Raw genomic sequence first — 56,562 nt, forward strand, 5'->3', positions numbered from 1 at the left:
CCCAACGAATTTGAATTGCAACTCGCTCAGGAGGCGGCTTAATTCTGATGAACCCAGTGGTCCAGCCCAAGGGGTTCACTCCAAGATTGGGTCAGGTTTCAGCGCAATTCAACACAAGTGACTAACTTGGCTTTTTTTCGTGCGTAATTGCCTACTCTAACCCCCAGAGCTTGCCAAACACTCAGACTGGATGGGTAACTCGACCTTCAATGCGGTATCCGCCGACTCGTCACGCGAGCTCGCGATGCATCCCTCGTCCAACGCTGAATCCCTCAGGTCCAATGAACTTCTCGGCAAACGAACCAGCTTAATTAAACAACACATCAAACCCGTCAAAAGGCTCAAACTGCTTGTTTCGATGACGTAGGCGCGTCGGGCCTGGCATGGCCCTCTCCTTAATGGGGTGCCGCTCGTCGCCGGGGTAACACACCACGCGATTGCCTTCGTGCTCGAACGGCTCGGGCTGGATCACGGGTGGCATGCGGCTGCGCGCATCCGACAGCGCGTGCTGTACATGGCTGTAGCGTGTCAAATGCGCCAGTGTCATGATCTGCGGCGGCGCCAGCACGATGTGGCCATCACGGTATTGCTCAAGAGCGGCCCTTGGCCTTAGCCAGACGCTCTCTGTCGCCTCATGGTTGTCGTGTACGGCTGTTTGGCCTGCGGGTACTGCCGCCACAAAAAAGCGGGTGTCAAACCGTTTGCTCATCATGGACGGCACGACAGGTGTGATCCAGCGCGACCAGGGCGCCAGGCTGCTGGTCTGCAAGCGCAGCTGCATCTGGGCCAGCACTTCATCAAAGGCCTGGCCTTCACGCAGCAGCGCAGTTGCACGTGTTGCAAGCTCATGGGTGACGCCCTGTGCAAACAATATTCCGGACTCTTCAAACGCCTCGCGCACCGCCGCCACATACAGGCCTGCGGCCGTCTGCGCATCAATGCCTGGTTCGTTCAATGCGCTGTGCAGTTCGCCCAGTGGCTGGTCCAGGTGGGCAGCCATGTCGAGTTCGGCATCACCCTCGTCTACCTTACCGCCCGGGAACACGTAGGCGCCGCCAAGCACATCGGACAAGCCGTGGCGCTTGAGCAGAAAGACTTCAAGGCCGTCGGCACCATCGCGCAGCATGATGACGGTTGCGGCGGGACGCGCGGGTCCGGCGACGATTTGATTGTTCAGTTCCATGGCATGTCTTTGTTGATGTCAGCGCAGGCTAGCAGACATCCCTTGCCATTGCAGTCCCCTGCATGACGGGAAGCAGGCGTTTACTGCATTTGCGCTTGCCTTAAAAGTCCCCGCTTCCCCCATTGGCCAGGCTTTCAAACTTGGTAATGCGGTTGAGGAAGGCCAGCTTGACCGTGCCGGTCGGACCGTTACGCTGCTTGCTGATGATGACCTCGGCGACGCCGGGCTCCTTGCAGGCTTCCTTGGTGTAGTACTCGTCGCGGTAGATGAACATGATGATGTCGGCATCCTGCTCGATGGCGCCGGACTCGCGCAAGTCGCTCATCATGGGGCGTTTGTCGGTGCGGGACTCTACGCCGCGGCTTAGCTGCGACAGGGCGATCACCGGGCACTGCAACTCTTTGGCCAGCATCTTCAGGCCGCGCGAGATCTCGCCCACGGCGGTGGCGCGGTTTTCTTCGGCCATGCCGCCGGACACGCTCATGAGCTGCAAATAATCGACCACGATCAGGCCGAGCTTGCCGCACTGGCGGGCCAGGCGGCGGGCGTTGGCGCGCAACTCGCTCACGGTCAGGCCAGGCGTTTCGTCGATATGCAAGGAGACGGTGCGCAGCTTCTCAATCGCTTCGGTCAAACGCGGCCACTCTTCATCTGTGAGTGCACCGGTTCGCAAGTGGGTCTGGTCGATACGGCCTATGGAGCCGACGATACGCACGGCAAGCTGCGAGGCCCCCATTTCCATGGAGAACACGGCCACCGGCAGGCCTTCAAGCAGCGCCACGTTTTCGGCGATGTTGATGGCCAGTGCAGTATTGTGAGTCACCACGTCTTCATCGGTGATGTACAGCTTGCTGGGGTGGCTGACTGAAATGCACTGGCAGTCGGCTGTACGGCTGGGCGCGATTGAGGTAACGGTAAGGCGCTTTGTACGCTTCCATTGAGCGGGTGCTCTCGCCACTTTCTCATCCAAAGTAAAAAGAGACTTGGGCTCAGGGTGCGAGATACAACATACATAGGCAGGCAAGCCGGCCATACGCATGCCTGCTACATTGGTGAAATGTGGCTGCTTGCGATTGATGGAGCACCAGCCGCCGATAGAACGCACAAGCTCCTGCACATCCTTCGCCATTTGATGGCTTGCAGTTGAAAACCTCACTGTGCCCCACTTTTCAACCCATCCGTCGGTATCAAGCAAGCCACGCAAAACGCCAAGGCGAACCGGCTTCTGAGCTTCAAGATAAAGACGGGGAATGAACTTGTGGTCGCTTGCAAGGCCAGACAGGCCCAAAGTCTGAAGGCTCTGCCGCAGTGGGTTGGCCTGCACACCCTGAACGCCTGCGGCATGGGCACCACCTTCTCGCACAATACGCCAGTCATAGCGACCAGCGTGCGTCATGCGCATGCCTTCACCGAGCCCGGTTGACATCAACTCCAGCATCTGCGGTGCTGCTGTTGAAAAGCGGACTGTTCCGCTCCCCGTAAGGTTGCCATCACCCAGCAGGCTGCCCAGTACCCATGGGTCAACAGGCACTGGCTCATCGTGACCGAAGTCTCCAGAGGCCGGCTCTATCCACAGGCGGTTGACATAGCGTTTGCACTCCAGCATTGCAAGCAGCTTTGCCGTATTGACGACTCGGGGGGCATCCCATTCCCGATACTGGACTTGCCACAAATGCTCCGCGCAACATTCCGTGCTTCGGCCGTCAGAGAAGGTGATGCGAAAGACTTCTTTTTTACCTTGAGGAAAAACACCAGTAACGATGGAGGGCTGTCCATCAACAGAGGCCAACGCGTCGCCAACAGCGAGATCGCCCATGCGCGTCCAGCCGGTTCGGGTACGGATGCGGGCATCCAACGGCTGCGCTTTACCCATCGAGGGCCGCGCGGCCAGAATGATCAGGTCGCCGGCCTGGAAGCCCGAGGTCATGCGGTCCAGGTCGTAAAAGCCGGTGGGCACGCCCGTGACATCCTGCGGGTTCTCCGCCATTTCGGTCACGCGGTCCAGCAGGTTCACGACGAGCGTGTCCATGCTCTGGAAGCCTTCTTTCATGCGCGAGCCCTGCTCGCCGATCTTGAAGATCTTCTGCTCGGCTTCGTCGAGGATGGTCGCGACGTCCTTGCCTTGCGGATTGAAGGCGTTGGTAGCTATCTCGTCGCTGGCAGACACCAGCTTGCGCAGGATGCCGCGCTCACGCACGATCTCCGCATAGCGGCGGATATTGCTGGCGCTTGGCACGTACTGGGCGAGTGAGTTGAGGTAACTCAGGCCCCCTACTTCGTCGGCCTTGCCCTGGTTTTGCAGGTACTCGTACACCGTGATGACGTCGGCCGGCTTGGATGCGTTGATCAACGCACCGACTGCAGCATAAATCAGCTTGTGTTCGGCACGGTAGAAGTCCTGGTCCACCAGCAGGTCGCCCACGCGGTCCCAAGCTGCGTTGTCGAGCAGCAGACCGCCCAGCACGCTGGATTCGCCCTCAATGGAGTGCGGCGGAATACGCAACTGGGCAATCTGGCGGTCAGGGCTGTAACCGGGGTCGTCGAAAGTGGAAAGTACGGCGGACATGGGTTTCCTTGAGAGAGGGTAAATGGTACGCCGGGAGCGCAGAACCCTGCGGGATAAGGCTGTGGATAAACGGTGGAAATCGGGTGGAAATGCAGCCGGAACATGTGCACAGCCGGCGGGCGCAAACGGCCATGAAAAAAGCCGCTCAATGAGCGGCTTTTTTGGGAGGCCGTAAACAGCTTAAGCGGTTTCGCCCAACACGGTCACGGTGATGTCAACCGTCACGTCGGTGTGCAGGGCAACGCTGACAGCGTGGTCACCCACGATTTTCAGCGGGCCAACAGGCATGCGGATTTGCGACTTGGCAACGGCGAAGCCCTGCTTGGTCAACTCGGCAGCGATGTCGTGGTTGGTCACCGAGCCGAACAGGCGGCCGTCAACGCCGGCTTTCTGCGTGAGCTTGATGCTGGTGCCGCCGAGCTTTTCGCCCTGGGCTTGCGATTCGGCCAGCTTGGCAGCCGCAGCTTTTTCGAGTTCGGCGCGCTTGGCTTCGAACTCGGCCTTGTTGGCTTCCGTGGCGCGACGGGCGCGGCCGGAAGGGATCAGGAAGTTGCGTGCGTAGCCGTCCTTGACCTTGACGATTTCACCAAGGTTGCCGAGGTTAACGACTTTGTCGAGCAGAATGATTTGCATGGTCTCGGCTCCTTACAGGGTACGGTGCTGGTCGCTGTAAGGCAGCATCGCGAGGAAGCGAGCGCGCTTGACGGCGGTGTTGATCTGGCGCTGGAAAATCGCGCGCGTGCCGGTCAGGCGTGCGGGGATGATTTTTCCGTTTTCGGCTACGAAATCGCGCAGGGTGTCGATATCCTTGTAGTCGATTTCTTCAACGCCAGCAGCTGTGAAGCGGCAAAAACGCTTGCGCTTGAACAGCAGGGATTGGGTATTGCGCTTTGGGCGCTTGTCTTTGTTGAAACGTTTTGGTCCGGGCATGATGGACTCCTTAAATCAGGTTTATGGCTTGAATGTGTAAAACAATGCTCTTGCTTGTACGTGCGTTGATCATGAACCCGGTGAACAGGTGGGGCTTGCCTAATTCGAGCTGGCCTGTGGTTTCTGCCAGCGATCCAAAAGCAACCGCTCTTACTGTCAGCTTGACCTGCCTTGTGACACCTGCCTCAACAACTTCAGACTCGTGCTCGAGGACGAGGTTGAGGGCGGGGATTCCGGCTGGCGTGTAGCGAAGAGGACTTACCTCGGCGATACGCGCGGTCAGGTTTACCTGGTTCAATGAATGATCAGTTGCCTGCGTATTCCGCTTGCTGGGTCTTGCGCGCTTCTTCGCGTTCGACGTTGCGCATCATCAGTGACGGGCCGGTTTCAGCCTTCTTCTTGACAACAGTCAGGTGGCGCAGAACGGCATCGTTGAACTTGAACGCGTGTTCAATTTCTTCCATGACTTCCTTGCTGGCTTCAATGTTGATGCAAAGGTAGTGGGCTTTGGCGAGTTTCTGGATCAGGTACACCAGCTGGCGGCGGCCCCAATCTTCAACACGATGCACGGTTCCACCGCCGGCGGTAATCATGCCCTTGTAACGTTCCAGCATGGCTGGGACTTGCTCGCTTTGATCCGGGTGGATCAGCAAGACGATCTCATAGTGACGCATAAACTCTCCTTGTGGTTAGGTAAAAGCTGCCCCAGCGTCGTTAAGGGTGCAGCAAGGCGAAGCCCATGATTATAGCACCCCCACGGTTGCTCACTGCGTGTAGCGCCCTGCCCCCCGAGGGGGCCGCCCGCCTGTGGCCCGGCGAAGCCGGTTCCACGGCTTGACTTGTACGGACACCGCTCCGTTTTGGCGGGCCTGGTTTCAGAGGCTTTTTAAGTCCGGATAACGGATGTACTCGACCAGATCCTGGGATTTCCGGGGCGGCTTCGGGGTGACCAGGCTGACCAGAATGATCACGGCAAAACCAACCGGCACGCCGAAAACCCCGGCAGAAATCGGATCGATCCCCCACCAGAGCTGGATAGGCGATGTAATTCCAAAGGTCGCGCGCAGCCAGTGTTGATTGACCAGCATGTAGTAAAAAGTTACGCACAAGCCCGACATCATGCCCAATGCGGCAGCCGTGCCGGTGGCGCGTTTCCAGAAAATGCCCAGGCTGAGCGCCGGAAAAAAGGACGCCGCCGCAAACGAAAAAGCGGCTGAAACCAGGAACAGGATGTCCGCCGGTTTTTGCGCCGCCACATAGGCAGCCAGCAGGGCCACCATGAGCAGCAGGATTTTGGACACCGTAACCCGGCTCACGGTGGAGGCGTTGGGGTCAATCATCTTGTAATAGAGGTCATGGCCCAGCGCATTGGAAATCGTCAGCAGCAGACCGTCGGCGGTGGACAGCGCCGCCGCCAGCCCGCCAGCCGCCACCAGGCCAGAGATCACATAAGGCAGCCCGGACAGTTCCGGCGTCAGCAGCACGATGATGTCGCCGCTGATGCTGAGCTCATTGAGCTGCAGGATGTTGTCCTTGTTCACATCAACCACCGACAGCAGCGCCGGGTCCACCCTGCTCCAGGTATTGACCCACGCAGGCAGGCGGTCAAACGGCATGCCGACCAGCCCGGTGAACACCTCGTACTTGACCAGCACCGCGAGCGCAGGCGCAGTGAGGTACAGCAAAATGATAAAAAACAGCGACCAGGTCACGGACTGGCGCGCCTCGCGCACGCTGGGCACGGTGTAGTAACGCATCAGGATATGCGGCAAGGCGGCTGTGCCAACCATCAGGCAAAAGACCAGTGCCAGGAAATTTCGGCGCGAAGTGTCGTACAGCGCCTGCTCCTTGGGCGTACCATCCGGGTCGCCTGCAAATTGCGTGGCGTGCGGCGGCATGCCATTGAGCGGCCGGGTCTTGCTCTCGGCCGCAACCTGGGCAGCGGTCCAGGCCTTGACGGCGGCTGCTTCGTCCCTGGGCATATTGGCCATCACCTTGCCAGCGGCAGAGATTGCCGCAACCGAGGCGTTACCGTTTTTAAGTGATTCCAGCTGCTTGTTGGCGGCCAGCCTGTCGGCGGCAAGCGACTCCTCCGGGTGCTTGAGCTTTTCCAGCAAGGCATCGGAATGCTGGCCGTAGAGGGCACGCACCTGCTGCTCTTTCGGGTCGGCAATGAGCTCTTTTTCTTTGGCCGTGACTTTCTCAAGCTGGAAGCCATACACCAGTTGCGGCACCGGCACGCCGGTTTGTTTGACCGACAGCCAGACCACGGGAATCAGGTAGGCGACCACCAGGATGATGTACTGCGCGACCTGCGTCCAGGTGACGGCGCGCATGCCGCCCAGGAAGGAACAAACCAGGATACCGCCCAGGCCGAGAAAAATACCCAGCTCAAACGCGATCCCAGTCAGATAGGAAGTGATCAGGCCCACACCATAAATCTGTGCCACCAGGTAGGTAAATGAGCACAGGATCGCGGCGGCCAGGCCTATCAGCCTGGGCAGGTTGCCGCCGTAGCGCTCACCCAGAAAATCCGGGATGGTGAACTGGCCGAACTTGCGCAGGTAAGGCGCCAGCACAAGCGCGACAAGGCAGTAGCCTCCGGTCCAGCCCATGATGAACGCCAGGCCGCTGTAACCGGTGAGGTAGAGCGTGCCGGCAAGGCCGATGAAGGAGGCGGCAGACATCCAGTCCGCTCCCGTGGCCATGCCGTTGTAGACCGCCGGCACGCGGCGACCGGCCACATAGTATTCGGATGCATCCGTTGTACGGCTCATCACGCCAATGCCGGCGTAAAGGGCGATGGTCGCCATCAAAAATGTGAAGCCTATCCAGAGCCGCGGCAGGCCCATGCGCTCTGCCAGCGCAAGCACCAGCACAAAGGCCACAAAACCGGCCGTGTACCAGCTGTAGACGCGGTTGAGCTGCGCCCGGAACTGCTGGCTGGACATCCTGACGCCATCACGGGTACCGAAAAAACCTGCCACGTTCTAGTCGTCCTCTTCTTCCACGCCATGCTCTATGTCAAGGCGGTTCATGTACCAGGCGTAAAAACCGATGATGAGGCCGTAAACCAGCAAGGCGCCCTGGGCGCCCATCCAGAAGCTGAAGGGCCAGCCGAAAAAAGTAAAGTTCAGCGCACGTGCGAAGTAACTCACGCCAAACGTGACGCTGAACCAGATCAGCAACAGCACCGCAATGACGATGCGGTTCTTGCGCCAGTAGCTACGATGGCTTTCAGTGTGCGGCATCGGACAGCACCGGCTTTGTGGTTGAAAAGGCGCGGTCGCGCTCAAGCTGTTCGGCCACCCGGGGTTCAAATTGGCGCAGGTGGCCCAACACCTTTCGGGCTTCCACGGGTTGCCCCAATGCCAGCCAGACTTCGGCCAGCCGGTACCAGCCGTGCGGGCTCATGGGCTGCAACTCGGTATTTTTCTTCAGCGCCTGTGCTGCCTCGACAAAGCGCTCCTGCGTCATCAAGACCAGTGCCAGGCCGTACCAGGCCCGGTCCATGCGGGCATCAAGCGCCAGCGCTTTTCGGAATGCAGGTTCGGCCTCGTCATGGCGGCCTGCCTGCTGCAACACATACGCCAGGTTGAACCAGGCCGATGCGTCTTGCGGCCGGACGCCGGTGAGCTGCAGCAGGCTTTTAATGGCGGCTTCAAAATTACCCAGTTGCACCTGCACGTGAGCATGGCTGGCCAATGCGTAGCCGTCTGTGGGCTGGAGCCGCAGCATGCGTTCAAATTTATCCGCCGCGTTTTGCCTGCGCCCAAAGGCCAGCAGCACCACGGCCTGCACTTTCAGGAACAAGCGCTGTAAGGCCACCCGCATCATTGACATGAGGCCACGCCTATCTGCAGGCAGATGCTGATCTTGGTGATGGTGGCCGCAGCCCACAGCAGCAGCAACGCAAAGAAAGCCACCAGCGGGACATGGCGGTCCAGCACGATGCGCGGTGAAAACCAGCGTGCGGCAGATACCCAGGGTTTGGCTACCAGCTGCAGCAGGCGGTAAATGGGGTTGCGGTCTTTGGCCGCGCCGGACAGCAGGCCAACGAGACCCTGGGCCGCCAGCGCCAGCAGCGCAATTTCAGCAAGCAGTTTGACGGTGACGGCGAGGGTAAGCATGGCGTTCGGTTGCGATGCTTACGATTGTCATGGCGGGACTCGCCAATTGCTTACCCCCGGGGCGGCAAAGCACCCGGGGTTTTCCCTCAGACTAAAGACAGGCAGGCTTTATTTAGCCAGCTGCTTCCAGGTATCGATCACCGTGTCGGGGTTCAGCGAGATGGAGCCTATGCCCTCTTCCTTGAGCCACTGGGCAAAGTCCGGGTGGTCGCTGGGGCCCTGGCCGCAGATACCGACGTACTTGCCCTGACGTTTGCAGGCGGCAATCGCCATGCTGAGCAGCGCCTTGACGGCCGGGTCGCGTTCGTCAAAGTCCTTCGCCAGGATTTCCAGGCCGGAGTCACGGTCCAGGCCCAGGGTGAGCTGGGTCAGGTCGTTCGAGCCGATAGAGAAGCCGTCGAAGTACTCGAGGAATTGGTCGGCCAGCACCGCATTGCTCGGTATCTCGCACATCATGATGATGCGCAGGCCGTCCTGGCCGCGTTTGAGGCCGTGCTGCGCCAGCAGTTTGGTCACGGCTTCGGCCTGGCCCAGCGTGCGTACAAACGGCACCATGACTTCAACATTGGTCAGGCCCATGTCGTTGCGCACGCGCTTGAGCGCTTCGCATTCCATGGCAAAAGCCTCTGCAAAGTCGGCACTGAGGTAACGTGCCGCGCCGCGGAAACCGAGCATCGGGTTTTCTTCTTCCGGCTCGTAGCGCGAGCCGCCAATCAGCTTGCGGTATTCGTTGGACTTGAAGTCGGACAGGCGAACAATCACGGACTTGGGCCAGAAGGCCGCGCCAATCGTGGCGATGCCTTCTGTGACCTTGTCGACATAAAACGCACGTGGCGAGGCATGGCCGCGGGCCACGCTTTCCACGGCCTTTTTCAGGTCGGCATCGACATTCGGGTAGTCCAGGATGGCCTTGGGGTGCACACCGATGTTGTTGTTGATGATGAACTCGAGACGTGCCAGGCCCACGCCCTGATTGGGAATCTGGCAGAAGTCAAAAGCCAGTTGCGGGTTGCCCACGTTCATCATGATCTTGATGTCAATCGGGGGCATGGCGCCGCGCTGCACTTCGGTGACTTCGGTTTCCAGCAGACCGTCATAGATGTTGCCGGTATCGCCTTCGGCGCAGCTCACGGTGACCAGCATGCCGTCTTTCAGCTGCTCGGTCGCGTCGCCGCAGCCGACCACGGCCGGGATGCCCAGTTCGCGCGCAATGATGGCGGCGTGGCAGGTGCGGCCGCCGCGGTTCGTGACGATGGCGCTGGCGCGCTTCATCACCGGCTCCCAGTTCGGGTCGGTCATGTCGGTCACCAGCACGTCGCCGGGCTGGACCTGGTCCATGTCCTTGATGTCGTGCACGATGCGGACCGGGCCGGTGCCTATCTTCTGGCCAATCGCCCTGCCCTCTGCCAGTACCGTCCCCGTGCCCTTGAGTTTGTAGCGCTGCTCGGCCTTGCCCTTGGCCTGGCTTTTCACGGTTTCCGGGCGCGCCTGCAGGATGTAGAGCTGGCCGTCGGTGCCGTCCTTGCCCCATTCAATGTCCATGGCGCGGCCGTAATGCGTCTCGATGATCAGGGCGTAGCGGGCCAGTTGCTCAACGTCGTCGTCCGTCAATGAAAAACGGTTGCGCAATTCGGTCGGCACGTCAGTGGTCTTGACCAGCTTGCCGCCGGCTTTTTTCTCATCGGCCGTGGTGAATTCCATCTGCAGCAGCTTGCTGCCCAGGTTGCGGCGGATCACCGCGCGCTTGCCGGCTTTGAGCATGGGCTTGTGCACGTAGAACTCGTCGGGGTTGACGGCGCCCTGCACCACGGTTTCACCCAGGCCGTAGCTGGAGGTGATGAAAACCACGTCTTCAAAACCGCTTTCGGTGTCAATCGTGAACATCACGCCGGCCGCGCCCTTGTCGCTGCGCACCATGCGCTGCACACCGGCAGACAGGGCCACGTCGGAATGGGCAAAACCCTGGTGCACGCGGTAGCTGATGGCACGGTCGTTGTAGAGCGAGGCAAACACCTCTTTCATCTTGTGCAGCACATCCTCGATGCCGACCACGTTCAAGAAGGTTTCCTGCTGGCCGGCAAAGGATGCGTCGGGCAGGTCTTCAGCCGTGGCGGACGAACGCACGGCAAAGCTGGCCTGGGCGTTGCCCGCGCTCAGGGTGGCAAAACTCTCGCGCACGGCTTTTTCGAAGTCGGCCGGGAAAGGCTGGGCTTCCACCAGGGCTCGGATCCTTGCACCGGCCTCGGCCAGCGCCCGGACGTCGTCGGTATTGAGTGCATCGAGCACTGCGTTGATTTTTTTGTCCAGCCCGTCGTGGGCCAGAAAGGCACGAAAGGCATGGGCCGTCGTGGCGAATCCGGTAGGCACCCGCACGCCCTGGGGTCCGGTGGGCAGTTGCGAGATCATCTCGCCGAGGCTGGCGTTTTTACCGCCTACAGCCTCGACATCTGACATTCTCAGGTTTTCAAACGGTACGACCAGGGCGGTCGCCTCAAACAGGTTGGACATGAAAATACTCCGGGAGGTTTAAAAACCGGGGCGTCCGTCATGCGCGGCAGGCAACCTTGTTGTTGTTTGAAGGGGTTGGAGCGGGGCATGAGGTCAGAATCTGGATAATTACCCTAATTGTAGGGGCCAGTCCGGAAAAATGCCTCGCCCCTGCCTTTCACATTCCTGAATCCACCCGAACAACCCCGTACAGGCCCCCATGCCCAACCGCACCGTATTTTTCATCTCCGACGGCACCGGCATCACCGCCGAGACCTTTGGCAACGCCATCCTGGCCCAGTTCGAGATGAAACCGCGCCACGTCCGCCTGCCCTTTATCGACACCGTGGACAAGGCGCACCAGGCCATCCGGCAGATCAACCACACGGCCGAGCTGGAGGGCAACAAGCCCATTGTTTTCACAACGCTGGTGAACATGCAGATCCTGGAGGTGCTCAAGGCGAACTGCCACGGCATGCTGCTGGACATGTTCGGCATGTTCGTTGCGCCGCTGGAAGTCGAGCTGGGCCTGAAGTCCAACCACCGCGTGGGCCGGTTTTCGGACGCCTCCAAAAGCAAGGAATACGACGACCGCATTGAGGCCATCAACTTCTCGCTGGCACACGACGACGGCCAGAGCAACCGCGACCTGGCTGGCTCCGACGTAATCCTGGTGGGCGTCAGCCGCAGCGGCAAAACCCCGACCTCGCTGTACCTGGCCATGCAATATGGCCTGAAAGCGTCCAATTACCCGCTGATCCCGGAAGACTTCGAGCGCCGCCAGCTCCCGCCGGCGCTGGTGCCGCACCGCAAAAAGATCTTCGGCCTGACGATTGCAGCCGAGCGCCTGAGCCAGATACGCAACGAAAGGCGGCCCAACTCCAAGTACGCCAGCCTGGCCAACTGCCGCGAGGAAATCCATGAGGCCGAAGCCATGATGCGGCGCGAAGGCATACGCTGGCTGTCGACCACCACCAAGTCGATTGAAGAAATCGCCACCACCATCCTGCAGGAGATCAGGCCGGAGCGGCTGGTGTATTGAAATGCCCGGTTTTCGCTATCGTTTTTATAGCTGGCTGCGCGTATATTATGAGGGCCTGGGGCATATTTCATGCAAAAAATGAGCCCCAACGGGCTTCAGAAGGCTATCCCGGCCAGCTTTGGGCCTTGTTTTCAGTGAAAACGCCCACTTTTCAAGCCTGAAAGCACCTCTGGCCCTTGTTGCTCCTGCGCAGCCAGCTATTTTATTGATAGCAATCTACAAGCGCCCAGGACGCATCAGCCCAAAACCGCCACACCCTTGACCTGCGCATAGACCCGGCTGCCGGGCTGCAGCTGAAGCGCATCGGCCGACTTTTGCGTGATGCGGGCCAGCAAGGTGCTGCCGTTTGCATCCAGCCCGACCATGACCTGGCCCGGGCTGTCGGCGGAAATGCCGGTGACGGTCACGGCAAATATATTCAGCACACTGGTGCCTTCCTGCTTTTGCAGCGTCAGGCTGACGTCGCGCGCCTGTATGCGCACACGCACGCGCTGGCCGACTGTCAGGGACGGGTTGAGCAGGCTGATCTGCCCGCCGGCAAACCCGGCATGGCTCAGGTGGTACTGCGGCTCCACCCGGTTCACGGTGGCTTCAATGACGGCGGCGGCGCTGTCGCCATGGGCCAGCGGCAGGTCCATGCGGGTCATCAGCTCGCGGGTCGGCCCTGCGGCCACCACACGCCCGGCCTCCAGCAGTACAAGATGGTCGGCCAGCCGGGCCACTTCGTCAGGTGCGTGGCTAACGTAAAGCACCGGGATGTCCAGCTCGTCATGCAAGCGCTCAAGGTAAGGCAGCACATCGGCCTTGCGCTGCACATCCAGCGAAGCCAGCGGCTCGTCCATCAGCAGCAGGCGCGGGCTGGTGGCCAGAGCGCGGGCAATGGCGACGCGCTGCCGCTCGCCGCCGGACAGCGTGTCACTGCGCCGCTGCAACAGTTTTTCAATGCCCAGCAGTTTGATCGCCTGGTCCAGCGCCACGCGCCGCTCGGCGGCGGGCACGCGGCGCAGGCCGTAGTCGAGGTTGCGCTGCACATCCAGATGCGCAAACAGGCTGGCCTCCTGGAAAACATAGCCCAGCGGGCGCCTGTGCACCGGCAGAAAGACGCCGGCACGCTCGTCCTGCCAGACCTCGCCATTGACAGAGAGGTATGCGGAGCCGGCACGCTCCAGCCCTGCCACGCAACGCAGGAAAGTGGTCTTGCCCGAACCCGAAGTGCCGTGGACCGCCGTGACGCCACGCCCGGGCAAGTCCAGCTTCACATTGAGCAGGAAATCGCCGTTGCGGCGGCTGAATGTTGCCCTGATGCCGTCGTTGCCGCTCATGGGGTCTGTACGCGCAGGCGGCGGCGTCCGGTGGGCTGCAGGATATACAGCGCCAGCAGCACCAGGAAGGAAAACACCAGCAGCCCGCCGGCCAGCCAGTGCGCCTGGGTGTATTCCAGCGCCTCGACATGGTCGTAGATCTGCACCGACATCACACGCGTCTTGCCGGGAATGTTGCCGCCCAGCATGAGCACAATGCCGAACTCGCCTACGGTGTGCGCAAAGCCCATCACGGCTGCCGTCAAATACGCCGGCCTGGCGAGTGGCAACACAACGCTGATAAAGGTATCCAGCGGCGAGGCACGCAGCGTTGCCGCCACTTCCAGCGGCCTGTCGCCAATCGCCTCGAAGGCGTTTTGCAGCGGTTGCACGACAAAAGGCATGGAATAAAACACCGAGCCGATAGCCAGCCCGGCAAAACTGAAAGGCAGCAGGCCCCAACCCAACGATTGCGTGACCTGGCCGACGGGGCCGTTTGGCCCCATGAGCACCAGCAGGTAAAAACCCAGCACCACGGGCGGCAAGACCAGCGGCAATGCCACCAGCGCGCCGACCGGGCCCTTGAGCCAGGAACGCGTGCGGGCCAGCCACCATGCGAGCGGCGTGCCCACCAGCAGCAAAATCAGCGTGGTGGTGCCCGCCAGCCTTATGGTCAGCGCTATCGCCTGCAGCTCCGCATTACCCAGCATTCGCAGCTTTTATCTTTGGTTGATGTCTGGTTCAGAACCGGATTTCAGGGCTCGTAGCCAAAAGACCGGATCACGTTTTTGGCTTTTTCGGTCTTCAGGTAAGCGACCAGTTGCACGGCGGCCTGGTTGTTTTTGGCCCGCGTGAGCAACACGGCGTCCTGGCGAATCGGGCTGTGCAGGTTGGTTGGCACTACCCAGGCTGAGCCGCTCTTGATCTTGCCGTCTTCAAACACCTGCGACAGAGCCACAAAACCGAGCTCGGCATTGCCCGACGCGATCATGCTGAAGGTCTGGCCTATGCTTTCGCCCTGCACCAGCTTGGGTTCCAGGCTGGGCAGCAGGCCGACCTTGGTCATGGTCTCAATGGCCGCCGCGCCATACGGTGCGAGTTTGGGCGCTGCGATGGCCAGGTGCTTGAACTCGCCGCGCAGCAGCGCTGCGCCCTTGTCGTCCACCACCCCGGGTTTGGCGGACCAGAGCACCAGCCGGCCAGTCGCATAAGTAAAGCTGCTGCCGGATACCGCCGCGCCTTCTTTTTCGAGCTTTGCCGGGGTCTCGGTATCGGCCGCGAGAAAGACATCAAAAGGCGCGCCGTTGGTGATCTGGGCGTAAAACTTCCCGGTTGCGCCGAAAGACAGCACCGTCTTGTGGCCCGTGTCCTTTTCAAAATCTGCCGCGATCAGCTTCATGGGAGCGGTGAAGTTGGCAGCAACGGCAACCTGGACCTCCTCGGCCAGGACAGATGCGGAAGCCAGCATCACCAGCAGCGCAGGCAGCAATCTCAACAGGGGTCGGTACATCACGGGTGCTCCAGTGGTTAGATAGTCAGGGGAGGCTTTTGCCCAGAATTCAGGGCCAGCCCTTCGTTATTCTATTTTAGAATAGCGCTACCCTGCCCTCCCGGCAGAAAACAAGTTCATGAAAAAACCTGCAGCCACGGCCCTGTCGTTCAACAGCGCGCTGAGCCACGAACCGGCCGACAAGCGGATTGAAATCCTTCGGCTGGTTGCAGAAAGCGGCTCGATCTCGCAAGCGGCACGCGAAGCCAAAGTCAGCTACAAGGCCGCGTGGCAGGCCATAGACACCCTGACCAACCTTGCAGGCGTGGTGCTGGTCGAGCGCACCGTGGGCGGCGCAAAGGGCGGCGGCGCCAGCATCACACAGGCTGGCCAGAAGCTGCTCTCCATCGCCAGACTGCTCGACGAAACCCGCAGCCAGGTCTTTGCCTCCTTCAGCTCGAATGAGCTGTTGCTGCCGCGCGCGCTGCCGGTACTTTCCAACATGAGCGTACGCACCAGCATGCGCAACCAGTTGCCTTGCAAGGTCGAAAAGATAGCCGTACAAGGCCAGGTGGTGCGCGTGTACCTGCGGACGGCCGGGTCGGAAGGCCAGGCCCTGCTTGTTTCGCGCATCACCAGGGCCAGCGCCGAGCTGCTGGGCTTGAAAAAGGGGCAGGAGGTGCTGGCGCTGTGCAAGGCAACGGCTGTCCGGGTGATACCTTTTTCAGCGGATGCAGGGGTATCAAACGCCCAATCGCTGGGCGGGCAGGCTGTGCGTGTCAGCCGCAGCAAGGCAGGTGACGAGGTGTCGCTGCAACTGGACGCCGGCCTGCAACTGGTCGGGTTTGCCGAAGCCGGCAGCGGCCTCAAAGCCAGGGCACGTGTGTTGGCCCAGGTGGATGAATCGGCCGTGGTGATTGCGCTGGCCGCCTGATCGCCTCAGGACACTTCAGGACGCCTCAAACACATACTGGAGCAAGCCGGGGAAGCCAGGCGTCCTGACCGGATGCGCCGCAACGCCCCAGACCCGGGCAATGCATTCCGGCGACAACACTTCGGCAGTGACGCCGCTGGCCACCATTTTCCCCTGCTGCAACACCACACAACGGTCGCTGTAGCGCAGCGCCAGGTTCAGGTCATGCAGCACGGCCACAACGCCTATACCCTGCGTGCTCGCCCAATCCTGCATCAGCTGCAGGACGCGGTGCTGGTGCTGCAAATCAAGTGCCGCCGTTGGCTCGTCAAGCAGCAGCCACCTCGTACTGTTTTCTCGCATGTTTTCCCAAACCTGCGCCAACGCCCGCGCCAGATGCACCCTCGCCTTCTCGCCGCCCGAAAGCGTGTTGAGCGCACGCTCGGCCAGGTGCTCGACTTTGGTCCCCTGCATGGCCGAAAGCGCAATTGCAGCCTCCTGCGTGCTGGCCTGTTTGCGGTGCGGGTAGCGCCCCAGGTCCACCACCTCACGCACCGTGAAGTCGAATGCGACCTGGGTTTCCTGCGCCACAAAGGCCCGTACCCGCGCCAGCTCGCCCGGAAGGTGATCGTGCAAGGCTTGCCCACCCATATCAACACGGCCCTCGCCGGGTTTGCGCTGGCCGGTCAACACAGACACCAGCGTGGACTTGCCCGCGCCGTTGGGCCCGAGAATGGCCGTGACCTGCCCGGCCATGAAGTGGGCCGACGTAGTGTGCAAAAGCGTCCTGTGGGCCATGGCCACGGACACATCAAATGCCTCCAGCCTTGAAGCCGCAGACGGTTGAGACGAAGCAGTTGCCGCCAGTTTTGAAAAATCAGCCATGCTGCGCGCGTTCACAGGCGGCTCCTGAAATGACGCAGCAGCAACAGGAAAAACGGCACACCGACAAACGCTGTCAACACGCCCAATGGCAGCTCCGCAGGCTTGACCACGGTACGCGCCACGCTGTCGGCCAGCAGCACTAGGGCGGCACCCAGCAGGGCCGAGCCCGGCAGCACGACACGGTGGTCTGGCCCGGCCACCAACCGCACACAATGCGGCGCGACCAGCCCGACAAAACCGATGATACCGGTAGTCGCTGTGACAGCACCCACCGCCAGCGCCGTCACCAGCACGGCAAACCGTTTGACACGTTCCACCGGCACGCCCAGCAGTTCGGCCTGCGATTCACCAAGGGCGATGGCATTCAGCGGCCTGGCCAGCGTCAGGCCCGCCAGCACCGCCACCAGCACGATGCAGCCCACCAGGGCGACAGCACTCCAGCGCGCACCACCCAGGCTGCCGAGCAGCCAGAACTGGATGTTGCGCAACTGCTCATCGCTGGCCAGAAAGGTCAGGAAACCCAGGCCCGCGCCCGCCAGCGCATTAATGGCGATACCGGCCAGCAGCATCAACCCCACCCGCGTCGCCCCGCCCTGTTGCGACAGTGAATAGACCAGCAGCGTGACCAGCAGGCTGCCGAGAAAAGCCGCCAACACAAGGGTCCAGCTGCCCAGCGTGCGCGACATCTCGGGGAACCACAGGCTGCCCATGACAATGGTGGCGCCCGCCGCCAGCGCGGCGCCGCTGCTGACACCTATCAGGCCGGGGTCGGCCAGAGGGTTGCGAAACAATCCCTGCATCAAGGCACCGGACAAACCCAGCGCCGCACCCGCGGCGACGCCCAGCAGCAGACGGGGCAGCCGGATGTTCATGAACACCATGTGCTCGGGCGAGGCCTGCCCGCCGGACAAATTGCCCGTCAACATGTCCCACACCACGGTCATGAGCTGAAAAGGGCTGATGGCGTAGGCACCGCGAGCGCTACCAGCTATAAAACTGATAGCAAGCAACAGCACGCCAAAAATCAGCACGGTGCGTGCCGGGGGCCGCTTGTGCAACCCGAGATAGTCCAATAGCTTCATATGCGTGCTTTGCGGCCAAGCTTGTGCGGGGCGGATTGCACCAGCAGCAAGCGGTTGCCGTCGCAGTCGCTCAGGCCAAACTCGGTGCCCCAGGGCTCTTCCGTCAAGGCCTGCGCTGCCTGGCCCGGGGCCGACTGCAGGGCGAGCTGCCACAGCTCGATGTTGTCCACCAGCAATCGGCATGCAAAGGTTTGCGCAGCCATGTCGCCCCGGCGCTGCCACAGCTGCACCGTGACGGATTCACGCGTGAGGATGGCCAGCACGCCCGGCACCTGCTGCCTGACGGCAAAACCCCAGGCATCGCGGTAAAAAGCCAGCGCGCGTTTCAGCTCCGGGCTGTGCAGAACGGCGGGAGTGCGGGCGCACAGGACTTCGATCATGCAGCGCTCCTGACCACGGACTTCAGGGCCTGCTGGTGCAGCTCGCTCACAGCCTGCGGCAGGCGCGGGCCAAAACCAATCAGGTACAGCGCGTCAAGTGCCACCAGCGAGCGCCGCTTGTAGGCAGGCGTCAGCTCCAGGCCGGCACGCGACCAGAATTTTTCAATGCTGCCACTGGCTTCAAGGCCTTGTGTGGTGGTGACGATCACATCGGGCGCGGCCACCACCAGGGCTTCGGCGGTCATGGCCCGGTAACCGCTGAAGCTGGCGGGGTTTCCCTGCCCGGCCAATGCGTTGTCCAGGCCCGCATAGGCCAGCATGGCGTGAGCGGCGGTTCTGTCGCCCGCCACCTGCGGGCTGGCGGTATGCGCCAGGATAAAAATGGCCTTGGGCTTGCGTCCGGTCTGTTTGGCAACGGAGGCAAGCACTTCGGCCCATTGCGCGTCCAGCCTGGTCTGCAGGGCTGCGGCTTCTGCAGTGCGCGCCGTCGCACGCCCCACGGCGGCCACCTTGCGCTGCACCTCGCCCCAGGAATGGTCGGCATTCACCAGTTCAACCTTCACGCCCGCCGTACGTATCTGGTCCATCACCACGCTGGGGCCGGCCTCCGTCGTGCCAATCACAGCATCGGGCTTGAGCGAAAGCAAACCCTCCGCGGAGAGCGCACGCATATACCCCACCTTGGCCGTCTGCAGTGCAGCAGCCGGGTACAGGCTGGTGGTGTCTGTGCCTACCAATTGCTTTTCAGCCCCCAGCGCGTAGACGATCTCGGTCGTGGCGCCACTGACGGAGACGATGCGCGGCGGACGGCTGGTCTGGGCCAGCGCAGCAGTCGCAGACAAGGCGCAGACGCCTGTTACTGAAGTGATCGAGCCAAGCAGAGGCAGGGAAAGGTGGCGCAACGCGTCGCGCCGGGAAAGTGTTTGCCGCGTGGGTTTCATGGACTTGCCGTTCATCAGGTTTCTTTCGCCAATTCAAAACACTCAAAGCGCGACCGCAACCTTGTCCAGCCGCGGCAGGCGCGCTGCGATGTCACGCCAGGCCTGTTGCTCCGGGATGCCTGGCTTGCGGCTGCCGAAGAACATGGCCATCAGGTCGCCGTTGGTGTCGAACACTTCCACCGAGGTGACCACGCCGTCTTCGGTCGGCTTGCGCACCAGCCAGGCGTTCTGGATCATGTCCTCACGCAGGTGCAGGTTGAAACCCGCATCCAGCACATTGATCCACTTCGCTGCCGGCGTGACCATGGGTTCTATGCGCTTGACCGGTCCGCTGTGAATCTGGATGCAGCCGCTGCTGCTGACAAACACCATGATGGAGGTGCCGTCCACAGCCGCCTCGTCGAGCAATGCACGAACGATTTCCGGTTTTGCGCGCTCGGTAAACCGCCCTTCAACCAGACGGAAAGCCTGCTGGCGTTCGGCGCCGAATTTGCTGATCAGGCCGAAGAACTGGTGCGTGTCCGTCATCTTGCTCCAGGCCTCGGCAAAACCGGCAGCGTCCAGCTCGGCATCGGGTTTGATGTCGGCCTTTGGCGGCGCCTTGCCAAACGCAGTCGCCTTGTCCAGGTCCGTGAACTGACTCACGATGTCGTTGAACGCCGTGCGGTCGGTCTCGGCGCGCACAAACACCTTGTGGATGGCCACGCCGTGTGCATCAAAAAACTGCAGGCTTTGCGAAGCCGGGTTTTTCGGGTCGTTGGCAGGCTCAAACACCGCGAAGCCCGCATGCCAGCGGCTGAAAAACAGGCGCAGGTCAATCTCTTCGCCCAGCGCCAGGCCCATGTGGCCGCTGGCGCTGATGTTCTGGTAGACGCCGGTTTTTTCGTGCACCGTGGACTCGTTGCGCGTCAATGCCATCACCGGTCCGCACAGTTCAAGCGCCTGCAGCAGTTCCACCCAGGACCCTTTGAGCGGCGTGACCTTGAGCGCAAAATCATGCTGCCCGGTGTGCGCTGCGATGGCCTGGCCTTCGCTCAAGCCCAGGCTTTCGGCCGCGTCCTTCGCCCGTTTGCCGCTGTGGCGTGCCGCCTGAAACTGCTCGCGGATGGCCGCCGCACTCAGGGCATCGGATGGCACGGAAGATGTGGATGGGCTGGTGGCTGATTTTTCAGTCATGGCTTGAAGAACGGCGCTCATTGAATTACCTCGGGAGTTGTGTGCCACAGGGCACGGGAATGGTCTGGTTTGGGGGCATCGTCAGCCCGCCCCGCAGCTTCGGCCTGGCCGCCCTGCCCGGCCTGTGTTTGCAGGACCCACTGCGCATGCAGCTTCCAGGCAACGGCATGAAAGCCGGGCGACATCAGCGGGTGCTGCGACAGCAACACCAGGTTGGACGCCACCCTGGCTGCCACCTGCTGGCGGTGCTGCGTGCAACAAGGCTGCGCATGCGCCGTCATGAGCGCCAGCGTTCCCGCCATCAGGGCCTCCGCACAAGGCGGCTCGCAGGATTTGTCAGCCTGCGCGTCGCCGCGCAGGTCGGGGTCGTTGATACCGTGGTCTGGAATCTGGCTCATGGTTCGGTCCTTCATGGCTGGCAGTAAACACAGGCGCAAAAAATCAAAAATCAGCAACCAGCGAGACATTGAACTTGCGCCCCGGCTGGGTATAGGAATCAAGCACCGGTGAGCTGGCCGCGACGGTACGCACGTCAGACCAGTTCCAGTACTTCCTGTTCGTCATGTTGACGAGGCTCGCGTTGATGCGCAGGCCCTTCTTGATGCGCCATTGCCCGCTCACGTCAAACGTGGTGGCGGCAGGCACGGCAAACTGCGGTGTGGCCAGCGTACCGACAAGCTGCGTGCCGATGTCGCCGAAGTTCTTCGCAGAATGGTGGTTGGCATCGAGGCGGACGTCCCACACAGCGGTTTCGTAGCGCACGCCCAGGCCGAGCTTGGCCGGATCAACCGTGTCCAGCGGTTTTCCTGTGTTGGTGACCTTGCCTCGGGTTTCGCCGTAGAAGAAAGGCGTGCTCAACCGGCCCATGCCCACCTTGCCCCAGTCCATGGAACCGCGGACTTCAAAACCGCTGATGGTGGCGTTGTCGATGTTGATGGACTGGAACACTGTCGGGCTCGCCGCCGTGCCGTTGCCGCCAACCTGTACGTTGTCCTGGATCAGGTTGTTGAACTTGCCGTAAAACACGGCAGCATCCAGGCTCAGCCGGTCCAGCCGGCCGCGCGCGCCGAACTCCAGGTTCTTGCTTTTTTCCGGCTTGAGGCCAGGGTTGGGAATGGTCTTGTAGAACGATGTCGCGTTCTCAAAAAATGCGTTGACCTGCCCTGCATTGGGCGCACGGAAACCGCCGGCGTAATTGCCGAACACGCTCCACTGCGGCGTGGCCCGGTACAGCACGCCAAATTTGGGCGAGACGGCGGAGCCCGACAGGGACACCGCCGGCACAGGGAAACCGGCCTGTGAGGCATCGATGTTGAAGCGGTCTATGCGAACGCCGGGGGTGATGCTCCAGTCACCGCTGATCACCTCGTCCTGCACGTACAGCGCGGAGCTGGATTCTGTCGTGTCCGGGAAGCGCTTGAGCGGGAAGGTCTCGCCCGCCGGCGGCACCACGCCGGTCTGGAGGTTGGTGATTTTTGCCGTGGTGTAGTCGACGCCGTAGGTCAGCTTTTGCGCCCACTGCGAAGACATGCGAATGGTCTTGTCGGCCTGGATGCCGGCCTGTAGCGTGCGCTCCTGGTAATAGGTATCGCGTACCCTGTCCGGCGAAGTATTGCGGTCTTCAAATGCGTATTCACGCGACTTGGCATCCTGGAAGCTGAGCACGGTCTGCAGGTTGTCGGCAAACGCCGTATTCAACTGGTACCGCGCATCCCACGTCAGGCGGTTGCGGTCCATGGTCGTGAAGGCCGTGGCCCCCAGCACCGCGGCGGCGATTTGCGCCGGCGTTCCGGTGAGCGGCAGCTTTGCCCTGGCAGTCAGCAGTTCGTAGTCGGATCTTTTGTCTACATGCTCAAACGTGATGACGTGTTTTTGGCTGCTGGTGGGCCGCAGCACCACCTTGGCCATCAAGGCATTGCCCTTGTCGTCCTGCGGATTGGGCGCAGTCCTGTCGGCATTTGCAGCGTAGTTCGTTCCGAAGTTGCTTAAGCCCTTGGCGCGGTTGGTTGCCGCGGTTATCTGCCAGTCGACGGTGTCACTGGCGCGCCCGGCCACCGTCGCAGAGGTAGCCAGCCCCTTGTCATCGCCGCTGTAGCTGATGGACGCCCGCCCGCCCAGGGCCTTGCCGTCTTTCAGGAAGTCGGAAGGTTCGTAGGTGATGAAATTCACCAGCCCGGCAATGCCGTCGGAGCCATACAGCACGGATGCCGGACCCTTGACCAGCTCAATGCGCTTGACCAGGTCTATCGACAGGGCATCGCGGCCGAAGGAGTTGACGCCAAACGAGTAGCTGCGCGGGATGCGTATGCCATCCACCAGCATCAGGACACGGTTGCCGTCCAGGCCGCGGATATTAAAACCCGCATTGCCCTCGCGCCCGGTATCGCCCTGGGCCACGCCAAAGCGCGCAGGTGCACGCCGCACGGACACATTGGGAATATTCTTCGCGGCATCACGGATGTCGCGGATCTGCCCTTCCTCGATGTCCTTGGCATTGAGCACATCCATCGTCATGGGCAAATCGTCCAGCGACTGCTCATTGCGCGAACCACTGACAACAACCTCCTTGAGCGCCACTGCCGCCACCTGGGTGGAAGCCGGAACGCCCGGCGCCGCGGGCGCGGTCTGGGCATGAACGCTGAGGACGGAACCGCACAGCGCACCCACCACCCATGAGAGCTGGCGCAATGCAAACGGAAGTGACAGATGGGACGCGGAAGAGGAGGAAGAAAAAGAAGAAGAAAAGCGAAGTGTCGCCACGATGAAGCCTTAAAACAGTTGGAAACAACCGCTGGCTGCAGACACCGAAAGAAGACTTCGGCTTGGTGGCTAGCTAAAGATGATGAGATTGTGAAAATCTGTGTTTTATTATATGCGAATGATTCTCATTTGTAAATTCCTATGTCACATTTAGTTTTATTCAATCGATTTATATGAATTGATAGGATAAAATACATGCAACGCCAGACTGAAAGCAATGCAGAAGTCACCGGCGTTTACCCCTAGCGACCATTCAATATCTACAAAGGAATCACCATGTCCCTGATCAACACCCAAGTTCAGCCCTTCAAGACCCAGGCCTACCTCAACGGCAAGTTCATCGATGTGTCCGACGAGACGCTTAAGGGCAAATGGTCCGTGCTGATCTTCATGCCGGCCGCCTTCACCTTCAACTGCCCGACCGAAGTCGAAGACGCGGCCGAACACTACGCCGAGTTCCAGAAGCTGGGCGCCGAGGTCTACATCGTGACCACCGACACGCACTTCTCGCACAAGGTCTGGCACGACACCTCGCCGGCCGTCGGCAAGGCCAAGTTCCCCCTGGTGGGCGACCCCACCCACACGCTGACCAACGCTTTCGGCGTGCACATCCCCGAAGAAGGCCTGGCGCTGCGCGGCACCTTCGTGATCAACCCCGAGGGCATCATCAAGACCGCCGAAGTGCACTCCAACGAAATCGCCCGCGACGTGAAGGAAACGCTGCGCAAGCTGAAGGCAGCGGTCTACACCGCCGCTCACCCGAACGAAGTCTGCCCGGCCAAGTGGAATGAAGGCGACAAGACGATCGCCCCGTCGCTCGACCTCGTCGGCAAGATCTAAGCGCCACCCGCGCGAAAGCCCGGGCGCTCACGAGGCCCCGGGCTTTTTTGTCCCCAGTTGATAGTTTTACGTTATCGAAAGAGAGTCCCTCATGCTCGACGCAAACACCAAAGCCCAATTGAAGAGTTACCTCGAACGCGCCACCCAGCCGATCGAGATCGTCGCCTCGCTCGACGACAGCAAGGCCTCGGGCGAGATGCTGTCGCTGCTGAAGGACGTCGCCGAATCGTCCCCGCTGGTCAAGCTGACCGAAAGCCGCGACGACAACCACCGCAAGCCCTCGTTCTCGGTCAACCGCCCGAGCGAAAACCACGGCCCGCGTTTTGCCGGCCTGCCGATGGGCCATGAATTCACGTCGCTGATCCTCGCTCTGCTGCAGATCGGCGGCTATCCCCCGAAAGTCGAGCAGGCCGTGCTCGACCAGATCAAGGCGCTCGACGGCGACTTCGAGTTCGAGATCTACGTCTCGCTCACCTGCCACAACTGCCCCGACGTGGTCCAGGCGCTGAACCTGATGGCGGTGCAGAACCCGCGCATCCGCACCACGATGATTGAGGGCGGCACCTTCCAGGAGGAGGTGAAGGAGCGCCAGATCATGGCCGTGCCGACCGTGTTCCTCAATGGCACGGAGTTCGGCCAGGGCCGCATGAGCCTCGAGGAGATCCTCGCCAAGATCGACACGAGCGGCGTCGAGCGCGAAGCCAAGAAGATCGACGGCAAGGACCCGTTCGACGTGCTGATCGTCGGCGGCGGTCCCGCTGGCGCAGCAGCGGCCGTGTACGCAGCGCGCAAGGGCATCCGCACCGGCGTCGCCTCCGAGCGTTTCGGCGGCCAGGTGCTCGACACCATGGGCATCGAGAACTTCATCTCGATCAAGGAAACCGAAGGGCCGAAGTTCGCCCATGCCCTCGAAGAGCATGTGCGCGACTACGACGTCGACATCATGAACCTGCAGCGCGCCAAGGCGCTTGTGCCGGGCAATGGCCTGATCGAGGTGCAGCTCGAGAGCGGCGCTTCGCTCAAGAGCAAGTCGGTCATCATCTCGACCGGCGCGCGCTGGCGCAACATCAACGTGCCCGGCGAGCACGAGTTCAAGAACAAGGGCGTGGCCTACTGCCCGCATTGCGACGGCCCGCTGTTCAAGGGCAAGCGCGTCGCGGTCATCGGTGGCGGCAATTCTGGCGTCGAAGCGGCGATCGATCTGGCCGGCATCGTGGGCCACGTGACACTGATCGAGTTCGACACGCAACTGCGCGCCGACGCCGTGCTGCAGCGCAAGCTCAAGAGCCTGAAAAACGTCGACATCTTCACCAATGCGCAGACCACCGAGATCACCGGTGACCAGAAGGTTAACGGCCTGGTCTACAAGGACCGCGCGACGGGCGAACTAAAAAAGGTCGAACTTGAAGGCGTATTTATCCAGATCGGACTGGTGCCCAACACCGACTGGCTCAAGGGTACGGTCGAGTTGTCCAAACACGGCGAAATCATCGTCGACGCCCGTGGCCAGACCTCGGTGCCCGGTGTGTTCGCGGCAGGCGACGCCACCACAGTGCCGTTCAAGCAGATCATCATCGCGGCGGGCGATGGTGCGAAGGCGGCACTGGGCGCGTTTGATCACCTGATACGCACCTCGGCTCCGGCCGCCTGAAGAAGAATGTTTATCACTCCCATTCGCTCTTAATCCGGCACTGTGGGGTTATGGTTTTTTTCCTTGCCTCACAGTGCCTGCCTGCCGACAATACAGGCATTAAAACGAATAAGGATTTCCCATGAAAGGCGACGCTCAAGTCATTGCCCATTTGCAGGCCCAGCTCAAAAACGAGTTGACTGCCATCAATCAGTACTTCCTGCACTACCGCATGTACAAGCACTGGGGCCTGGACAAGCTGGCCAAGAAGGAATACGAGGAATCCATCGGCGAGATGAAACACGCCGACAAGCTGATGGACCGCATCTTCATGCTCGACGGCCTGCCCAACCTGCAGGACCTGGCCAAACTGATGATCGGTGAAGACGTGCCCGAAGCCCTGAAGTGCGACCTGGCCGCCGAAACCGGCGCGCAGGCAACCATCAAAGACGGCATTGCGCATTGCGAGTCCGTACGCGACTATGTCTCGCGCGATTTGCTGCAAGGCATCCTGGACGACACCGAAGAGCACATCGACTTCCTGGAAACACAAATTGAGCTGATCAACCAGGTTGGCATCCAGAATTACCTGCAAAGCCAGATGGGCGAGCTCAGCTAAACGATCCTGCGCCTGCCGGAATGCCTGTTCCGGCGGATGATCAGGCGCCTCGTTGTTCCAGATTCATCGCAAGGCGCCAAGGCGCCCGCATCAACAGGAAAAGCGCATCACCTGCGCATGCGATGAAATTTAACTATTAATATAGTATTAGTTCACGTATTTTTCCTTAGCCTTTTCGTACACTTTTTGTTAACGAATCGATCACAAAGTCAAGAATTTTTTTGACCTGACCGCTTCAAACTTTCGCATAGGCAACAGCATGCGAAAGGACTGGCAAAAAGGAACAGTGTGTCAATCCAGCAAAAGGTTGGATACGCGAGGGATACCGAAGGCAAGAAAACACGGGCTGGCTCGGCGCATCTTCAAATCGTACGGCCAGGGTCAGCATGGCAATTGCCATCACTAACCACCCTGCTGGTGCTGCTGTTTGCCTCGTCCGCATTCGCTGAACCGGTGACAGCGCCAACATCCTCGGCCATCAGCGGCCCCGTCGCCTACGCCCCCCAGAAACACGATGCACTGATTGCGGCCCTTCGTGCCGGACGTATCACGTCCGCCCAAGCGCTACAACGCCTGAATGGCTGGCTCGCCGGTTCATCAAACGACATCGAACGACGGCGCATAGCTTCGGACATGATCGTCATCGCCACCGGAGGTGGCCGCTTCGCCGAAGCTGTAGCTGTTGGCCGGCAGCTCTCCCCCGAACGCCTGGCCGACTATGCATTGGGCCCGCTCACCGGTGCGGCCAGGCGCGTCGGTGACCTGAAACTGCAAGGCGAAACGATACGCACCTGGCAAACTCGCCAGCCGGCAGCACGTGAACCCCTGGTGCAGGAGGCCTTCTGGAAACTCGACAGCGGCGATGCAGCCGCCGCCAGCACGCTGTACAACAGGCTCGCGAACCCCGCTCCCACCTTGTTGACCGATCGCATCAGCCTGCTTGAACTGCGGGCCGCAGTGGCACAAGCCAAAGGCGATCCGTTGCAGGCCATCTCGGCCTATGAAGCCATCAATACATTGCAGCCCGACCAGCGTTACGTGCGCAGGGAAGCTAGTTTTTTGCTGGCAAGCGCCAACGCCCCTACGACCGCCTCAGAAGAGGCAGAAGCCACGGAACGCGAACATCCTGGCACTTTTTCCGCGTTGGAACTGGCGACACTGAGGCAACAGGCGCTGGCCCAGCAACTTCGTTGGGCCATACTCATGCGCGATGAGCGCATTGGCCTGGCCCGGTTTGCCGAACTTGACCTGGTTCTGGACGCTCAGACCAATGTCTTGCACCAGCTGCAGACAGCAGCAACGCAGGCTGGTCCGGCTGATGCCGAAGGCTGGCGCGCAATACGCATGCGGCTGCAGTCGGATCGGCTGCTCGCGTTGTTCGAGCGCGGCCAGTATGCCGATGCCATTGCACTTTACGACACGTTGCGTGCCGGCGGCGCCGACCTTCCGCCGTACGCACTTGCCGCTGCAGCCAGCGCGCTCTCCCGGGAGCGCCGCTCGATTGAGGCCGTGCCGCTCTATGAAGCCGCACTGGCCAAAAGTGGCACCAGCCTGCCAATGCCCAGCGACATCCATTTCGGGCTGGTGTATGCCTATGTGGACACAGGTCGCTTCGACGCGGCCCAAGCCCTGCTGGACCAGATTGAAGCGGCCACCCCAGCTCTGCAAAAACTGACACCCGAGGCCGGTCGCCCCAACAGTCAGTACAGCGATGTGAACGAAATGCGCGGCTTCTTGCTGCTCTACAGTGATCGCCCGGCCGCCGCACAACAGCGCTTCGAAACCTTGACCCAACAGGCACCGCTCAACGCCGGCTATGCATCCGGCGCGGCCCTCACGGAACGCTTGCGCGAGCACCCTGAAGCAGCTGTGGCGCGCTTCGAGGCCCAGGCTACGAACAACGCTTATTACCCCAGCGCACGCGCCGGTTACGTCGAAGCCTTGCTCGACACCGGTGAATTCGCTGCTGCCCGTCGTATCGGCGATTCGCTGGCGGCTGACTATCCCGACTCGGCAGAAGTACGCGACCTGACCCGCAAGTGGACCGCCGCCACAGGGCCACGGCTCGACGTCGATGCAGAGTCCGACACCGGCGGCGCAGCTATCGCCGACCGGTCATGGCGCGTCGACAGCCGGCTGAGTTCCGGCCTTATCAAAGATGCGTGGCGGGTCTTCTACGATCAATCAGTCGGCTGGGGCGACACGACCCTTGGTCGTGCAAACTGGGCGCGCGGCGGCTTGGGTCTGAACTGGCAAAAGAGTCGATGGCTGGCCGAAGGACAGGTCCAGCAGGCGAACACCGGACCTTATCGCAGCAGTGCAGCCGCGCGTCTGGATTACAGGGTCAGCGACTCCTGGCGGCTATCTGCCTCGTACGACGGCAACAGCAAGGAAACGCCATGGAAAGCACGCGTCGCAGGCATTGGCGCCCGCGAGGCCAACGCAAGCGTCGGCTACGTGGTCAACGAGGCACGTCGCTTCGACCTGCAGTTGCAGCGAATGAACTTCAGTGACGGCAACCAGCGAAATGCGGCAGCCCTGGCCTGGCGGGAGCGCTGGATCAGCGGCCCCGACTTCCAGATGGAGACCCGTTTGGGGGCCGACACCAGCAACAGCAGGTTGCAGGCCGTGCCTTACTTCAGTCCGGCACACGACGCCACCACACAGCTGGCCGTACGCGGACAGTGGCTGAACTGGAAGCGCAACGATCGCCAGTTTTTTCAGATCGTTGAGCTCAGCAGCGGCGGCTACCAACAGACCGGTTTCGGCACAGGCCCCTTATGGAACATTCGCTACGAACACCGCTGGGACCTGGGTCCAAAATTGCAATTGCGCTATGGCCTGAGCATAGGCAGCCATCCCTACGACGGGGTACGCGAGCGGCAGCGCAGCGTCTTTCTGAGCCTCTCGCTCCCCTTGTCATGACCCGCAAAAATCACTCTGACTTCTCGGGCATGCGCCGCATCGGCCGTCTGGTTTTGCATGCGGCCGTCGCGTGGCTGCTGGCCCTGTCGCTCCCGGGCACTGCGCAACCGCTGCCGCCAGCCGATCCCGATGACGGCGTGACATTTCGTGTGCTGTCGTTCCACGACGTACGCGAAAACGTACGCGCCAGTTTCGAGACCGCACCGGATGAAACTGCAATCGACGAACGCACACTGGCCGAGGTCTTCGCCTGGCTGAAACACAACGCCTACCACCCGGTCAGCCTGCAACAGGTCGTGGATGCGAGAGCAGGGTTCCGCCGCCTGCCTTCGCGGCCGGTGCTGCTGACCTTTGATGACGGCTATCGCAGCAATTACACCAAGGTCTTTCCGCTGCTCAAGCGCTACAACTACCCGGCCGTTCTCGCGCTGGTGACAAGCTGGCTCGAAGTTCCGGAAGGCGGCAATGTTCCCTATGGTGACAAACCCGCGCCGCGAGCCAACTTCCTGAGCTGGAGCGAAGCCGCAGAAATGACGCGCTCCGGCCTGGTCGAACTGGCCAGCCATACGGATGCCATGCACACGGGTTTGCTGGCCAATCCCCAGGGTAACCAGCTACCGGCAGCCGCGACCCACCGCTATGACGCCGCCACAGGCCGCTACGAAGACGACAACGCCTACCTGCAGCGTCTCGAGGCCGATCTTCGGCGCAGTCGGGAGATCATCGAACAGCGCACCGGCGCCAAAGTACGCGCGACCGTCTGGCCCTACGGCGCTTACAACGCATTGGCGCTCAAAGCAGCCGAACACGCCGGCATGCCCATCACCTTCTCCCTTCTCGATGGGCCAAACACGGCCACAGTGCCACTCGCGGCAATTCGCCGCGGACTCGTAGCCTACGACAACGAAGCCCCCGACTACGACAGGATTCTGCGCAGCCCGGTTGGCGGCGAAATCCGGCCGATCAACCGGGTCATGCATGTGGACCTGGACTACGTTTACGATCCCGACCCCGCGCAACAGGAGCGCAATCTGTCTTTATTGATAGACCGCGTCGCCGCCATACGGCCGCGTTCAGTGTTCCTGCAGGCATTTTCTGATCCGGACGGCGACGGCGTTGCCGATGCCCTGTATTTTCCGAACCGGCATCTGCCCATGCGTGCCGACCTGTTCAGCCGCGCAGCCTGGCAGTTGCGCAGCCGCACCGGTGTCAGGGTCTACGCCTGGATGCCAATGATGGCCTTTCGCTTGCCCGCATCGGACCCGCTCGCCACCCATACCGTGCTTGCGCAGGGAGGCAAAACCGGTTCCGTAGCAGCAGACCGCTACCACCGCCTGTCGCCCTTCGACCCTGCCACGCGCGCACTGATCGGCGATATCTACGACGACCTAGGCCGGCATGCTTTTTTTGAAGGCGTGCTTTTCCACGACGATGCAACACTCTCGGACGACGAGGACAACAGTCCCGCAGCGCTGGAAACCTACAGGCGCTGGGGCTTGCCGGCCGACGTGGACGCGATACGCAGCAATCCGGCACTCATGGCCCGCTGGACCACGGAAAAAACCCGGTACCTGATTGCCTTCACCCAGGAACTCACAAGCCGGCTGCAAAGATGGCATCCCGAACTGGAAACAGCGCGCAATCTCTACGCGCGCCCGCTACTGGAACCCGCCGCAGAGCAATGGTTTGCCCAGAACTATGAAGCGTCGCTCGCTGCCTATGACTATGTGGCGCTCATGGCAATGCCGCGCATGGAAGGCGAAGTCAACGTCCAGTCATGGCTCACACGGCTGGCACGCCGCGCCGCCGACACACCACGCGGGCTGGACGGCACCCTGTTCGAGTTGCAGGCGCGTGACTGGCGTACCGGCAAGCCGGTGCCTGACCGGGAACTGCTACGCCAATGGACGCTGCTGCAGCGCATGGGCGTGCGGCACCTGGGCTACTACCCCGACGATTTCCTGAACAACCAGCCTTCGCAACAGGTACTGCAGCAGGCGCTGTCGGTACGCACGTTGCTGCAGCGCAGCTTGCAGGATGCCGCGCCGCTATCGAAAACGCCGCCGGCCCGAGTGCAATTGCCGCCGCCCTCATCTGAACGGAGTCAGGCCCCATGAACATGGCCGACTTTCTGTCGCAGACATTACCGTCCCTGCTGTTCGGTTTTGTCTTCTACTATCCCTTTTTCATGGCTTATGTCTGGATGGCCGGCGGACTGTCGCACTCCTGGGTCTTCGAACGCGAGCGCCATGCCGGTGTCAATCCTGTTTCATTGCTTTCCAGCCTGCCGCTTGTGACCGTGATCGTTCCCTGCTTTAACGAGGCGCCCCACCTGCGCGAAGTGATAGAGCAGCTGATGCGCTCGCGCTATCCGGACTATGAGGTCATTGCCGTCAACGACGGCAGCACAGACGGAACCGGCGAACTGCTGGACACGATGGCCCAGGAATATTCGCGCCTGCGCGTGCTCCACAACGCCAGCAACCAGGGCAAGGCGGTCGGACTGAACACCGCCAGCCAGCTGGCCCGCGGCGAATACATCCTTGGCATAGATGGTGACGCGCTGGTCGATATCGATGCCATTGCCTGGATGCTGCTGCCGATGCTGCTCTCCGAACGTATAGGTGCCGTCACCGGGAATCCCCGTATCCGCACCCGCACCACGCTGCTCGGACGCATGCAGGTCGGCGAGTTCTCCTCAATCATCGGACTCATCAAACGCTCGCAGCAACTGGTTGGCACGCTGTTCACAGTTTCCGGCGTGCTCGCCATGTTCCGGCGCAAGGCGATTCTGGAGGTTGGTTTCTGGAGCCCGGACGTGCTGACAGAAGACATAGACATGAGCTGGAAACTTCAGCTCAGCGGCTGGCAGTTGCGCTTCGAGCCTCGCGCACTGTGCTGGATCCTGATGCCGGAAACGCTGCGCGGCCTCTACAAGCAGCGCCAGCGCTGGGCCACTGGCGGAATACAGACCATGCTTCGCTACAGCACGCGCATCCTGCAACTGCGCAACTGGCGGACCTGGCCTATCTATATCGAATACATGGTCAGCGTGCTGTGGGCATATGTGATGGCAACCGTGCTGTTCATCAGCCTTATACAGTTCGCCCTGCCCGACAGTTCGGCATGGAGTTCTGCTCTGTTGCCGCACTGGCAGGGCACGCTGCTCGCCATGACCTGCATGCTGCAGATGTTCCTGAGCCTCTGGATCGACCGCCGCTACGACCGGGACCTGCTGCGTTATTTTGCGGGAACGATCTGGTACCCGATCGCATTCTGGCTTATCACGATGCTGACAACTGTTATTGCCCTCCCCCAAGCCCTGATGCGCCGCCGCGGCAAGCGTGCGGTCTGGACCAGCCCCGACCGAGGAGTTTCATCCAATGCGCCCTGAATCCCACACTCATCACTATCCGGCCAAGGCCGATACCGTTGTGCCAGCCCGGCGCCCCTCCTGGGGACAGCCGGCGGTGGAGGAGCCCATCATCGACGCAGCGCGTATTTCCCTGAGCGCCTTCGGTACCGGCCGCTCCCGCTTGCGCACAATCGCCATGTACCTGTGGCTGCGCATCATTCGGCCGGCGCTCACCCTCGGGGTCTGGTTCATCGCCATCTGGCATGCCTGGCCTTACGTTCTCGGAACGGGCTCCCAACCCCAGGCGCTGCATTTGCTCGGTATCTACGCAATTGTCATCGTCGTGATTCTGGCTTTGATGCTGGTAATCGCACCGTTGCGACGCTGGCAACAGCGACGCGAGACGCCGCCCGACGAGGAGGAGTCGTCCCTGTTTGCCATGGCCTCCTATGTCGACGTGACGCCATCGCGACTCTCAAAATGGCAGCGAACCAAAAAAATCCTGGTACACCACGACAAGAATGGCCAGCTAAGGAACCTCACGAACACCGGCACAGGCCGGCTGGAAGCGCCCTCGCGGTTTCAGCAGCGCAGCAAAGACAACTCAAATTGACTGCGGCGGCCTAACTTCGCCGGAGTTTCTGGCGGGCCGTTCAGGCATCTGCCCCCACCTTGCTCAACTGAGCAAGAGCCCTCAAGCACATTCCGATTTTGTCCATTTGCCACACTCTCCGGCAAAGAACTTAGTACGAATCATTATCATTTGATATACAATTCCTGACGAAACTTTACGCGCCAGCCAACTCTCGTCCCAACGGACCGTTTGAGTACAGCCAAGCCCTTTCTGAAACCCGGTTCCTTGCCGTCACAAGGCATAAACCTGCTTGGAGGCCACCTTGGCACACCCTTCCGTTCGCACTTCACGCCCTGCACGAAACAAAAAAAACCGTTCCTCCGACATCGCTGGCAGCAGCCGCAACATGGCTGCAGCCTCGGAAAAAGCATTGCTGCCGCTGGGTGCACTGATGCTCGCAGCCTCCGTGAGCGGCTGGGCGCAAAGCAATGCAGCACCTGGTGCGGAGCAAACGCTGAAGACGGTGACGGTTACCGAAAAAGCAGAAGCGCCTGAAGGCAAGGATGCCCTGCAGACGAAAAAGACCACCATTGGCAAGGGCACGCAGGATATCCGCGACATCCCGCAATCGATCAGCGTCATGACTGAAAAACTCATCGATGATCGCAAACTCGACACCCTGAAGGATGCCCTTCACCATACAGCAGGCATCACCTTCGCAGCAACCGAAAACGGCACCGACCAGGACATTCGCCTGCGCGGTTTTCCTGTTGCGACCGTGGGGGATTTGCTGATCGACGGCATGCGTGATCCATCGCAATACGACAGGGACACGTTCAACTACGACCGCATTGAAATCCTGCGCGGATCCGCATCCATGATATTTGGCCGCGGCTCCACCGGTGGCGTGGTGAACCAAGTCACAAAGCAGCCCATGCTGCTGGACCAGAACGACTTCGAAACCACCATTGGTTCGCGTGGCTACGTGCGCACAACGGCCGACTTCAACATCCGGACCGGTGAAGACGCTGCATTGCGCCTTAACGTCATGGCAAACAAGGCCGACAACGGCGGTGCAAAAATCGACAAATACGGCATTGCGCCCACTTACCGCTGGGGCATTGGCACCCGGGACGAGTTCAGCGTCGGCCTGTTTCACCTGAATGTGGACAATGTCCCTCAGTCCAGCATGCGTTACCTTAACGGCAATGTCCCGAACATCAACCCCGGCAATTTTTATGGCACCCAGAGCGACTATCTGCTGGGCAAGGCCACTTACGGGACCATCAAACACACCCATCGCTTTGATGATGGCGGCGAACTTCGCAGCCAGGTCCGAACCGGCGTGTTTGATCGCGCGCAATGGGGCACCAATGCTTCATTCGGAGCCCCGCCACTGAATCCCGCTACGGTAACGGCAGCGAATGTCAATCCAGCCACGGTGCTGCAGCGCCAGGGCCTGACGCCACGCAAGGACCGCTTCACGGGTACCTATTTCCAGAGCGACTACTCCAATGAGTTCAACTGGTTCGGGATGAAGCACCAGATCCTGACCGGGGTTGATGCAGCAAGTGAGAAGGCCAACCGCTTTTTGGCCAACAACGGCATAGGCGCCAACTTTGACAAGGGCAATACAACGATCGGTACCCCCAATGACGGGCGCACCCTGGCAGTAGCACCGATTTATCGCGACTCCAGCAATTACTCTGCAACGGCAATGGGCGCGTACATACAGGATCTGGTGCAGGTTGCCCCAGACTGGAAACTGCTGGGCGGATTGCGTTACGACACATTCAAGGGCAACTTCAACAATCTCGTATATGCAGCGACTACGGGCAATACGCTGACGAGAGTTGACAATGCCCAGATGTCCATAGGCGCATTCAGCTATCGCGGCGGTGTGCTGTACCAGCCAACGCCTACAAGCTCCTACCATTTTTCCTATGGCACGTCGTTCAACACAAATGCCGACACCTACCAGTACACGACCCCGCAGACCGCGAACACCCCGCCAGAAAAGAGCCGCAACATCGAACTGGGTGCCAAGCTGGACTGGCTGGACGGCAAGCTGTCTACCCGCGGAGCCCTGTTCCATACAGAGAAATACAACGAGCGAACCACAGATGCCGACTTTGCAGGCACGGCATTTCTTTTGTCCGGTAAACGGCACACGGCCGGCATTGAGATTGATGTGGTCGGCCGCCTGACACCGCAATGGGAAATTTACCTCTCGTACGCCTACACACCAGTCGCGAAAATTGATGCAGCCGGTACCGCTGCCCAGGCAACGGTCGGCCAGCGCGTAGGCCTCACGCCCAAAAACAGCGGCAGCGCATGGATCAGCTACCAGGCGACACCGAAACTGCGCGTGGCAGGCGGCATCAACGGGGCAAGCGAAAACTTCGCCCTCGCCGGCACAAGCGGCGCAGCCCAGCTCACTGCCCGGGCGGCCGGGTATGTTGTGGCCGACGCCATGATGGAATACAAGTTTACGCAGGACACTTATATGCAGGTCAACGTCAGCAACATCGCCAACAAGATTTACGGTGACCAGCTGTACCCCGGCTTTGTGATTACCGGTGCACCCCGCACTGTCAAAATGACTGTCGGCACGCGCTTCTGACCTTATCATTGCTGCATGCTCCTGCACGTTCCGGAAATCCTGACGCCTGACGAAGTCCGCCAGGCGCGTAACGTGCTCGCCCGCGCCCCCTGGGGCAGCGGGCGCATCACTGCAGGGGAGCAATCTGCCCAAGCCAAGAACAATGAGCAGTTGCCCGAGACCAGCCAGGAAACACGAGAGCTGCAAGCTTTGGTGCTGGCCGGGCTGGAGCGCCATCCTGTTTTTTTCTCGGCCACGCTGCCCAAGCAGATATCCCCTCCGCTCTTCAATCGCTACGGCGGCGCAGCGAACCATTTCGGCAACCACGTGGACAGCGCCGTGCGCTACCTGCGCAATGGCGCAGGCCGCGTGCGTACCGACATCTCCTGCACACTGTTTCTCTCGGAGCCCGAGGAATACGACGGCGGCGAACTGGTGATTGAAAACCCCGGCAGCCAGCAGCAACGCGTCAAGTTGCCCGCCGGCCATATGGTGATTTATCCCGGCACAAGCGTGCACCGTGTGGAACCCGTCACGAGTGGCCATCGCCTCGCAAGTTTTTTCTGGATCCAGAGCATGGTGCGCAGCAATGAACAACGGCAGTTGCTGTTCGATATGGACTCGCACCTGATCCGGCTGCGCAGCACCATCGGTGAAACCGACAGCGCCGTGATCGGCCTGACGGGTACTTATCACAATTTGCTGCGTACCTGGCTGGATGTCTGACGCAGGGCTCCACTCAAACCCCAAACCCCAAACCGCATCTTGCCACGCGTGAGAAAAAGGAACCCCATGAAACAAACTTCTCTCTTCTCCCTCGCCCTGCTCTGCATGGTCGCTGCCGGCTCCGCCCAGGCACATGGTGACTTCAGCTGTGACGTGCCCAAAGCCGAATGGAAAACGCAGATGGAGCTACAGCGAAAACTGACAGCCGAAGGCTGGAAAATACGCCAGGTCAAGACCGACAACGGCTGCTACGAAGTTTATGGTTTCGATGAAAAGGGCCAGCGCATCGAAATTTATTTCAATCCCAAGACTTTTGAAAAAGTCGGTGAAATCAAGCAGCCCTCCTAAGACCGACGTATTCCAGGATGTCCAGCTTGGTAGCTCCCATCAAGGTCTGGGACCGGCTGGTTCGGCTGCTGCACTGGGCACTCGTAGCCTCCGTCGTGATGGCGTGGATCAGCACCCTCGGCCTCGGATTGGTCAAGGCACATGAACCCGCAGGGTACATAGCCCTGGGCGTCGTCACCCTGCGCATCATCTGGGGTTTTTCCGGCAGCCGCTACGCACGCTTTTCCCAGTTCGTCCGCGGCAAACGCGAGGTTTTGCATTACGCGGGCCAACTTCAGGCCGGTAACGAGCCCCGTTATATCGGCCATAACCCCCTGGGGGGCTGGATGGTCCTGCTGCTGCTGGGCCTTGTCGTCAGCCTCGGGCTGACCGGCTGGCTTTACACCACGGACTACTTTTGGGGCATGGCCTGGCTTGATACGCTGCACCACGCCCTTGCATGGGCGCTCCTCGTCCTTGTAGCGCTGCATCTGGCCGGAGTCGCATTTACCAGTCTGCGCCACAGCGAAAACCTCATCACAGCCATGTTTAGCGGGTGCAAAGCACCTCCCGGCACCGGAGATACCATCACATGAAGCCGGTTCCTGCACTCGAAAAAATCCCTCCGGGCGTCATCACGCTGGCAGACCATGAGGCCCACGCCCGCTCTGTGCTGGACGACAACGCCTGGGCCTATTTCAGCGGTGGTGCGGCAGACGAAATCACCCTTCGAGCCAACAACAGTGCCTGGAGTGCGCTGAACCTGCAACCACGCGTCCTGCGTACCATGGCTGGAGGCCACACCCGCGTGACATTGCTCGGACGAACCCTTGCGCATCCGGTGCTGCTCGCCCCCGTGGCCTTCCAGCGCATGGCGCATCCCGATGGCGAAATGGCAAGCGCTTACGCAGCGGCTGCGCAGGGGGCCGGGCTGGTGCTCAGCACCCAGTCCAGCACCCCGCTCGAATCGGTAGCACATGCGGTATTGGGCGAAGCGCAGCGCGGTCCATTGTGGTTTCAACTCTATATGCAGCATGATCGCGGCTTCACGCGAGAACTGGTCCAGCGCGCGGAACAGGCGGGCTATGAGGCACTGGTGCTCACCGTCGATGCATCAAGCAGCGGTGTACGCGACCGCGAGCGCCGGGCCGGATTCACCTTGCCCCCGCACGTTTCGGCCGTCAACCTGGACGGCTTGCGCCCCCCCGCCCCCAGCACCCTGCAGCCAGGCCAGAGTGCGTTGTTTGATGGATTGCTGGCCACCGCGCCCACCTGGTCCGATGTTGAATGGCTGCAGGCCCAAACCCGCCTGCCGGTACTGCTCAAAGGCATCCTGCATGAAGACGATGCACGCCAGGCCGCCGCCCTGAAGCTGGCCGGCATTGTCGTCTCCAATCACGGGGGCCGCACGCTGGACACCACGCCCGCCACAGCCATGATGCTGCCGCGCATCGCCGACGCCACCAAAGGAGAGCTGCCCCTTCTCGTCGATGGCGGCATTCGCCGCGGCACCGACATCCTCAAGGCCATGGCCCTGGGAGCATCTGCCGTGCTTGTCGGGCGCCCCTGCCTGTATGGGCTGGCCAATGCCGGTGCGCTGGGCGTGGCGCATGTCCTGCGCCTGCTGCGCGACGAGCTTGAAATTGCGATGGCCCTTAGCGGCTGCGCCACCCTGGACCAGGCATCACGCACCCTGCTTTTCCGGGCGGATTAACCGCGCTGGCATTAATGTATTGCAAATGCGATAGATTCGCATTTATAATCAAACCACTGAATTAAATCATTCAACCAGCAAGCCAATCCATGATCGTCTGCGTCTGCCACAGAATCTCTGACCGTGAAATCGCCCGTCACGCACGCGCCGGCATGGGTTTCGACGAGATTCAGTTCGAACTCGGCGTTGCCACCCAGTGTGGCCAATGCGAGGGTTGCGCCCGTGACGTGGTGGCGCAATGCAGTGCAAGCTGCCCAAGCGCCAACATCAAGCTCGCCACCAATCTCCAGGAAGGCAGCACATGGCAAACCTCTCAACCCTATTTGCAGCTCTCCCCTTCAGCCTGATACTGGTGGCAGGCTGCGCGTGGTGGGTTTTCCGCCGCTGACAAGCGCAGCCGGTACCATGATCCATTGCTCCTGAGGCGCTTTCCGCGCCACTCTTTCACAACATTTCCCCCATGAACGCCACTGCACTTCCCCCGGCCCAAAGCGCGCCCTCGCTGGGCCTGCCTCCAGGTCTGGTTGTGGCGGGCAAAGCCACCAGCAAAAGCATGCCGCTGAGCCGCAATGCAGTCATCGCCCTTTCAGTGGTGGCGCTGCATGTCGCATTTATCTGGGCCCTGCAAAGCGGCCTGCTGATGCGCGCGGCAGAAATCATCGTGCCCGCCGAAGTACTCTCCCAATTTATCGATCCGCCCTCACCCAAGGTCGAGCCGGTGCCTCCCGCACCACCTACCCCGCCGGCACCTGTTAAAAAGGCCGTGACCAAGGCGCCTGTGCTGCCGGCCCCGCAACCGCTGGCGATTCCCGACAACACACCGTCGCCCAATGCACCAACGGGTGTCCTTACCCCGCCCACAACCCCTGCGCCCATAGCCGCAGCTGTTGCGGCCGCACCGGTTGCGCCGGCCGGGCCGCCCGTGGTGCAATTGCCGTCCAGTGATGCCAACTACCTGCAAAACCCCAAGCCGCCTTATCCTCCCCTCAGCAAGCGCCTGAACGAGCAGGGTAAAACCACGATCAAGGTCTTTATTGACGTGGAAGGCCTGCCGCAGCGTGCCGAGATCGCAAAATCCAGCGGTTACGACAGGCTTGACCAGGCCGCGCTGGCGACCGTGATGCGCTGGCGCTACGTGCCGGGCAAACGTGGCGGCGTACCCGAAGCCATGTGGTTCAACGTCCCCATCAACTGGGTTCTTGAGTAGCTTTCAGTTTCCTGATATTTTTTGCACTGTGGAGTATTGATTCATGAATTCCCAATTCGGCCTTGCCAATGTCTGGAGCCAGGGCGATATCGTCACCAAATCCGTCGCGCTGCTGCTGCTGTGCATGTCACTCGCATCGTGGATGGTCATCGTCATCAAGACGCTTGACCTCATCAAGTACAAGAAGATCGCAAAAAGCGCTGAAGACTTCTGGCACAGCGAAGACTTTGCAGCAGGCCTCGCCAAACTGGGCAGCGATCCCGCCAACCCCTTCCGCCAACTGGCGCTTGAAGGACGCGAAGCTACCCTGCACCATCGCAACACCAAGGCCCACCTGCATGATGCACTGGACGTGAGCGACTGGGTTACACGCACATTGCGCAACGCCATCGACGAGTTCACGTCCAAGCTGCAGTCCGGCCTTGCCATTCTGGCATCCGTAGGCTCCACAGCACCGTTTGTCGGCCTATTCGGCACGGTTTGGGGCATTTACCACGCACTGCTGTCCATAGGCGCGGCAGGCCAGGCCACCATCGACAAGGTGGCAGGACCGATTGGCGAGTCGCTGATCATGACCGCTCTGGGCCTGGCCGTGGCCATTCCTGCGGTGCTCGGCTACAACGCGCTGGTGCGCGGCAACAAGGGCGTGCTGCAAAAGCTCAACCGCTTCGCCCACGATATGCACGCTTACTTTGTGACCGGTGCCCGGGTCAGTGCAGGTGGTTCGGCCAATGTGTTGCCGATGAAAAAAGCCTGATCCCCAAAAACCATCAAGGAAGACACTACCATGGCTTTCGGAACCCAGGACGACACCGATGATGTGATGAACGAGATCAACATGACGCCCATGGTGGACATCATGCTGGTCCTGCTGATCATCTTCATCATCACCGTGCCAGTGATGAAACACTCGGTCAACATTGACCTGCCGCGCGCGACCAACGAAGCGCAAAACATCAAGCCCGAAACCATCCGCCTGAGTGTGGATGCGCAAGGCGCCTACTTCCTGAACGAAACCAAGATCACGGATGAGGAGCTGGCACCACGGCTCAAGGCCGCAGCGGCGCAAAACCCCCAGCCCGACCTGCACATTCGCGGTGACAAGGACGTGCGCTACGAACGCGTGGCGCAGGCCATGGCGGCCGCCCAACAGGCGGGCCTGCACAAGATCGGCTTCATCACCGAACCCAAACACTGAGCAGGGAGCCGGCTAGGCCCTGTTGGAGAGAGCTTCCCGGCGCAGTTGCTGAACGGTCGTTAGCAAGCTGCAAAAAAGAAACGCACAACAGCACCAACTCTCTTGACTTTTAAATGAGAATAGTTATCATTAACTTATCAATCTTCAACAGGTAACCCAACAGGTTTAACCATCATGTCCCTCGTGCAGCCGACTTCACATACCCTGAGCTTGCCCACCCGCCCTGCCGTGCATTCGCAAGCTGCTGGCGCAAACACGGCGGGTACATCCTCGGGCTGCGTGGACAGCACCGAAATCCTGCGCGGGCAAAAGGCGGTGGAGATCAACCACAACGGCTCCACCTACCGTTTGCAGGCCACGCGCCTGGGCAAACTGATACTGACCAAATAAGAGCCGCCAAACAAATACTGTCAACGCTTTCATCGTGGGGCGATCCGAGGCTTTAACTCAAGTCTCCAAGGTCGTTTTTGCCAGCCACGGGCCCTTACCGGCCGTCTAGCCAGGCTTTTTTTCCACAACGATCAATGTGTACACCCGTAAAAAAGCCGACCCTGAGTCGGCTTTTTTGTGGCTGCAGGACGCAGCCGGGGAAGCGGCTCTGTTTACAGGCCGATAGCGGCAATGCCGGCCCGCGCAATCTGCGCATCTTCATTCGACTTCACGCCACTGACGCCCACAGCACCGATGCACTGTCCGTCCTTGACAACCGGCACGCCGCCTTCGAGCATGCCTGCAATCGCCGGGGCGCTCAGGAAGGACACGCGGCCACCGTTGATGATGTCTTCGTAAACCTTGCTTTCACGACGGCCCAGGGCCGCCGTATTGGCCTTTGCAGGCGCGATATGAGCCGAAGCAGGCGCGGCGCCATCCAGGCGCTGCAGGTGCAGCAAATGGCCGCCGTCGTCAACAATGGCGATGGTCACAGCCCAATTGTTTTTAACGGCTTCGGCCTCGGCGGCGGCGGCGATGGCTTTCACGTCGGCAAATTCAAGCACTGCTTTTGTTTTCATGGTTTCCCGGAAAATGGTTGATGGAAGCCATGAGCATACGCAAATTTTGAAGCCGCATCCGCGAGCGGCAAACCTAAATTACCCATGTTCTGATCTATAGAGCCCCTAAAAAAAGTAGGAAGTCGCAGGCGTAAAAGCATTGAAAAGCCGGAGGTGCACCCTAAAATGTAACTGCCTGCATTTGCTGGCGCTCTGGAGATACTGCTCATGACCGACAACGTTCAAACCATTGACTACGGCCTGGCGACGTCAAGCGAACAGCGCAACAAGGTTTTGCGCAATACCTACTGGCTGCTGGCCCTGAGTTTGCTGCCAACAGTGCTGGGCGCCTGGCTCGGTGTTGCCACCGGCATTACCCGCTCGCTTACCGGCGGGCTGGGAATGATCGTTTTCCTGGCTGGTGCGTTCGGCCTCATATTCGCCATCGAAAAAACCAAGAACTCGGCCATGGGCGTGCCTGTGCTGCTGGGCTTTACCTTCTTCATGGGCCTGATGCTGTCGCGCATGATTGCCATGGTGCTGGGCTTCAGCAATGGCGCTTCGCTCGTGATGACGGCTTTTGCCGGCACCGCAGGCGTGATGGTCGTGATGGCCAGCGTGGCTACCGTCATCAAGCGCGACATCAGCGGCATGGGCAAATGGCTCTTCGCCGGCGTCCTGGTGTTGGTGGTGGCGTCCATCATCAACATCTTTGTGGCATCGACCATGGGCATGGCCGTGATCAGCACGCTGGCAATTGCAATCTTCAGCGCCTACCTGCTGTACGACCTGAAGCGCGTTATTGATGGCGGTGAAACCAACTACATCAGCGCGACGCTGGCCATCTACCTGGACCTGTTCAATATCTTCCAGAGCATGCTTGCGCTGCTGGGCATTTTCGGCGGCGAACGCGACTGACCGTTTGTTCATCAGCTCTGAATAAAAAAGGCCCCTGGGGGCCTTTTTTATTGCCGTGTCGCGTAGCTCCAATCAAACCGGCATTTTGCAGGCTGGATCGGGGGCAGGCAGGGCCTGGGCCGACGGCACGGTGGTCTGGATCACGGGGCGCAGCTTGCCACCCTGCTCTGCAACGATGCCAAAGTAATTCGGGCCTTCGAGCTGGTGGTCTTCCTTGCGCATCACCTGCTTGCCCAGAATCGTGTCAAAGCTCATGCCACTCATGATTTTTGCAAGATCGGCAGGCTTGTCGCTCTTGGCAGCCTTGATGGCCTGCACCAGAACCTGCATGCCAATGTAGGTTTCACCTTCGAAGTTGGTGGGCTCTGTACCAGGATAAGCCTTGCGCCATGCATCGACAAAAGCCTTGTTCTCAGGCGTGCCGAGTGTAGAACTGTAATTGACGATGCCGTAGATACCGCGCGAGGTGTCGCCCAAAGTGGCCACGGTGCTGTCCGTCACAAAGCTCACACCGGCCATGGTCACATTCGCAAGCAAACCGAATTGCTTGGCTTGCTGTGCAAAATTCAGCGCGTCACGGCCTGCAAGTGCGACCCAGACGCCGTTAGCACCAGCGTCCTTGATCTTCTGTATATATGGTGCGAAGTCATTCGCACCGGCCGGGGCGTAGTTGTCAGAAACAATTTTTTTGCCCAGCCCCTGAGCTGCCTTGGTAAAGCTCTCGCCGGAGTTGCGTCCCCAGGCAATGTCGTTGGCCATGATGGCCCATTTGTCTTCCTTGCGGGAAGCCAGCCATGGCCGTACGGCCGCCGCATCGGCAGCGTCAGGACGGTTCACCCGGAAAACACGCGCCTGGCAGGTGTCGCCGGTGAGCTTGTCGGTCTTGTTGATGGTGGAGATGTAGATCGCATCCCAGCGCTCAACCATCGGGGCGATGGCCAGGCCTTCGCCCGAGGCGATCAGGCCGAGCAGGATCTTGTTGCCGGACAGCGCGAGTTTTTCGGCCTGTTTGCGGGCGACTTCGGGCTTGCCTTCGCTGTCCTGGTATTCGATCGCCAGCTTGCGGCCCAGCACGCCGCCTTGCGCATTGGTTTCGTTAGCTGCGAAGGTCACGGCGCGCTTGACCTGGTTGCCAAGGTCGGCCCAAGGACCCGACAGGGAGGTCGGGACGCCGACCCGGATGTCCTGCGCAAATGCACTGGCCTGGCCCAGCATCGTGATGGCCGCACAGGCGGCCAGGGGCAAGAGGCGCTTTAAGATCAACTGTTTTATTTTCATGATGTCTCCTAGAGTTGTTAACGGAACTGCCTGACTAAACACGATTCAAAAACACGAAAATTTCTAGACTGCGATGTGCTGGCGCAGCTTCTCGATCGGCACGCCGTCCATCGGGCCTTCTTCAATGACACGGCCTTTGGACAGCACGTAATAGCGCTTCACCACGTCCCGCACAAAGGCGATGTTCTGCTCGACCAGCAGAATCGACGTACCGGACTTGGCGAGCGCATTGAGCATGTCGATCAGCTGGTCGACGATGACGGGCGCCAGGCCTTCACTGGGCTCATCAAGGATCAGCAACTCCGGGTTGGCCATCAATGCCCGGCCAATGGCGAGCATCTGTTGCTGCCCGCCGGAAAGCGCCGTTCCCGAGGTGTCCGCGCGCTCTCGCAAAACCGGAAAAAGATCGTAGACAGCCGACAACGTCCACGGTCCCTTGCGACGGCTGGCCGCGCCCAGAACCAGGTTTTCCTGCACTGTCAGCGCGCCGATGATGCGGCGCCCCTGCGGCACGATCGAAATGCCCCTATGGGCAGCATCGAAGTTCCGGATTTTTAGACACGGTTTTCCGTCCATCTCCACGCTTCCGGCACGCACGGTTGCGATGCCCAGCAGGCTGTTGATCAGCGTGGTCTTGCCGACACCGTTGCGGCCCAGCACTGCGACACAATCGCCGCGATCCACGTGCATCGTCACACGATCCAGGATCTGTGCACGGCCATAGTAAGCATCGACATCGCGCATCGAAAGAAGGCTCATGCCGCGTTCCTTCCCAGGTAGGCCGAGATCACCAGCGGACTGGTGCGTACTTCCTGCGCCGACCCCTCCACCAGCAACTCGCCGAGATTCAGGACGGTGATGCGGTCACAGATTGAAAACACAACATCCATGTCATGCTCGACCAGCAGCACAGTGATGCCCCAGCGCTTGACGAGGTCGCGCAGCAGGTGCGCCAGATCGAGGGATTCCTGCATCGTCAGGCCTGCTGCAGGCTCGTCCAGCAACAACACCCTGGGACGGCCAATCAGCGCGAGCGCCAAGTCCAGTCGTCGCTGGTCGCCGTAGCTGAGCTCATTAGCCGGTTGGTGCTGAAATTCAGCGAGGTTCAGCTGTGCCAGCACCTCGTCCACATGCGAGCCGCTGTCCCAGTGGGAGGCCAGTTCCAACTGGTCACGCACGGTACGGGTCGGGAAGATGCTCGTCCGCTGGAATGAGCGTGCCATGCCCAGCTTGCGACGCGCGCGCGACGAACAGGCACCGATGTCCTGACCATCGACCAGCACCTGCCCGCTCCATTGTTTTGCGCGTCCTGACAACACGTCGATCAACGTCGATTTGCCGGCGCCGTTCGGACCGATCAGTCCACGGATTTCCCCCGCAGGTACGCTGAGGTTGACGTCGCGCAATGCCGCAAAGCCACCGTAGCGGCGCGACAACGCTATGCCCTGAAGCGCGGGATGCGTCATTGAGTTTTTCCTTCCACGGTGCGCACGGAGGAGCGTTTTGCGATTTTGCGATCACCCAAAAGGCGACGGGTCAATCGTCGCCACACCGCAGCAAGAATTCCGGCCAGGCCTGACGGGAAACCGACGGTGATCACGATCAGGACCACTCCGATGATGGCCTGCCAGTGTTCGGTGAGATTGCCCAACGCATCCTTGACACCGAGGAACACCAGCGCACCGATGGCCGGACCAACAACGAATTCCGCACCACCCACGATCGCCATCACCAGCGCTGAGCCCGACATCGTCCAGTGCAGCAAGTCAGGCGACACAAAGCCGTTGTAGAGAAAGAACAGCGTTCCACCGATGGCACCGATGGCGGCAGACATCGCGAACACAAGGGCGCGCGGCAACAGGGTTTCATAGCCGATGAACCGGGCCCGCTCTTCGTTGTCGCGGATGGCGTGAACCAGCCGTCCCATGCGGCTTCTGCTGAAAACCGCCAGGCCAAACAGGATCAGGCTCAACGTGGTCCAGCAAATCACAAACATGGAGTTGGCAGACTGGAATACCGAGCCCGGCAGGCCGATGATCGTGGATGGCAGGCTCACAGACAGGCCATCGTCACCCCCGGCAAGGTCACGCCACTTCAGTACGATTTCATGAAAAACCTGCGCAACAGCAAGTGTCAACATCGAAAAGGCCACGCCCGACAGACGGACGATCACCAGGGCAATCACAAAACCAAGCAGCGTGGGCACCAGGACGGCGAGAAAGAGCACCAGCCCGGTTGGCAAGCCGCTGCTTTTGAGAAGCAGGCCGGTCAGGTAAGCCCCCAGCCCGAAAAAGGTCGCATGACCAAAACTCACCAGGCCGCATTGGCGGATCAGCACCCCAACGCTGGTGGCCAGCAAGGCGTTCAGCGTGCCTTGTGTCAGCAGCGTCATGGTGGTCGGACCCTTTACAAGGTGAGGCAGTGTCAGGCCGAATCCGATCGACAACAATGCCAACACCCAGGCCGGTGGAACGAAACGCGCGTGCCCCGAGGTGGTGACCTCACGCTGTGAATGGGTAGCAGGCCCGCTCATGCGCTGGACTTTCCGGAGAAACCATTGGGCCGCCAGATAAGCACGGCAATCATCAGGACGAACGGAATCGCTGACGCCGCCGTTGGCAGGTAAACAATCCCGAAATTGTGGATCTGGCCGATCAGCATGGCTGCGAGAAACGCGCCACCAAAACTGCTCAGGCCACCGACCACCACAACGATGAAGCAGTCGACCAGGATGTAGCCGCCCATCGACGGTGACAACGCCATCAATGGCGAGGCGATGACGCCCGACATCCCCGCCAGTGCAGCGCCCACAGCGACCACAATGGCGCTGACCCGATCAGTGTTGACGCCCTGCATGCCTGTAGTGACGGCATCGGCACTTGAGGCGCGGACGTAAAGGCCAATCGCGCTGTAGCGCAGCCAGGCCGACAAGCCGCCCACCGTCAAAAGACTCACCACAATCACCAGCAGGCGATACAGCGGGTAAGAAAAGCCGAACAGTTCAAGATTGCCGGACAACGATGGAGGCACCGTGACGCTGATGTAATCTTTGCCCCAGACCGTGCGCGCGAAATCTTCCAGGATCAACAACATGCCGAAAGTCACCAGTACCGTGAGCAGAGGATCGTGCTTTTGCAGCGGACGAAACACGCCGATGTCGAGCAGGACACCCAGCACCGCCATGGCCACCACACTTGCAGCAAGCCCCGCGTAAAAACCGGCATACACCGCGACGCTGTAGCCAATGTAGGCGCCAATCATGAAAAGGCTGCCATGCGCAAAGTTCACCACCCTGCGCAAGCCGAAAATCAGCACCAGCCCGACCGACAGGATGTACAGGAGACCACCGTAAACCAGGCCGTTGAGTAGCTGGATGGTCATGCCCTTGCCTCCTCACCGGCATAGCGCCGCATGGCTTTGCAGGCGGCCTCGGCGCACACGTCGGCCAGGCGGCCACGTTCGATTGCATCCGGCGAGCTCGCATTGCCATCCAGTCCACGCCGCAAGACCCCATAAAGTATGGAGGCCAGCCTGAACATGGCAAAGGCGACATAGAACGGCCAGCCGGGCAGGCTTTCGCGGCCGCTGCCCCGGCAATAGCGCGCCAGGTACTCTTCCTCCGTGGGGACTCCCGAGTCCGTCATGTCGCGATCAGTGAAGCCACCGAAAGCGCGCTGTGGCAAATACCAGGCCATCATGTTGTAGGCCAGATCGGCCAGGGGGTCGCCCAAGGTAGAGAGTTCCCAATCCAGAATAGCCAGCAGCCGCGGCTCTGTCGGGTGAAAAATCATGTTTTCAAGACGGAAGTCACCGTGCACAAGACGACGGTCTTCGTGTGCAGGCAAATGGGCCGGCAGCCACTTGATCAGCGCCTCCATGTCCGCGGAAGCTTCCAGCGCCACCGCGCGGTACTGGTCCGTCCAGCGGCGGATTTGCCGGGCATAGTAATCCCTGGCCTTGCCAAAACTTGCGAGGCCAGCCGCGTCCACGTCGACGCTGTGCAGGGCAGCCAGCGCATCACCCATCACGTCATAAATGGCAGCGCGGTCATCCGGGGGCACTCCAGGCAACGCCGGGTCCTTGAAAACACGGCCATTGATAAACGGCATCACGTAAAACGCGGTGCCGATGACATCGGCATCTTCAACATACAGGTGCGGCCGCGGCACCGTAAGACCGGCCTCCGCCAGCGCTGTCATGACTCGAAACTCGCGGTCAATCGCATGGGCCGAAGGCAGCAACACACCTGCTGGTTTCTTGCGAAGAACGTAGTCGTGCAAGCCTGCGCGCATGCGGTAGGTCGGGTTGGACTGGCCGCCCACAAAGCGTTCCAGGGTCAACGCCGTCCAATCGCCGGGGAGTTGCGGCGCCAGAAAGGCACCAAGCCGGGCAGCGCCCGGTTCGGCGGAAGGGTGTTGTAAAAGTGTTTCGATTGTCATGGAAGTCAGCCCGCCGTGTAGCCGCCGTCAACACACAGGATCTGGCCGGTGACGAAGCCCGCAGCCGGCGATACCAGAAAGAGCAAGGCGCCGGCGATATCCTCCGGTTTCCCGAGACGCCCCATCGCGGTCCGCCTGAGCACGTCGCCATAGAGTTCGGGCTGTGTACGCACCAGCTCACGGTTCAGGTCGGTCACGATGACGGTTGGCGCCAGCGCATTCACGGTGATGCCGTGCGGCCCCAGTTCAAAAGCCAGGGCGCGGGTGAGATTCGCCACCGCCGCCTTGGCCGCGGAATACGCAATGCGATGCGACATGCCGCGCAGGGACAGGATGGAGCCCATGTTCAGGATGCGGCCGGAGCCAGCGGCCATCATCATGGGCGCAACGGCACGGGCGGTATAAAAACTGCCCGTCGCACTGGTGTCCATCACCTGGTGCCAGTCGTCGTCGGTGAGTTCCAGCAGTGGCTTGGGTGACGTTGTACCGGCGTTGTTGAACAGGATGTCGATGCGGCCGTATTGCGCCTTGACTTCGGCCACCATCGAAATCACGGACTTGCTATCGGTCACGTCGGCTGCCACAGAAGAAGCGCGTACGCCCAGCGCCTGCATCTGCTGGACGCCCTCCTGCAATGCTTCGGTGCGGCGGCCCACCAGGACAATATCTGCACCGGCTTCGGCAAACGTCCTGCAGGCCAGGTTTCCCAGCCCGCCAGCGGCGCCTGTGACCACGGCGACCTGTCCCTTGAGGCTCATGTTGATGGAGGATGTCATGCTCACTTCATCCTGCACACTGGCCGCCGTCGATGGCCAGCGCCACACCCGTGATCATCCGCGCCTCATCGGAGGCCAGAAATAAAAGCGCGTTAGCGGTGTCGACCGGCTCGGGCATTCTCCCCAGTGGAATCGACGCGCGGAAGCGCGCCCTGGCCTCTTCCTTGTTGTCGGCCATGCCCGGCAGGAATTTCTCCAGCATGGGTGTCTCTGTCACGGTGGGGCACACCGCATTGACGCGGATATTGGCCTGCGCGAGTTCAAGTGCAAGGCTTTTGACCAGCCCCACGATGCCATGCTTGGCCACGGTGTAAATGCTGTAGTTGGGTCGTGCCTTCAGGCCCTGCAGTGACGACGTGAACAGGATGGCTGCGCCGCCCGGTTTTTTGGCAGCGGACTCGCGAAGGGCTGGCAAGGCAGCCTGTGTCATCTTGAGCACGCCCATGAGGTTCACGTTCATGACGCGCTCCAGCGTCTCGTCATCTGCAGATTCAAACGCGCCGGCAAACGGACCACCCGCGTTGTTGTGCAGGATGTCCAGTTGCCCGAAACGGGCAACGGTCTCCTGAACGGCATTGATGCAATCGGCACGGCTGGTATGGTCGCAGCGCACAAAAAAGGTCGCCTCGCCAAGCTCGGCAACCAGAGCCCGGCCCCGCGCCTCATTGATGTCTGCCACCGCCACACGCGCGCCTTCTTCATGAAAACGCCGGACGGTCGCTTCGCCCAGGCCTGACGCCGCACCCGTCACCAATGCCACTCTCTGTTCAAGTCTTTTCATGATTCCTGTTCCAGCTTCAGGTGCATCTCGTCTTCACCGGTCACCACCATGCCCAGCACTGCGCAAATGCGGCCATGCAGCTGCTGGTAAGGCCCCATCATCAATTCATCCTGCGTGCGCAACAGCTTTTCAGACAGGCTGTGCAGCAGGCGCAGAACCTGCAACTCTTCTTCGTGGGCCATCATGGGACTGCTCCTCCCGTAGTGGGCGCAGCGCTAGGCGCCGCCTGTTTTCCGTAGCCGCTGCGACGTTCATCCGTCCAGCGGCGTGCCTTGTAGCTGAACTCCGGCAGCTCGGCAGCCGGAATCTCCCGTATCTGTATCCAGAGATTGGTGCGCTCCTTGAGCTTTTCACGCAGGCGCGCCACCAGGGCGGCACGTGCAGCACCTTCGCTGACACCCGGCTTGAAGGCCATGCAGATTTCAACCTCGGTACGCCCCTGGTCGTCAACGAACACACGACCCTTGTAGTCGGCTACTTCCACATGGGCAAACACCACCTGGTCCATGGTGACCGGCCAGATGTTGTTGCCGCGCACCTTGAGCATGTCGTCGTAACGGCCGATCGAGCCGGCTTCGATGACATCCCAAGGCCGGCCACAGCCGCACGCTGCTGCGGGAAACCAGCGCACACGATCTCGCGTTGAAAAGCGCACAACGGGTGACGCTTCAATGTCCAGGTTGGTCAGGACGATCTCACCCTCTTCTCCGGGCATTGCCGGCTTGCCGGTGTCGGGGTCGATCACTTCCACCAGGTGCGCCCACTCGAAGAGGTGCATCAATCCGCGGTCACGGTCGCTGCGAACCACACCATGTTCGCAGGTGGATGCGATGAAGCCCGCGCCCTGCGTGCTGCCGTAGCCTTCATGCACAGGGCAACCCCACTGGACCTGCAGCTCGGCAGCCCATTCAACCGGGTAACCCTCGGCCGCAATGAACACCGCCTGCATCATGGGAAAGCGCTCCGACGGCGGGATACCTCGCGCCAGCAAACCCTGTGTCAGGGTGTGCATGTAGTTGGTCGACGCATAAATGAAATGCACATCGCCGAGGCGCAGCATCAGGCCGATCTTGGCGTCGGTCGAGAGCGTGCCGCCCACATGGAAGCCTGTCGCACCCGCCAGGCGTATGCCTTCAGCAGGGCCCCATCCCCCTGTGCTCATGCCCCCTGCAGGCACGCAATTGAGAACGTTGTGGCCGCGGCGCATCCCCGCCATGAACCACGGCAGGTAATGCATGTAGCCTTGGGTCACCACATCCTTCTGGCTGCGGCCGTAAAACTCCTGCCCCTGGCCGGACGTACCGCCCGTCAGGTTGACAAGGGCCGCCGATTCTTCCGGCAGCCCCAGGCGCGTTCCAAACGGCGGCGTGCGGCCCTGGTCTTCGATGAACTCCTGCTTGGTGCACATCGGTATGCGCTGGCGAAAATCATCCAGCGTCCTGATCTGTGCTGGCGAAACGCCATGGGCTTCCCACTTGCGCCGGTAAAAAGCGTTGGTGTTCCAGAGCCGCTCCACCAGCCGCTGGACTTTGGCCAGTTGCAGCGCCTCCAGTTCTGGACGCGACGCTGCGGCGAGGCGCGCCAGAAGCGGCGATGCCTGGGTAAATGAGGGACTTTGACGCGAACTTCTCACTGGCATCATCCGATCAGGCCGTCGCCAGTCCGGCAGGGCGGAATTTCGGCAGCGTCACCTCGGGCGTGACCTGTTCAAACTCCACCTGGAGCGCCATGCCGGCGCGCACATCTTCGGGCTTGCAGCCCACGATATTGCTCGCTACCCGCACGCCTTCGTCCATGTCGATCAGCGCCACGATGTAGGGCACCTCGCCGGCGTAAACCTCTTTGGGTACTGGGTGCCGCACCACGATCCAGCTATACAGCTGTCCCTTGCCCGGGCTTTCGATCATCTCGAATTCCGCGGACTGGCAGTTGGCACAAAAAGGCCTTGCCGGGTAACGCATCGTGCGGCACTTCGTACACCGCTGAAACAGCAACTGCTTGTTGCGGCATCCAGCCCAGAACGTTGCCGAATCCGGGTCTTCAACGGGAAGGGGCTTGTCGTAAGTCGTCATCATGCCACCTTCAGTTTCTGAGCAGCATGGCGCTACCGCATGTCATGGCGCCGGCGGTCGTCAGCGCGACTTTCGCATCGGCGATCTGGCGTGCACCCGCGTCGCCACGCAATTGCTTGACAGCTTCCAGCACGTGGTTAAAGCCGTGGATGTAGGCCTCCGACAGGAGACCCCCATGCGTGTTGACCGGCAAGCTGCCGCTGCGGGCAATGTGCCCGTCGTCCACAAACGCACCGCCTTCGCCCGGCTTGCAAAAGCCCAGCCCTTCCAGCGCCATGACAACGGTGTAGGTGAAGCAGTCATAGATTTCAGCCACATCCACGTCGCTGGGCTTGAGCCCGGCACTGGCCCACAGGTCGTCGGCGATGCAGGCGGCGAAATTGCTGGAGTGGTCTGGCCAGCGCAGCGCATCGAACAGGTCATCACCCTGATTTAGGCCGCCACCATAGGCACCTCCGGTGATGTAGACAGGCTTGTGTTTGAGGTCCCTGGCATGGTCGCTTCCCGTGACCAGGATCGCGCAGGCCCCGTCTGATTCCAGGCAAATGTCCAGCATGCGAAGCGGGTCAGCGATCATGCGTGAGGACATGTAGTCGTCCATTGTCATCGGGGTGCGCTGCATGGCCTGCTCGTTGAGCGAAGCGTTCTCGCGAAAGGTCATCGCAATCTTGCCGAGCTGCTGGACCGTTGTGCCGTACTTGACCATGTGCCGCCGGCACCACATCGCCATCGCCTGCGGATAGGTGATCCATCCAAAAGGCGCGGTGTACTGCGTGATGCCGCGCGCGTTCATGTCACGCCCGCCGCCTAGCCGGAAACCCGAGCGCCCATTCATGGCGCGATAGACCAGCACATTTTTTGCCAATCCTGCCTCGATGGCCGCGGTGGCAGCCAGCACGATCAGGTTGGCGCCATTGCCGCCGGCCGCATAGTCGACCGCATGCATGGCATTGGGAATGCCGAGGCTGGAAGCCACTGCAATCGCCGGCACCGAGTCGTTGAAGTTGAAACTGATGATGCCGTCGATTTCGTCCAGCGGAACGCCCGCGTCATTGGCCGCCTTCAGGCAGGCCTCACTGGCCAGGTCCAGGACTGTTCGTCCCGAGGCCTTGGTATACGTCGTCTGGCCTATGCCAGAGATCGCGCACTTGTCGCGAAGATTCCACATGCAATTGACTCCTAGGGTTTTCCGTAAATGGGTTTGCGTTTTTCGCGAAAGGCAATCAGCCCTTCTGTGGCATCGGGCACCGTGGTGGCATAGCGATGAACGTACTGCAACTCGAACAGCAGACCGTCTTCCAGCGAACCGCGGTGGCTTTCATTGACAAGGTCTTTGGCCCCCTGCAGGTTTGCAGGGCTGCGCGTGGCAATCAGTGCCGCCAGCGCGGTGCAGCGCTCAAGCAGTGCATCGTCTGCAACAACTTCACTCACCAGTCCAGCGTCCAGCGCCTGGCGGGCAGTCCACATGTCGCCGGTCAACATCAAGTGCTTGGCCCGCAATGCGCCTATGGCGCGCGGCAAACGCTGCGATCCACCCGCGCCGGGCAACTGGCCGAAATTGAGGTGGCCGTCGCCGATCTTTGCGGATTCAGCGGCTATGACCACATCGCAGGCCAGCAGCAGTTCCAGCCCGCCCGCAACACAGGCACCGTTGATGGCGGCGATATAGATCTTGGAGGACCCCTCCATGAAGGCCAGCAAGGCATGGAAGTTTTCAAGAAAAAAGCGGAACGCCGGCGGGTCCTGGTACAGCGATACGTAGCCGTCCAGATCGCCCCCGGCCGAAAAGGCACGCCCCGCACCGGTCAGCACCACCGTGTGGACGGTGCGGTCGAGTTCAAGCGCCTTCACGGTTTCCAGCAGGTGCGCAACCGTGTGCCTGTCCAGCGGGTTCAGCTTGTCCGGACGGTTCAACACGAGCGTGACGCAGTTTTCCTGCCGCTCGATGCGAAGGCTGTCGCCATGCTGCCGCTCACCCATGCGTTTGTCTCCGTTGTTTTTTAGGTTATTGTTGGACTGTCCGACAGACCAACTGTTCTACAATAATAAGCACATTCCCAGCAGCCCGCAACAGCCTTCAACATGTCGAAAACCCTAGGTAGTGAGATTTCTGAGCTTTCTGCACCCGAAACGGCGCAGCCGCGCAGCGCGCCGCAGATGTTCAAGAAGCTGGCAAGTGCCCCGGCCTACCAGCTGGTGTTTGACGCCATAGAAACCCAAATCGTCTCCGGCGCACTGGTCGTGGGCGACCAGTTGCCGTCAGAAACTGAACTGGCCCGGCAGTTCGGCGTTAACCGCAGCACCGTCCGCGAAGGCATCCGCCTGCTGGAACACTCCGGGTTCGTCGCCCGCGAAGGCAGCAAGCGGCTGCTGGTCACCCTGCCCCATTACATGCACCTGGCCTCCCGCGCCTCTCGCGCCCTGGTGATGCACCAGGTGACTTTCCGGGAACTGTGGGACGCATCGATGGTGACGGAACCTGCTGCTGCGCACCGCGCTGCAACGCGCATCTCTGCGGAGCAACTCGCAGATCTGGAAGCCAACACCGTCGCGATGCGGCAGCACATTGAAGACCCGGTGAGCGTGGTCGAACTGGATGTGGAGTTCCACGACCTGATCGCCGAAGCCTCGGGCAACCGCGTGCTGATGCTCACGCGCGAGCCCATCGGCCTGCTGTTCAAACCGGCCGGCCAGATCATCCTGCCGCGGCTGCACACCCAGCAACGGATCCTGGATGCGCACTGCGCGATTCTCGACCTGCTCAAGCGTGGCGATGCCGACGGCGTTGCCGTCTGGATGACGCGGCACATGGCCGACTTCAAGCGGGGCTATGAAAAAACCGGCGTCGACATGGACACGCCACTCGATATGGCCATGGTAGCGGCGCGCTGACTTTCAGCCGCCGACCAGCTTTGGGCCGGCGCTAGGCCTGCCGCTCGAACACCGCAATCGACTCAACATGCGCCGTGTGCGGAAACATGTTCACAACCCCCGCCGCCGTGCAGCGGTAGGCGCCGCTCTCCTGCAGCACGCCGGCATCGCGTGCCAGCGTCGCCGGGTTGCAGCTGACGTACACAATACGCTTGGGCGGCGTCCAGTCGCCCAGCACCAGGCTTTGCTGGTTCACACCATCGTCACACGGCACGCCGCTCACCAATTGCTGGTGCAGCGCGGCCAGCGACTTAAAGAGCTCGAATGCGCCTTCGCGTGGCGGGTCTACCAGCCACTTGTCGGCCATGCCGTCCTTCGTGAGCAGGGCCGGGGTCATCTCAAAGAGGTTTCTTGCTACAAAAGTCGTAGCTGACAGCGCCCGTCTTGCGCTGGACGCAGGCTTGTTTCTCTCGAAATTTTCACGTGAGCGGGCGACCAGCACCTCGCTGCCCTCGATGCCCAGCACCTCTTTCGCGCGCGTAGCCAGCGGCAGCGTGAAATTGCCCAGACCGCAAAACCAGTCAATCACCCGCTCGTGCGGCTGTACGTCCAGCAGGCGTAGCGCACGCGAGACCAGCACCTGGTTGATGTGCGGGTTGACCTGCGTGAAGTCTGTCGGCTTGAAAGGCATGACCACACCAAACTCCGGCAGCCCGTAGTTCAGCTCCTGCACGGCGTCATCGAGCAGCTTGACGGTGTCCAGCCCGCCCGGCTGCAGCCACCACTGCAGGCCCGGGTTGGCCGCGGCAAAGCCACGCAGGCGAGCCAGGTCGCCATCACTGAGCGGCTCCATGTGCCGCAGCACCATGGCCGTCACCTCATCGCCGCAGGCCAGCTCGATCTGCGGGATGCTTTCCCTGGCGTCCATGCCGGCAATCAGCTCGCGCAGCGGCAGCAGCATGGCGCTGACATGCGGGGGCAACACATGGCACTCACTCATGTCAGCCACATAGCTGCTTTTGCGCTCGTGAAAACCGACCAGCACGGCACCTTTTTTACGCACGTAGCGCACCGACAGGCGCCCACGGTAGCGATAGCCCCAGGCCGGTCCTTCGATTGGCCTGAGAAGGTTTTCCGCCTTGAGCTTGCCGATATGCCAGAGATTGTCTTCCAGCACGCGCTGTTTGACGGCAACCTGCGCGCTCACATGCAGGTGCTGCATCTTGCAGCCGCCGCAGGCACCGGTGTGCATGCCGAAGTGCGGGCACTCGGGGCGCACACGCTGCGACGATTCGCGGTGAATCGCCATCACGACGGCTTTTTCAAACGTGCTTTTTTTCCGGTATACGTTGGCCGTGACCAGCTCAAAAGGCAGGGCACCTTCAATGAAGACGACCTTGCCATCGGGGCGATGGGCTATGCCCTGGGCTTCAATGTCGAGTGACTCCACGCTCAG

General features: G+C 60.9%; 57 protein-coding genes (1 of these 57 only partly in view). 21 read left to right on the forward strand and 36 right to left on the reverse strand.

From position 1 onward, the window contains the following. Positions 1–307: 307 nt before the first annotated feature. The 11 genes from ACFQND_RS21210 to ppsA all read right to left on the reverse strand — a co-directional run bounded on the left by ACFQND_RS21210 (position 308) and on the right by ppsA (position 11,317). Positions 308–1,183 (reverse strand): NUDIX hydrolase, encoded by an 876-nt coding sequence (locus tag ACFQND_RS21210; RefSeq protein ID WP_371439535.1) that lies wholly within the window; start codon positions 1,181–1,183, stop codon positions 308–310. 100 nt (positions 1,184–1,283) lie between these two features. After that, positions 1,284–3,749, reverse strand: a complete 2,466-nt coding sequence (gene dnaB / locus ACFQND_RS21215) for a replicative DNA helicase (protein WP_371439536.1) — start codon at positions 3,747–3,749, stop codon at positions 1,284–1,286. 180 nt (positions 3,750–3,929) lie between these two features. After that, a complete protein-coding gene (gene rplI / locus ACFQND_RS21220; RefSeq protein ID WP_371439537.1) occupies positions 3,930–4,382 on the reverse strand; it encodes a 50S ribosomal protein L9 in 453 nt (150 codons plus the stop codon). A 12-nt stretch (positions 4,383–4,394) separates the two neighbouring features. Next, complete coding sequence (gene rpsR, locus ACFQND_RS21225) at positions 4,395–4,679, reverse strand: 30S ribosomal protein S18 (RefSeq protein WP_341904919.1); 285 nt, start codon at positions 4,677–4,679, stop codon at positions 4,395–4,397. A 10-nt stretch (positions 4,680–4,689) separates the two neighbouring features. Beyond that, positions 4,690–4,977 (reverse strand): primosomal replication protein N, encoded by a 288-nt coding sequence (priB, locus tag ACFQND_RS21230; RefSeq protein WP_371439538.1) that lies wholly within the window; start codon positions 4,975–4,977, stop codon positions 4,690–4,692. A gap of 7 nt (positions 4,978–4,984) precedes the next feature. After that, a complete protein-coding gene (gene rpsF, locus ACFQND_RS21235; protein WP_371439539.1) occupies positions 4,985–5,353 on the reverse strand; it encodes a 30S ribosomal protein S6 in 369 nt (122 codons plus the stop codon). A 201-nt stretch (positions 5,354–5,554) separates the two neighbouring features. Beyond that, entirely contained in the window at positions 5,555–7,666 is a 2,112-nt protein-coding gene (locus ACFQND_RS21240; RefSeq protein ID WP_371439540.1) for a sodium:solute symporter family protein, read from the reverse strand. A gap of 3 nt (positions 7,667–7,669) precedes the next feature. Continuing rightward, entirely contained in the window at positions 7,670–7,930 is a 261-nt protein-coding gene (locus ACFQND_RS21245; RefSeq protein ID WP_371439541.1) for a DUF4212 domain-containing protein, read from the reverse strand. Further along, on the reverse strand, positions 7,917–8,522 hold the full coding sequence (locus tag ACFQND_RS21250) for a tetratricopeptide repeat protein (protein WP_371439542.1): 606 nt from the start codon (positions 8,520–8,522) through the stop codon (positions 7,917–7,919). The genes ACFQND_RS21245 and ACFQND_RS21250 overlap by 14 nt, the downstream gene beginning before the upstream one ends. Then, positions 8,513–8,809, reverse strand: a complete 297-nt coding sequence (locus ACFQND_RS21255) for a hypothetical protein (RefSeq protein WP_371439543.1) — start codon at positions 8,807–8,809, stop codon at positions 8,513–8,515. Before ACFQND_RS21255 ends, ACFQND_RS21250 begins: the two co-directional genes overlap by 10 nt. Before the next feature lie 108 nt (positions 8,810–8,917). Then, positions 8,918–11,317 carry a phosphoenolpyruvate synthase gene (ppsA, locus tag ACFQND_RS21260; RefSeq protein WP_371439544.1) on the reverse strand — a complete coding sequence of 800 codons (2,400 nt, stop codon included), beginning with the start codon at positions 11,315–11,317 and terminating at the stop codon, positions 8,918–8,920. Positions 11,318–11,516: 199 nt separating this feature from the next. On the opposite strand from ppsA, the gene ppsR reads away from it, so the two are divergent. Beyond that, positions 11,517–12,338 (forward strand): posphoenolpyruvate synthetase regulatory kinase/phosphorylase PpsR, encoded by an 822-nt coding sequence (gene ppsR, locus ACFQND_RS21265; RefSeq protein ID WP_371439545.1) that lies wholly within the window; start codon positions 11,517–11,519, stop codon positions 12,336–12,338. Positions 12,339–12,574: 236 nt separating this feature from the next. Here the strand turns inward: ppsR and modC are convergent, their stop codons facing one another. From modC to modA, 3 genes are read right to left on the reverse strand one after another with little or no spacing between them, the layout of a single operon-like run. Continuing rightward, positions 12,575–13,660 (reverse strand): molybdenum ABC transporter ATP-binding protein, encoded by a 1,086-nt coding sequence (gene modC / locus ACFQND_RS21270; protein WP_371439546.1) that lies wholly within the window; start codon positions 13,658–13,660, stop codon positions 12,575–12,577. Further along, on the reverse strand, positions 13,657–14,349 hold the full coding sequence (gene modB, locus ACFQND_RS21275) for a molybdate ABC transporter permease subunit (RefSeq protein ID WP_377414522.1): 693 nt from the start codon (positions 14,347–14,349) through the stop codon (positions 13,657–13,659). The genes modC and modB overlap by 4 nt, the downstream gene beginning before the upstream one ends. A gap of 44 nt (positions 14,350–14,393) precedes the next feature. After that, on the reverse strand, positions 14,394–15,149 hold the full coding sequence (modA, locus tag ACFQND_RS21280; protein ID WP_371440067.1) for a molybdate ABC transporter substrate-binding protein: 756 nt from the start codon (positions 15,147–15,149) through the stop codon (positions 14,394–14,396). A gap of 118 nt (positions 15,150–15,267) precedes the next feature. On the opposite strand from modA, the gene ACFQND_RS21285 reads away from it, so the two are divergent. Beyond that, a complete protein-coding gene (locus tag ACFQND_RS21285) occupies positions 15,268–16,062 on the forward strand; it encodes a TOBE domain-containing protein (protein ID WP_377414525.1) in 795 nt (264 codons plus the stop codon). A 15-nt stretch (positions 16,063–16,077) separates the two neighbouring features. Here ACFQND_RS21285 and ACFQND_RS21290 read toward each other — a convergent pair whose 3' ends face one another. The 7 genes from ACFQND_RS21290 to ACFQND_RS21320 are packed head-to-tail and all read right to left on the reverse strand — an operon-like array spanning position 16,078 to position 23,265. Then, a complete protein-coding gene (locus tag ACFQND_RS21290; RefSeq protein ID WP_377414528.1) occupies positions 16,078–16,941 on the reverse strand; it encodes a heme ABC transporter ATP-binding protein in 864 nt (287 codons plus the stop codon). Continuing rightward, entirely contained in the window at positions 16,938–18,008 is a 1,071-nt protein-coding gene (locus tag ACFQND_RS21295; protein ID WP_377414531.1) for a FecCD family ABC transporter permease, read from the reverse strand. Before ACFQND_RS21295 ends, ACFQND_RS21290 begins: the two co-directional genes overlap by 4 nt. After that, positions 18,005–18,388 carry a VOC family protein gene (locus tag ACFQND_RS21300; protein ID WP_377414534.1) on the reverse strand — a complete coding sequence of 128 codons (384 nt, stop codon included), beginning with the start codon at positions 18,386–18,388 and terminating at the stop codon, positions 18,005–18,007. Before ACFQND_RS21300 ends, ACFQND_RS21295 begins: the two co-directional genes overlap by 4 nt. Continuing rightward, complete coding sequence (locus tag ACFQND_RS21305) at positions 18,385–19,344, reverse strand: heme/hemin ABC transporter substrate-binding protein (RefSeq protein ID WP_371439552.1); 960 nt, start codon at positions 19,342–19,344, stop codon at positions 18,385–18,387. Before ACFQND_RS21305 ends, ACFQND_RS21300 begins: the two co-directional genes overlap by 4 nt. Before the next feature lie 27 nt (positions 19,345–19,371). Continuing rightward, entirely contained in the window at positions 19,372–20,505 is a 1,134-nt protein-coding gene (locus ACFQND_RS21310) for a hemin-degrading factor (RefSeq protein ID WP_371440068.1), read from the reverse strand. 17 nt (positions 20,506–20,522) lie between these two features. Next, positions 20,523–20,903, reverse strand: a complete 381-nt coding sequence (locus ACFQND_RS21315; RefSeq protein WP_371439553.1) for a hypothetical protein — start codon at positions 20,901–20,903, stop codon at positions 20,523–20,525. A gap of 43 nt (positions 20,904–20,946) precedes the next feature. Next, positions 20,947–23,265 carry a TonB-dependent hemoglobin/transferrin/lactoferrin family receptor gene (locus tag ACFQND_RS21320; RefSeq protein ID WP_371439554.1) on the reverse strand — a complete coding sequence of 773 codons (2,319 nt, stop codon included), beginning with the start codon at positions 23,263–23,265 and terminating at the stop codon, positions 20,947–20,949. 276 nt (positions 23,266–23,541) lie between these two features. Between ACFQND_RS21320 and ahpC the strand changes: the two genes are divergently transcribed. From ahpC to hemP, 17 genes are all read left to right on the forward strand, one after another. Beyond that, entirely contained in the window at positions 23,542–24,105 is a 564-nt protein-coding gene (gene ahpC / locus ACFQND_RS21325; RefSeq protein ID WP_377414537.1) for an alkyl hydroperoxide reductase subunit C, read from the forward strand. A 91-nt stretch (positions 24,106–24,196) separates the two neighbouring features. Next, positions 24,197–25,756, forward strand: coding sequence for an alkyl hydroperoxide reductase subunit F (gene ahpF / locus ACFQND_RS21330; RefSeq protein WP_377414540.1), 1,560 nt, complete (start codon positions 24,197–24,199; stop codon positions 25,754–25,756). A gap of 121 nt (positions 25,757–25,877) precedes the next feature. Next, positions 25,878–26,354 carry a bacterioferritin gene (gene bfr / locus ACFQND_RS21335; protein ID WP_371439557.1) on the forward strand — a complete coding sequence of 159 codons (477 nt, stop codon included), beginning with the start codon at positions 25,878–25,880 and terminating at the stop codon, positions 26,352–26,354. A gap of 393 nt (positions 26,355–26,747) precedes the next feature. Then, positions 26,748–29,279, forward strand: coding sequence for a poly-beta-1,6 N-acetyl-D-glucosamine export porin PgaA (pgaA, locus tag ACFQND_RS21340; RefSeq protein ID WP_371439558.1), 2,532 nt, complete (start codon positions 26,748–26,750; stop codon positions 29,277–29,279). Further along, a complete protein-coding gene (gene pgaB, locus ACFQND_RS21345; RefSeq protein WP_371439559.1) occupies positions 29,276–31,396 on the forward strand; it encodes a poly-beta-1,6-N-acetyl-D-glucosamine N-deacetylase PgaB in 2,121 nt (706 codons plus the stop codon). The genes pgaA and pgaB overlap by 4 nt, the downstream gene beginning before the upstream one ends. Further along, positions 31,393–32,673, forward strand: a complete 1,281-nt coding sequence (gene pgaC / locus ACFQND_RS21350) for a poly-beta-1,6-N-acetyl-D-glucosamine synthase (RefSeq protein ID WP_371439560.1) — start codon at positions 31,393–31,395, stop codon at positions 32,671–32,673. Before pgaB ends, pgaC begins: the two co-directional genes overlap by 4 nt. Further along, positions 32,663–33,247: a poly-beta-1,6-N-acetyl-D-glucosamine biosynthesis protein PgaD gene (pgaD, locus tag ACFQND_RS21355; RefSeq protein ID WP_371439561.1), complete on the forward strand. Its 585-nt coding sequence runs from the start codon at positions 32,663–32,665 to the stop codon at positions 33,245–33,247. Before pgaC ends, pgaD begins: the two co-directional genes overlap by 11 nt. A gap of 367 nt (positions 33,248–33,614) precedes the next feature. Continuing rightward, positions 33,615–35,831 carry a TonB-dependent receptor gene (locus tag ACFQND_RS21360; protein ID WP_371439562.1) on the forward strand — a complete coding sequence of 739 codons (2,217 nt, stop codon included), beginning with the start codon at positions 33,615–33,617 and terminating at the stop codon, positions 35,829–35,831. 15 nt (positions 35,832–35,846) lie between these two features. Continuing rightward, complete coding sequence (locus ACFQND_RS21365; protein WP_371439563.1) at positions 35,847–36,536, forward strand: Fe2+-dependent dioxygenase; 690 nt, start codon at positions 35,847–35,849, stop codon at positions 36,534–36,536. 66 nt (positions 36,537–36,602) lie between these two features. Beyond that, positions 36,603–36,884 (forward strand): PepSY domain-containing protein, encoded by a 282-nt coding sequence (locus ACFQND_RS21370; RefSeq protein ID WP_371439564.1) that lies wholly within the window; start codon positions 36,603–36,605, stop codon positions 36,882–36,884. A 17-nt stretch (positions 36,885–36,901) separates the two neighbouring features. Further along, positions 36,902–37,459, forward strand: coding sequence for a cytochrome b/b6 domain-containing protein (locus tag ACFQND_RS21375; RefSeq protein ID WP_371439565.1), 558 nt, complete (start codon positions 36,902–36,904; stop codon positions 37,457–37,459). Next, on the forward strand, positions 37,456–38,577 hold the full coding sequence (locus ACFQND_RS21380; protein WP_371439566.1) for an alpha-hydroxy acid oxidase: 1,122 nt from the start codon (positions 37,456–37,458) through the stop codon (positions 38,575–38,577). Before ACFQND_RS21375 ends, ACFQND_RS21380 begins: the two co-directional genes overlap by 4 nt. An 89-nt stretch (positions 38,578–38,666) precedes the next feature. Further along, complete coding sequence (locus ACFQND_RS21385) at positions 38,667–38,924, forward strand: (2Fe-2S)-binding protein (RefSeq protein WP_371439567.1); 258 nt, start codon at positions 38,667–38,669, stop codon at positions 38,922–38,924. Between the two features lie 206 nt (positions 38,925–39,130). Further along, a complete protein-coding gene (locus ACFQND_RS21390; RefSeq protein WP_371440069.1) occupies positions 39,131–39,784 on the forward strand; it encodes an energy transducer TonB in 654 nt (217 codons plus the stop codon). A gap of 43 nt (positions 39,785–39,827) precedes the next feature. Then, positions 39,828–40,541 carry a MotA/TolQ/ExbB proton channel family protein gene (locus ACFQND_RS21395; RefSeq protein WP_371439568.1) on the forward strand — a complete coding sequence of 238 codons (714 nt, stop codon included), beginning with the start codon at positions 39,828–39,830 and terminating at the stop codon, positions 40,539–40,541. Between the two features lie 30 nt (positions 40,542–40,571). Next, positions 40,572–40,982 (forward strand): ExbD/TolR family protein, encoded by a 411-nt coding sequence (locus ACFQND_RS21400; protein ID WP_371439569.1) that lies wholly within the window; start codon positions 40,572–40,574, stop codon positions 40,980–40,982. 174 nt (positions 40,983–41,156) lie between these two features. Further along, entirely contained in the window at positions 41,157–41,372 is a 216-nt protein-coding gene (gene hemP, locus ACFQND_RS21405; RefSeq protein ID WP_371439570.1) for a hemin uptake protein HemP, read from the forward strand. Positions 41,373–41,584: 212 nt separating this feature from the next. On the opposite strand, the gene ACFQND_RS21410 is transcribed toward hemP, so the two are convergent. Further along, on the reverse strand, positions 41,585–41,992 hold the full coding sequence (locus ACFQND_RS21410) for a GlcG/HbpS family heme-binding protein (protein ID WP_371439571.1): 408 nt from the start codon (positions 41,990–41,992) through the stop codon (positions 41,585–41,587). Positions 41,993–42,199: 207 nt separating this feature from the next. On the opposite strand from ACFQND_RS21410, the gene ACFQND_RS21415 reads away from it, so the two are divergent. Continuing rightward, a complete protein-coding gene (locus ACFQND_RS21415) occupies positions 42,200–42,889 on the forward strand; it encodes a Bax inhibitor-1 family protein (protein ID WP_371439572.1) in 690 nt (229 codons plus the stop codon). Positions 42,890–42,961: 72 nt separating this feature from the next. Here ACFQND_RS21415 and ACFQND_RS21420 read toward each other — a convergent pair whose 3' ends face one another. The 13 genes from ACFQND_RS21420 to ACFQND_RS21480 form a co-directional block, all read right to left on the reverse strand. Beyond that, positions 42,962–44,167 (reverse strand): ABC transporter substrate-binding protein, encoded by a 1,206-nt coding sequence (locus ACFQND_RS21420; protein WP_371439573.1) that lies wholly within the window; start codon positions 44,165–44,167, stop codon positions 42,962–42,964. A 63-nt stretch (positions 44,168–44,230) separates the two neighbouring features. Continuing rightward, positions 44,231–44,926, reverse strand: coding sequence for an ABC transporter ATP-binding protein (locus tag ACFQND_RS21425; protein ID WP_371439574.1), 696 nt, complete (start codon positions 44,924–44,926; stop codon positions 44,231–44,233). After that, complete coding sequence (locus ACFQND_RS21430; RefSeq protein WP_371439575.1) at positions 44,923–45,633, reverse strand: ABC transporter ATP-binding protein; 711 nt, start codon at positions 45,631–45,633, stop codon at positions 44,923–44,925. The genes ACFQND_RS21425 and ACFQND_RS21430 overlap by 4 nt, the downstream gene beginning before the upstream one ends. Further along, a complete protein-coding gene (locus ACFQND_RS21435) occupies positions 45,630–46,700 on the reverse strand; it encodes a branched-chain amino acid ABC transporter permease (RefSeq protein WP_371439576.1) in 1,071 nt (356 codons plus the stop codon). The genes ACFQND_RS21430 and ACFQND_RS21435 overlap by 4 nt, the downstream gene beginning before the upstream one ends. Next, entirely contained in the window at positions 46,697–47,548 is an 852-nt protein-coding gene (locus tag ACFQND_RS21440) for a branched-chain amino acid ABC transporter permease (RefSeq protein ID WP_371439577.1), read from the reverse strand. Before ACFQND_RS21440 ends, ACFQND_RS21435 begins: the two co-directional genes overlap by 4 nt. After that, a complete protein-coding gene (locus ACFQND_RS21445; RefSeq protein WP_371439578.1) occupies positions 47,545–48,606 on the reverse strand; it encodes a phosphotransferase in 1,062 nt (353 codons plus the stop codon). The genes ACFQND_RS21440 and ACFQND_RS21445 overlap by 4 nt, the downstream gene beginning before the upstream one ends. Before the next feature lie 5 nt (positions 48,607–48,611). Beyond that, entirely contained in the window at positions 48,612–49,382 is a 771-nt protein-coding gene (locus ACFQND_RS21450; RefSeq protein ID WP_371439579.1) for an SDR family NAD(P)-dependent oxidoreductase, read from the reverse strand. 7 nt (positions 49,383–49,389) lie between these two features. After that, on the reverse strand, positions 49,390–50,163 hold the full coding sequence (locus ACFQND_RS21455) for an SDR family NAD(P)-dependent oxidoreductase (RefSeq protein ID WP_371439580.1): 774 nt from the start codon (positions 50,161–50,163) through the stop codon (positions 49,390–49,392). Then, positions 50,160–50,348 (reverse strand): hypothetical protein, encoded by a 189-nt coding sequence (locus ACFQND_RS21460; protein ID WP_371439581.1) that lies wholly within the window; start codon positions 50,346–50,348, stop codon positions 50,160–50,162. Before ACFQND_RS21460 ends, ACFQND_RS21455 begins: the two co-directional genes overlap by 4 nt. After that, the gene (locus ACFQND_RS21465; protein WP_371439582.1) at positions 50,345–51,796 is read right to left on the reverse strand and encodes a phenylacetate--CoA ligase family protein; all 1,452 of its coding nucleotides are present in this window, start codon (positions 51,794–51,796) and stop codon (positions 50,345–50,347) included. Before ACFQND_RS21465 ends, ACFQND_RS21460 begins: the two co-directional genes overlap by 4 nt. A gap of 13 nt (positions 51,797–51,809) precedes the next feature. Next, positions 51,810–52,235 carry a Zn-ribbon domain-containing OB-fold protein gene (locus tag ACFQND_RS21470; protein ID WP_371439583.1) on the reverse strand — a complete coding sequence of 142 codons (426 nt, stop codon included), beginning with the start codon at positions 52,233–52,235 and terminating at the stop codon, positions 51,810–51,812. Positions 52,236–52,245: 10 nt separating this feature from the next. Next, positions 52,246–53,403, reverse strand: a complete 1,158-nt coding sequence (locus ACFQND_RS21475) for a thiolase C-terminal domain-containing protein (RefSeq protein ID WP_371439584.1) — start codon at positions 53,401–53,403, stop codon at positions 52,246–52,248. A gap of 11 nt (positions 53,404–53,414) precedes the next feature. Continuing rightward, positions 53,415–54,215, reverse strand: a complete 801-nt coding sequence (locus ACFQND_RS21480) for an enoyl-CoA hydratase/isomerase family protein (protein WP_371439585.1) — start codon at positions 54,213–54,215, stop codon at positions 53,415–53,417. Between the two features lie 102 nt (positions 54,216–54,317). Here ACFQND_RS21480 and ACFQND_RS21485 point away from each other — a divergent pair, with 102 nt between their 5' ends. Next, on the forward strand, positions 54,318–55,127 hold the full coding sequence (locus ACFQND_RS21485) for a FadR/GntR family transcriptional regulator (RefSeq protein WP_371439586.1): 810 nt from the start codon (positions 54,318–54,320) through the stop codon (positions 55,125–55,127). Positions 55,128–55,158: 31 nt separating this feature from the next. Here the strand turns inward: ACFQND_RS21485 and rlmD are convergent, their stop codons facing one another. Beyond that, a protein-coding gene (gene rlmD / locus ACFQND_RS21490) for a 23S rRNA (uracil(1939)-C(5))-methyltransferase RlmD (RefSeq protein WP_371439587.1) crosses the window boundary here: on the reverse strand, positions 55,159–56,562 show its 3' portion. The gene runs 60 nt beyond the window's last position; 1,404 of the gene's 1,464 nt are visible here — the last part of the coding sequence; its start codon lies beyond the right edge, outside the window — the gene reads right to left on this strand; the stop codon is at positions 55,159–55,161.

This window comes from Polaromonas aquatica (assembly GCF_042659145.1).
Taxonomy (GTDB): Bacteria; Pseudomonadota; Gammaproteobacteria; order Burkholderiales; family Burkholderiaceae_C; genus Polaromonas; species Polaromonas aquatica.

Coding starts and splice junctions, on each gene's coding strand:
- dnaB (WP_371439536.1), bottom strand. CDS start 3,749: ATGTCCGCCGTACTTTCCACTTTCGACGACCCCGGTTACAGCCCTGAC.
- ACFQND_RS21210 (WP_371439535.1), bottom strand. CDS start 1,183: ATGGAACTGAACAATCAAATCGTCGCCGGACCCGCGCGTCCCGCCGCA.
- ACFQND_RS21480 (WP_371439585.1), bottom strand. CDS start 54,215: ATGGGTGAGCGGCAGCATGGCGACAGCCTTCGCATCGAGCGGCAGGAA.
- rpsR (WP_341904919.1), bottom strand. CDS start 4,679: ATGCCCGGACCAAAACGTTTCAACAAAGACAAGCGCCCAAAGCGCAAT.
- ACFQND_RS21470 (WP_371439583.1), bottom strand. CDS start 52,235: ATGACGACTTACGACAAGCCCCTTCCCGTTGAAGACCCGGATTCGGCA.
- ACFQND_RS21295 (WP_377414531.1), bottom strand. CDS start 18,008: ATGAAGCTATTGGACTATCTCGGGTTGCACAAGCGGCCCCCGGCACGC.
- ACFQND_RS21400 (WP_371439569.1), top strand. CDS start 40,572: ATGGCTTTCGGAACCCAGGACGACACCGATGATGTGATGAACGAGATC.
- ahpF (WP_377414540.1), top strand. CDS start 24,197: ATGCTCGACGCAAACACCAAAGCCCAATTGAAGAGTTACCTCGAACGC.
- ahpC (WP_377414537.1), top strand. CDS start 23,542: ATGTCCCTGATCAACACCCAAGTTCAGCCCTTCAAGACCCAGGCCTAC.
- modC (WP_371439546.1), bottom strand. CDS start 13,660: ATGAGCGGCAACGACGGCATCAGGGCAACATTCAGCCGCCGCAACGGC.
- ACFQND_RS21435 (WP_371439576.1), bottom strand. CDS start 46,700: ATGAGCGGGCCTGCTACCCATTCACAGCGTGAGGTCACCACCTCGGGG.
- ACFQND_RS21385 (WP_371439567.1), top strand. CDS start 38,667: ATGATCGTCTGCGTCTGCCACAGAATCTCTGACCGTGAAATCGCCCGT.
- pgaB (WP_371439559.1), top strand. CDS start 29,276: ATGACCCGCAAAAATCACTCTGACTTCTCGGGCATGCGCCGCATCGGC.
- ACFQND_RS21395 (WP_371439568.1), top strand. CDS start 39,828: ATGAATTCCCAATTCGGCCTTGCCAATGTCTGGAGCCAGGGCGATATC.
- modA (WP_371440067.1), bottom strand. CDS start 15,149: ATGTACCGACCCCTGTTGAGATTGCTGCCTGCGCTGCTGGTGATGCTG.
- hemP (WP_371439570.1), top strand. CDS start 41,157: ATGTCCCTCGTGCAGCCGACTTCACATACCCTGAGCTTGCCCACCCGC.
- ACFQND_RS21375 (WP_371439565.1), top strand. CDS start 36,902: ATGTCCAGCTTGGTAGCTCCCATCAAGGTCTGGGACCGGCTGGTTCGG.
- ACFQND_RS21410 (WP_371439571.1), bottom strand. CDS start 41,992: ATGAAAACAAAAGCAGTGCTTGAATTTGCCGACGTGAAAGCCATCGCC.
- rplI (WP_371439537.1), bottom strand. CDS start 4,382: ATGCAAATCATTCTGCTCGACAAAGTCGTTAACCTCGGCAACCTTGGT.
- bfr (WP_371439557.1), top strand. CDS start 25,878: ATGAAAGGCGACGCTCAAGTCATTGCCCATTTGCAGGCCCAGCTCAAA.
- ACFQND_RS21370 (WP_371439564.1), top strand. CDS start 36,603: ATGAAACAAACTTCTCTCTTCTCCCTCGCCCTGCTCTGCATGGTCGCT.
- pgaD (WP_371439561.1), top strand. CDS start 32,663: ATGCGCCCTGAATCCCACACTCATCACTATCCGGCCAAGGCCGATACC.
- ACFQND_RS21285 (WP_377414525.1), top strand. CDS start 15,268: ATGAAAAAACCTGCAGCCACGGCCCTGTCGTTCAACAGCGCGCTGAGC.
- ACFQND_RS21245 (WP_371439541.1), bottom strand. CDS start 7,930: ATGCCGCACACTGAAAGCCATCGTAGCTACTGGCGCAAGAACCGCATC.
- ACFQND_RS21305 (WP_371439552.1), bottom strand. CDS start 19,344: ATGAACGGCAAGTCCATGAAACCCACGCGGCAAACACTTTCCCGGCGC.
- ACFQND_RS21430 (WP_371439575.1), bottom strand. CDS start 45,633: ATGACGCATCCCGCGCTTCAGGGCATAGCGTTGTCGCGCCGCTACGGT.
- ACFQND_RS21425 (WP_371439574.1), bottom strand. CDS start 44,926: ATGAGCCTTCTTTCGATGCGCGATGTCGATGCTTACTATGGCCGTGCA.
- ppsR (WP_371439545.1), top strand. CDS start 11,517: ATGCCCAACCGCACCGTATTTTTCATCTCCGACGGCACCGGCATCACC.
- ACFQND_RS21440 (WP_371439577.1), bottom strand. CDS start 47,548: ATGACCATCCAGCTACTCAACGGCCTGGTTTACGGTGGTCTCCTGTAC.
- ACFQND_RS21310 (WP_371440068.1), bottom strand. CDS start 20,505: ATGACTGAAAAATCAGCCACCAGCCCATCCACATCTTCCGTGCCATCC.
- ACFQND_RS21250 (WP_371439542.1), bottom strand. CDS start 8,522: ATGTCAATGATGCGGGTGGCCTTACAGCGCTTGTTCCTGAAAGTGCAG.
- ACFQND_RS21380 (WP_371439566.1), top strand. CDS start 37,456: ATGAAGCCGGTTCCTGCACTCGAAAAAATCCCTCCGGGCGTCATCACG.
- modB (WP_377414522.1), bottom strand. CDS start 14,349: ATGCTGGGTAATGCGGAGCTGCAGGCGATAGCGCTGACCATAAGGCTG.
- ACFQND_RS21455 (WP_371439580.1), bottom strand. CDS start 50,163: ATGAAAAGACTTGAACAGAGAGTGGCATTGGTGACGGGTGCGGCGTCA.
- ACFQND_RS21475 (WP_371439584.1), bottom strand. CDS start 53,403: ATGTGGAATCTTCGCGACAAGTGCGCGATCTCTGGCATAGGCCAGACG.
- ACFQND_RS21255 (WP_371439543.1), bottom strand. CDS start 8,809: ATGCTTACCCTCGCCGTCACCGTCAAACTGCTTGCTGAAATTGCGCTG.
- ACFQND_RS21420 (WP_371439573.1), bottom strand. CDS start 44,167: ATGAAAATAAAACAGTTGATCTTAAAGCGCCTCTTGCCCCTGGCCGCC.
- ACFQND_RS21445 (WP_371439578.1), bottom strand. CDS start 48,606: ATGACAATCGAAACACTTTTACAACACCCTTCCGCCGAACCGGGCGCT.
- ACFQND_RS21390 (WP_371440069.1), top strand. CDS start 39,131: ATGCCGCTGAGCCGCAATGCAGTCATCGCCCTTTCAGTGGTGGCGCTG.
- ACFQND_RS21485 (WP_371439586.1), top strand. CDS start 54,318: ATGTCGAAAACCCTAGGTAGTGAGATTTCTGAGCTTTCTGCACCCGAA.
- pgaC (WP_371439560.1), top strand. CDS start 31,393: ATGAACATGGCCGACTTTCTGTCGCAGACATTACCGTCCCTGCTGTTC.
- ppsA (WP_371439544.1), bottom strand. CDS start 11,317: ATGTCCAACCTGTTTGAGGCGACCGCCCTGGTCGTACCGTTTGAAAAC.
- ACFQND_RS21365 (WP_371439563.1), top strand. CDS start 35,847: ATGCTCCTGCACGTTCCGGAAATCCTGACGCCTGACGAAGTCCGCCAG.
- ACFQND_RS21360 (WP_371439562.1), top strand. CDS start 33,615: ATGGCTGCAGCCTCGGAAAAAGCATTGCTGCCGCTGGGTGCACTGATG.
- rpsF (WP_371439539.1), bottom strand. CDS start 5,353: ATGCGTCACTATGAGATCGTCTTGCTGATCCACCCGGATCAAAGCGAG.
- ACFQND_RS21460 (WP_371439581.1), bottom strand. CDS start 50,348: ATGATGGCCCACGAAGAAGAGTTGCAGGTTCTGCGCCTGCTGCACAGC.
- ACFQND_RS21450 (WP_371439579.1), bottom strand. CDS start 49,382: ATGACATCCTCCATCAACATGAGCCTCAAGGGACAGGTCGCCGTGGTC.
- ACFQND_RS21300 (WP_377414534.1), bottom strand. CDS start 18,388: ATGATCGAAGTCCTGTGCGCCCGCACTCCCGCCGTTCTGCACAGCCCG.
- ACFQND_RS21315 (WP_371439553.1), bottom strand. CDS start 20,903: ATGAGCCAGATTCCAGACCACGGTATCAACGACCCCGACCTGCGCGGC.
- ACFQND_RS21415 (WP_371439572.1), top strand. CDS start 42,200: ATGACCGACAACGTTCAAACCATTGACTACGGCCTGGCGACGTCAAGC.